Origin of the sequence: Psychrobacter sp. I-STPA10, assembly GCF_021012795.1 — a bacterium.
GTDB lineage: Bacteria > Pseudomonadota > Gammaproteobacteria > Pseudomonadales > Moraxellaceae > Psychrobacter.
Window position 1 is genome coordinate 57,672 of sequence record NZ_VFYU01000016.1, and the last position, 57,671, is coordinate 115,342.

At 38.7% G+C, this 57,671-nt stretch carries 52 protein-coding genes and 2 tRNA genes (1 of these 54 only partly in view); 17 read left to right on the plus strand and 37 right to left on the minus strand.

Annotated elements, in window-relative coordinates; translation table 11 throughout:
* Positions 1–156: 156 nt before the first annotated feature.
* Together FHK89_RS08030 and FHK89_RS08035 are read left to right on the plus strand one after the other, a co-directional pair.
* Positions 157–1,137, plus strand: a complete 981-nt coding sequence (locus tag FHK89_RS08030; RefSeq protein WP_230658903.1) for a helix-turn-helix transcriptional regulator — start codon at positions 157–159, stop codon at positions 1,135–1,137.
* 54 nt (positions 1,138–1,191) lie between these two features.
* Positions 1,192–2,067, plus strand: a complete 876-nt coding sequence (locus tag FHK89_RS08035; protein WP_230658905.1) for a hypothetical protein — start codon at positions 1,192–1,194, stop codon at positions 2,065–2,067.
* 236 nt (positions 2,068–2,303) lie between these two features.
* On the opposite strand, the gene FHK89_RS08040 is transcribed toward FHK89_RS08035, so the two are convergent.
* Together FHK89_RS08040 and FHK89_RS08045 are read right to left on the minus strand one after the other, a co-directional pair.
* On the minus strand, positions 2,304–2,864 hold the full coding sequence (locus tag FHK89_RS08040; protein ID WP_230658907.1) for a hypothetical protein: 561 nt from the start codon (positions 2,862–2,864) through the stop codon (positions 2,304–2,306).
* A gap of 20 nt (positions 2,865–2,884) precedes the next feature.
* A complete protein-coding gene (locus FHK89_RS08045; RefSeq protein ID WP_230658909.1) occupies positions 2,885–3,226 on the minus strand; it encodes a hypothetical protein in 342 nt (113 codons plus the stop codon).
* A 183-nt stretch (positions 3,227–3,409) separates the two neighbouring features.
* On the opposite strand from FHK89_RS08045, the gene FHK89_RS08050 reads away from it, so the two are divergent.
* Complete coding sequence (locus FHK89_RS08050) at positions 3,410–5,305, plus strand: ABC transporter ATP-binding protein (protein WP_230658911.1); 1,896 nt, start codon at positions 3,410–3,412, stop codon at positions 5,303–5,305.
* Between the two features lie 73 nt (positions 5,306–5,378).
* The gene (locus tag FHK89_RS08055; protein ID WP_230658913.1) at positions 5,379–7,229 is read left to right on the plus strand and encodes an ABC transporter ATP-binding protein; all 1,851 of its coding nucleotides are present in this window, start codon (positions 5,379–5,381) and stop codon (positions 7,227–7,229) included.
* A gap of 58 nt (positions 7,230–7,287) precedes the next feature.
* On the opposite strand, the gene FHK89_RS08060 is transcribed toward FHK89_RS08055, so the two are convergent.
* A complete protein-coding gene (locus FHK89_RS08060) occupies positions 7,288–7,917 on the minus strand; it encodes a hypothetical protein (protein ID WP_230658915.1) in 630 nt (209 codons plus the stop codon).
* Between the two features lie 168 nt (positions 7,918–8,085).
* On the opposite strand from FHK89_RS08060, the gene FHK89_RS08065 reads away from it, so the two are divergent.
* The 6 genes from FHK89_RS08065 (at position 8,086) to FHK89_RS08090 (ending at position 14,072) form a co-directional block, all read left to right on the plus strand.
* The gene (locus FHK89_RS08065) at positions 8,086–9,018 is read left to right on the plus strand and encodes a hypothetical protein (protein WP_230658917.1); all 933 of its coding nucleotides are present in this window, start codon (positions 8,086–8,088) and stop codon (positions 9,016–9,018) included.
* A gap of 62 nt (positions 9,019–9,080) precedes the next feature.
* Positions 9,081–9,833, plus strand: coding sequence for a hypothetical protein (locus FHK89_RS08070; protein ID WP_230658919.1), 753 nt, complete (start codon positions 9,081–9,083; stop codon positions 9,831–9,833).
* Positions 9,826–10,215 carry a hypothetical protein gene (locus tag FHK89_RS08075; protein ID WP_230658921.1) on the plus strand — a complete coding sequence of 130 codons (390 nt, stop codon included), beginning with the start codon at positions 9,826–9,828 and terminating at the stop codon, positions 10,213–10,215. Before FHK89_RS08070 ends, FHK89_RS08075 begins: the two co-directional genes overlap by 8 nt.
* A gap of 185 nt (positions 10,216–10,400) precedes the next feature.
* Positions 10,401–12,227, plus strand: a complete 1,827-nt coding sequence (gene aspS / locus FHK89_RS08080; protein ID WP_230658923.1) for an aspartate--tRNA ligase — start codon at positions 10,401–10,403, stop codon at positions 12,225–12,227.
* A 27-nt stretch (positions 12,228–12,254) separates the two neighbouring features.
* Positions 12,255–13,244, plus strand: coding sequence for a lysophospholipid acyltransferase family protein (locus tag FHK89_RS08085; RefSeq protein ID WP_230659040.1), 990 nt, complete (start codon positions 12,255–12,257; stop codon positions 13,242–13,244).
* Positions 13,245–13,304: 60 nt separating this feature from the next.
* The gene (locus tag FHK89_RS08090) at positions 13,305–14,072 is read left to right on the plus strand and encodes a glycosyltransferase (RefSeq protein ID WP_230658925.1); all 768 of its coding nucleotides are present in this window, start codon (positions 13,305–13,307) and stop codon (positions 14,070–14,072) included.
* Between the two features lie 35 nt (positions 14,073–14,107).
* On the opposite strand, the gene FHK89_RS08095 is transcribed toward FHK89_RS08090, so the two are convergent.
* The 6 genes from FHK89_RS08095 to mnmG all read right to left on the minus strand — a co-directional run bounded on the left by FHK89_RS08095 (position 14,108) and on the right by mnmG (position 21,404).
* Entirely contained in the window at positions 14,108–15,133 is a 1,026-nt protein-coding gene (locus FHK89_RS08095; RefSeq protein WP_230658927.1) for a glycosyltransferase family 2 protein, read from the minus strand.
* Positions 15,130–16,146: a glycosyltransferase family 2 protein gene (locus FHK89_RS08100; RefSeq protein WP_230658929.1), complete on the minus strand. Its 1,017-nt coding sequence runs from the start codon at positions 16,144–16,146 to the stop codon at positions 15,130–15,132. The genes FHK89_RS08095 and FHK89_RS08100 overlap by 4 nt, the downstream gene beginning before the upstream one ends.
* Before the next feature lie 40 nt (positions 16,147–16,186).
* Entirely contained in the window at positions 16,187–17,137 is a 951-nt protein-coding gene (locus FHK89_RS08105; protein WP_230658931.1) for a glucosamine inositolphosphorylceramide transferase family protein, read from the minus strand.
* A gap of 39 nt (positions 17,138–17,176) precedes the next feature.
* A complete protein-coding gene (locus tag FHK89_RS08110) occupies positions 17,177–18,277 on the minus strand; it encodes a glycosyltransferase family 4 protein (RefSeq protein ID WP_230658933.1) in 1,101 nt (366 codons plus the stop codon).
* Positions 18,278–18,399: 122 nt separating this feature from the next.
* On the minus strand, positions 18,400–19,443 hold the full coding sequence (locus FHK89_RS08115; RefSeq protein WP_230658935.1) for an AEC family transporter: 1,044 nt from the start codon (positions 19,441–19,443) through the stop codon (positions 18,400–18,402).
* A gap of 62 nt (positions 19,444–19,505) precedes the next feature.
* Entirely contained in the window at positions 19,506–21,404 is a 1,899-nt protein-coding gene (mnmG, locus tag FHK89_RS08120) for a tRNA uridine-5-carboxymethylaminomethyl(34) synthesis enzyme MnmG (protein ID WP_230659042.1), read from the minus strand.
* 412 nt (positions 21,405–21,816) lie between these two features.
* Between mnmG and FHK89_RS08125 the strand changes: the two genes are divergently transcribed.
* Positions 21,817–23,295, plus strand: coding sequence for a M16 family metallopeptidase (locus FHK89_RS08125; protein ID WP_442966572.1), 1,479 nt, complete (start codon positions 21,817–21,819; stop codon positions 23,293–23,295).
* A gap of 125 nt (positions 23,296–23,420) precedes the next feature.
* Positions 23,421–24,998 (plus strand): M16 family metallopeptidase, encoded by a 1,578-nt coding sequence (locus tag FHK89_RS08130; protein WP_230658939.1) that lies wholly within the window; start codon positions 23,421–23,423, stop codon positions 24,996–24,998.
* Positions 24,999–25,087: 89 nt separating this feature from the next.
* Here the strand turns inward: FHK89_RS08130 and FHK89_RS08135 are convergent, their stop codons facing one another.
* Both FHK89_RS08135 and FHK89_RS08140 read right to left on the minus strand, forming a co-directional pair.
* On the minus strand, positions 25,088–25,747 hold the full coding sequence (locus FHK89_RS08135; RefSeq protein ID WP_230658941.1) for a hypothetical protein: 660 nt from the start codon (positions 25,745–25,747) through the stop codon (positions 25,088–25,090).
* Positions 25,748–25,821: 74 nt separating this feature from the next.
* Complete coding sequence (locus FHK89_RS08140) at positions 25,822–26,754, minus strand: D-Ala-D-Ala carboxypeptidase family metallohydrolase (RefSeq protein ID WP_230658943.1); 933 nt, start codon at positions 26,752–26,754, stop codon at positions 25,822–25,824.
* Positions 26,755–27,047: 293 nt separating this feature from the next.
* Here FHK89_RS08140 and rodA point away from each other — a divergent pair, with 293 nt between their 5' ends.
* Together rodA and FHK89_RS08150 are read left to right on the plus strand one after the other, a co-directional pair.
* On the plus strand, positions 27,048–28,199 hold the full coding sequence (rodA, locus tag FHK89_RS08145; RefSeq protein WP_230658944.1) for a rod shape-determining protein RodA: 1,152 nt from the start codon (positions 27,048–27,050) through the stop codon (positions 28,197–28,199).
* 430 nt (positions 28,200–28,629) lie between these two features.
* Positions 28,630–29,259 carry a septal ring lytic transglycosylase RlpA family protein gene (locus FHK89_RS08150; protein WP_230658946.1) on the plus strand — a complete coding sequence of 210 codons (630 nt, stop codon included), beginning with the start codon at positions 28,630–28,632 and terminating at the stop codon, positions 29,257–29,259.
* Between the two features lie 83 nt (positions 29,260–29,342).
* Here the strand turns inward: FHK89_RS08150 and radA are convergent, their stop codons facing one another.
* The 12 genes from radA to FHK89_RS08210 form a co-directional block, all read right to left on the minus strand.
* Positions 29,343–30,779, minus strand: a complete 1,437-nt coding sequence (gene radA, locus FHK89_RS08155) for a DNA repair protein RadA (protein WP_230658948.1) — start codon at positions 30,777–30,779, stop codon at positions 29,343–29,345.
* Between the two features lie 91 nt (positions 30,780–30,870).
* Positions 30,871–31,659, minus strand: a complete 789-nt coding sequence (lptB, locus tag FHK89_RS08160) for an LPS export ABC transporter ATP-binding protein (protein ID WP_230658950.1) — start codon at positions 31,657–31,659, stop codon at positions 30,871–30,873.
* 48 nt (positions 31,660–31,707) lie between these two features.
* The gene (gene lptA, locus FHK89_RS08165; RefSeq protein ID WP_230659044.1) at positions 31,708–32,202 is read right to left on the minus strand and encodes a lipopolysaccharide transport periplasmic protein LptA; all 495 of its coding nucleotides are present in this window, start codon (positions 32,200–32,202) and stop codon (positions 31,708–31,710) included.
* A 154-nt stretch (positions 32,203–32,356) separates the two neighbouring features.
* Entirely contained in the window at positions 32,357–32,956 is a 600-nt protein-coding gene (lptC, locus tag FHK89_RS08170) for an LPS export ABC transporter periplasmic protein LptC (protein WP_230658952.1), read from the minus strand.
* A 172-nt stretch (positions 32,957–33,128) separates the two neighbouring features.
* Complete coding sequence (locus FHK89_RS08175; RefSeq protein WP_230658954.1) at positions 33,129–33,653, minus strand: KdsC family phosphatase; 525 nt, start codon at positions 33,651–33,653, stop codon at positions 33,129–33,131.
* A 62-nt stretch (positions 33,654–33,715) separates the two neighbouring features.
* Complete coding sequence (locus tag FHK89_RS08180; protein ID WP_230659046.1) at positions 33,716–34,744, minus strand: KpsF/GutQ family sugar-phosphate isomerase; 1,029 nt, start codon at positions 34,742–34,744, stop codon at positions 33,716–33,718.
* 444 nt (positions 34,745–35,188) lie between these two features.
* The gene (hfq, locus tag FHK89_RS08185; RefSeq protein WP_230658956.1) at positions 35,189–35,761 is read right to left on the minus strand and encodes an RNA chaperone Hfq; all 573 of its coding nucleotides are present in this window, start codon (positions 35,759–35,761) and stop codon (positions 35,189–35,191) included.
* Positions 35,762–35,968: 207 nt separating this feature from the next.
* On the minus strand, positions 35,969–37,099 hold the full coding sequence (gene miaA / locus FHK89_RS08190; protein WP_230658958.1) for a tRNA (adenosine(37)-N6)-dimethylallyltransferase MiaA: 1,131 nt from the start codon (positions 37,097–37,099) through the stop codon (positions 35,969–35,971).
* 115 nt (positions 37,100–37,214) lie between these two features.
* A complete protein-coding gene (gene mutL / locus FHK89_RS08195; protein ID WP_230658960.1) occupies positions 37,215–39,263 on the minus strand; it encodes a DNA mismatch repair endonuclease MutL in 2,049 nt (682 codons plus the stop codon).
* Positions 39,264–39,369: 106 nt separating this feature from the next.
* Positions 39,370–39,876, minus strand: a complete 507-nt coding sequence (gene tsaE, locus FHK89_RS08200; protein WP_230658966.1) for a tRNA (adenosine(37)-N6)-threonylcarbamoyltransferase complex ATPase subunit type 1 TsaE — start codon at positions 39,874–39,876, stop codon at positions 39,370–39,372.
* 9 nt (positions 39,877–39,885) lie between these two features.
* Positions 39,886–40,479 (minus strand): 6-pyruvoyl trahydropterin synthase family protein, encoded by a 594-nt coding sequence (locus FHK89_RS08205; protein ID WP_230658968.1) that lies wholly within the window; start codon positions 40,477–40,479, stop codon positions 39,886–39,888.
* 109 nt (positions 40,480–40,588) lie between these two features.
* Positions 40,589–41,461: a 1-aminocyclopropane-1-carboxylate deaminase/D-cysteine desulfhydrase gene (locus FHK89_RS08210; RefSeq protein ID WP_230658970.1), complete on the minus strand. Its 873-nt coding sequence runs from the start codon at positions 41,459–41,461 to the stop codon at positions 40,589–40,591.
* Positions 41,462–42,056: 595 nt separating this feature from the next.
* Between FHK89_RS08210 and FHK89_RS08215 the strand changes: the two genes are divergently transcribed.
* Positions 42,057–42,893: a transporter substrate-binding domain-containing protein gene (locus tag FHK89_RS08215; protein ID WP_230658972.1), complete on the plus strand. Its 837-nt coding sequence runs from the start codon at positions 42,057–42,059 to the stop codon at positions 42,891–42,893.
* Positions 42,894–43,004: 111 nt separating this feature from the next.
* On the plus strand, positions 43,005–44,090 hold the full coding sequence (locus tag FHK89_RS08220) for a PTS transporter subunit IIC (protein WP_230658974.1): 1,086 nt from the start codon (positions 43,005–43,007) through the stop codon (positions 44,088–44,090).
* 103 nt (positions 44,091–44,193) lie between these two features.
* Here FHK89_RS08220 and FHK89_RS08225 read toward each other — a convergent pair whose 3' ends face one another.
* From FHK89_RS08225 to gyrA, 10 genes are all read right to left on the minus strand, one after another.
* Positions 44,194–45,192 carry an SMI1/KNR4 family protein gene (locus FHK89_RS08225; RefSeq protein WP_230658976.1) on the minus strand — a complete coding sequence of 333 codons (999 nt, stop codon included), beginning with the start codon at positions 45,190–45,192 and terminating at the stop codon, positions 44,194–44,196.
* Between the two features lie 38 nt (positions 45,193–45,230).
* Positions 45,231–45,878: a hypothetical protein gene (locus tag FHK89_RS08230; protein ID WP_230658978.1), complete on the minus strand. Its 648-nt coding sequence runs from the start codon at positions 45,876–45,878 to the stop codon at positions 45,231–45,233.
* Between the two features lie 55 nt (positions 45,879–45,933).
* Positions 45,934–46,569 carry a hypothetical protein gene (locus FHK89_RS08235; RefSeq protein ID WP_230658980.1) on the minus strand — a complete coding sequence of 212 codons (636 nt, stop codon included), beginning with the start codon at positions 46,567–46,569 and terminating at the stop codon, positions 45,934–45,936.
* A gap of 52 nt (positions 46,570–46,621) precedes the next feature.
* The gene (locus FHK89_RS08240; RefSeq protein WP_230658982.1) at positions 46,622–47,275 is read right to left on the minus strand and encodes a hypothetical protein; all 654 of its coding nucleotides are present in this window, start codon (positions 47,273–47,275) and stop codon (positions 46,622–46,624) included.
* 336 nt (positions 47,276–47,611) lie between these two features.
* A tRNA-Asp gene (locus FHK89_RS08245) sits at positions 47,612–47,688 on the minus strand.
* A gap of 44 nt (positions 47,689–47,732) precedes the next feature.
* Positions 47,733–47,808 (minus strand) — tRNA-Val (locus tag FHK89_RS08250).
* A gap of 320 nt (positions 47,809–48,128) precedes the next feature.
* Entirely contained in the window at positions 48,129–50,717 is a 2,589-nt protein-coding gene (clpB, locus tag FHK89_RS08255; RefSeq protein ID WP_230658984.1) for an ATP-dependent chaperone ClpB, read from the minus strand.
* Positions 50,718–51,174: 457 nt separating this feature from the next.
* A complete protein-coding gene (locus FHK89_RS08260; RefSeq protein WP_230658986.1) occupies positions 51,175–51,420 on the minus strand; it encodes a hypothetical protein in 246 nt (81 codons plus the stop codon).
* Positions 51,410–52,087, minus strand: coding sequence for a glutathione S-transferase (locus FHK89_RS08265; protein ID WP_230658988.1), 678 nt, complete (start codon positions 52,085–52,087; stop codon positions 51,410–51,412). The genes FHK89_RS08260 and FHK89_RS08265 overlap by 11 nt, the downstream gene beginning before the upstream one ends.
* Positions 52,088–52,270: 183 nt before the next feature.
* The gene (gene gyrA, locus FHK89_RS08270) at positions 52,271–55,036 is read right to left on the minus strand and encodes a DNA gyrase subunit A (protein WP_230658990.1); all 2,766 of its coding nucleotides are present in this window, start codon (positions 55,034–55,036) and stop codon (positions 52,271–52,273) included.
* Between the two features lie 263 nt (positions 55,037–55,299).
* On the opposite strand from gyrA, the gene FHK89_RS08275 reads away from it, so the two are divergent.
* A complete protein-coding gene (locus FHK89_RS08275) occupies positions 55,300–56,244 on the plus strand; it encodes a methyltransferase domain-containing protein (protein ID WP_230658992.1) in 945 nt (314 codons plus the stop codon).
* A 93-nt stretch (positions 56,245–56,337) separates the two neighbouring features.
* Here FHK89_RS08275 and FHK89_RS08280 read toward each other — a convergent pair whose 3' ends face one another.
* The 4 genes from FHK89_RS08280 to FHK89_RS08295 form a co-directional block, all read right to left on the minus strand.
* Positions 56,338–56,760 (minus strand): hypothetical protein, encoded by a 423-nt coding sequence (locus FHK89_RS08280; RefSeq protein WP_230658994.1) that lies wholly within the window; start codon positions 56,758–56,760, stop codon positions 56,338–56,340.
* Between the two features lie 75 nt (positions 56,761–56,835).
* The gene (locus tag FHK89_RS08285) at positions 56,836–57,189 is read right to left on the minus strand and encodes a PIN domain-containing protein (protein WP_230658996.1); all 354 of its coding nucleotides are present in this window, start codon (positions 57,187–57,189) and stop codon (positions 56,836–56,838) included.
* The gene (locus FHK89_RS08290) at positions 57,176–57,415 is read right to left on the minus strand and encodes a hypothetical protein (RefSeq protein ID WP_230658998.1); all 240 of its coding nucleotides are present in this window, start codon (positions 57,413–57,415) and stop codon (positions 57,176–57,178) included. The genes FHK89_RS08285 and FHK89_RS08290 overlap by 14 nt, the downstream gene beginning before the upstream one ends.
* Before the next feature lie 111 nt (positions 57,416–57,526).
* Positions 57,527–57,671, minus strand: the final stretch of a protein-coding gene (locus FHK89_RS08295; protein WP_230659000.1) for an ABC transporter ATP-binding protein. 1,055 nt of this gene lie beyond the right edge of the window; 145 of the gene's 1,200 nt are visible here — the last part of the coding sequence; its start codon lies off the right edge, out of view; it ends in the stop codon at positions 57,527–57,529.

Below are 57,671 nucleotides of genomic sequence, written 5' to 3' on the forward strand. Positions count from 1 at the left end.
AAAGACATTAAAATATTTTATAACACGTTTTGCTAGTTGATAACAGGATAGAATAGGTAAAATAACAAACCATCAGCAAACGCATAAGAACAATGTATAAAAATATAGTTAGCTTATTATCCAAATTATCCAAACTTTTTTAATCGGTGATTGAGCATGTTAAATCAAGTGAGTAATTATTTTGAGCTGGATTTGGGTGCGTGGCAATTAACCGATGTCAGTCAGCAGTCGTTTCGGGTGATTCCAAAACGCAAAAGTTGGTCGGGCTATGGTGATTATCACTTTTTAAACAACGGCTTATTGCTTGGGCGGGGGGATATCTATAATGGCACTGGCGTGGTTGAAGAGAGTATGCCGTTTCGCTGTTTTTTTGGGATTCATATTTTAATTGATGCCAATTATGATTTAACTGCCAGTAATCTAAAACAGACAGTATCAGCACGCCCAAAACAGATTTGGGGACGTTATGGCAATTTTGGTGAGATTTGTACCACATGGCAAGAAAACAGCCGTCAGCAAGTGGTCAGCTTAGACTTTCCTGAAGAGTTGTTGTTACGTTGGCAAGAGGACTTTGCCCTACCTGATTGGCTCAATCTACCCAAGCATGGTATGAGTGGTGATGATGGCGGTCTGATATTGTTGTCTGATTTACCCATCAAGCCTGCACTGATATTGCAAGCCTTACGAATTATCAATCAGCCCACTGAGACGCTGACAGACTCGCTGACGTTAGAGAGTTTGGCGTTGTCATTATGTGGTCGATTGTTATCGCCATCATCTGATGGTGCATCTTCAAGTCAGACGCAAACCATGACTAAAAAATCGCTAATGATTAAAAATAAAGTCGATGATGCGATTGATATTATCCATGCCGAGTATCATTTACCGTTGACCATCTCAGGATTGGCTCGGCAAGTGGGTATCAACGAATGTTATCTAAAACAAGGCTTTAAGGAACGTACAGGGCAGACGATAGCGACTTATATCCGTCAGTTACGTTTGCAACAGGCGTTGCGATTATTGCTTGATGAGGGTATGAGCGTTCAGCAAACGGCATATTATGTGGGTTATCGTGATGTGGGGCATTTTAGCCAGATTTTTAAAAAAGAGTTTGGTTATTTGCCGAGTGAGTTGTGAGGGGTAGGTTTGTATAAAAAGGTATAGAAGGGATAGTACAGAAGGAAAGTCAAAATGCTTCCATTAGATGAATTACAACTTTGGCAAAAATTAGACAGTGCCTATGGTGATGCAGAAACTTTACCAGAGTTAATCTTAACATTAACCAAAACGGAAGATAGCGATGTTGCTGATGAGATAGTTTGGGAAATTATCTATCATCAAGGCTCAGTGTATCAAAGCACATTGGCAACGGTGCCTTATTTGGTAAAAATTGCCCAAGAAACCACAAATGTTGATTTAAAAATGAATTTGGTTTTATCATTAGGCACACTATTAACGGGGTTTGATAGTACAACAGATATAAGCGTTTTTTTCCAAGATAATAGTGAAGCTCACAATAGCAATAATAATGAAGGCAGTACTGATAAAAAAACACAACAGCAAATCACAACTGCCTTTATGCAAGCCATAGTCGACTTTAAAGCCTTAGTGAATGACACCTTTACAATGGCAACTGCCTTAGATGACGTATCAAAAATATATTTTTTAGTTAGTTACCTTGTCAGTATGGGACAGCATCAAGCCGCAGCATTATTTAATGTATGTAGCGACAGTGATGAATTTATCGTTGCCTGTCCAAACTGCGAACAAGAGACGTATTTATGGAATGAAGAAGATGGTTTAAAGGTTTATAAAACTGACCCAGTATGTACTAATATTGACTATTCTACTGATATAGAATTAAGTAATTCTGACTCTAATAGTAATTTAGTTTGGCTAGAAAATGCCATTGACCGTATTGAAATCGAGACTTTAAAACCACTGATGCCGTATTTTAAAGGCAGTATTATTTGTCCTCATTGTCAACAAAGTATTCTTGTTTTTCATGGTCTGCTAAATGCCTATGGCTCATCTTACCCACCTTGCCCGCATGAACCAAAGTGGTAGTCCAATATAACGTTTATATAACATGAATTGTTTTTATTTACTAATTATTTGAATGAATTAGTTAGGACTTACGCAGTTTCATAGATTATTGGCGGCTTTATTAATCGTACTTTTGTGTAAGTCCTATTAGTGATAATTTAACATAGAATCTCCAAAATCAGCGCGATAATGGAATTCATAGGTGATTTTCCTTTAAATTTTTGTTAAGGCAGAATGCTTTTAACACTCTATAGTTACTAAATATTATCAAACTGAATAAAGTTATTTGCTATGTCATGTAAGTTAATCCCTAAGTTCTCTATTTCATTTATGGTAGGTGGCATATTAACACTACGAATTTTCTTATTGAGTTTTTCTCCATTTAAACTTTCACAATAACCACAATCAGGACAAGTAAATAATATTGAATCATCTTGGTCTATTTTAGTAAGCAACAAACCACCTTGACGGCAACAATCTTGACAATTATTCACAGATTGCAGATATAAAAAATCTTCTAGGCTATCTCTAATGTGCATAAAAAAGTCGCTAATTTTGCTAAATTTAGTATTGCATAATGCATCTATACGAGTTTTTATATTTTTTGGACTATAATTTATATAGTTAATAGGATAGTTATCAATCTCAATATATAAATAAACCTCAAGCTCCTCACTAAACATATTACAAGAACAACTTTTTATTTGGCAATCACAAAGTATTTCTAAAATAGTTTTTATCAAGTTGTAAGCACTATAATTATTTATACTTTTAAGTTTATTTTTATAATCTTCAAACTGCTTTTTAGTATGTTTCATATTCTATCTACTAAATATTTTTAAAAGAAGAAGAATACGCCAGTATTTTTCTTATAAGCTAATTGAAAAAAATCATTAATACTTCTAAGCACCATATTATCTTGATGTTTTAGAATATAAATATCCATAAATTTCTTTAACCTATCTAGCTTATCCTCTAGTATTTCTTCCCACTCATAATCAGCAATCATTACCCCTAGACTGTTATTAAGCTCTTGAAAGAATCCCATATTAAATAATTCATCAAACTCACTTTGCTTTAAATGATACTCTATTAAATCATTGTCCATACATATATCATAATCCAGTCTTTTCTCTGCTTCTTTTGAAACTGGTATTACTATAATCCTGCCTTTCATCATCTACTTCCCATTTATTAGCACGTATAAAATATGCTAATCATGCTACCCCACTATATTGTAATTGTAGCAATTTTTCCCATTTCCCCTATCATTTTTCCCGATTGCCTATGATGGTTTTATTGAGAATAACTATCATTTACCTGTAGAATGGTTATTTATAGAATAATAACTGTAGGTAATGATATGAGCCAGTCCACAACAACAAAATCTTCTCAACCACCATTAAAAGACCCATCAAAAGACCCATCAAAAGACCCATCAAAAGACCCTTCAAAGCCTTCTGTAAAACCACCATCAAAGCCATCTGCAAAAGCCCCTTCACATTGGCAAATCATTGAGCCAGTCAAGTCAGGAATTTATGTGGCGATGGCATTTGCGGTACTTGGGGTGGCGTGTTCGTTGGGGGCAATGCTGGCGTTGGCATTTTTGTTTCGCTCGTCCTTTGCTGGTTCTGGTGCTGATTTTGGGATTGGTTCGGCGGACGCTGTGGTGCAGTGGCATTGGTTTTGGTGGGCAGTTGGCTTTGTGGTGCTGGGGTTTTTGTTTCGGGGCTTGGCGTTTAAGCGGTCGCATTTATCAGCGTTTCGGTTAGAGGTGGTGCTACGTGAGCAGTTAAGTGAGCATTTGGCTCGCTTGCCGTTGGGTACGCTAAGTATGCAGGGGACGTCTGCATTGTCTAAGGTGTTGCAAGATGATGTGAAGGATTTGCACGCTTTTGTGGCGGATAGTACGCCGTTATATGCTCGGGCGTATGCATCGCCATTGTTGGCGTTTGCGTTGATGTTATGGATAGATTGGCGGTTGGCTTTGGTGGCGTTGGCGGTGCTGGTGGTGGGCATGGTTGGGCTGTCGCTGGTGATGAGCCAGTCGGTCGATATTCAAAAGCAATATAATTCGGCTCGTGAGCAGGTGGTGCAGGCGGTGGTTGAGTTTGTGCAGGCGATGCCTGTGGTACGTACGTTTGATGGCGGGCAAGCCTCGTTTGGGCGTTATGAGCAGGCGTTAAGCCATTATTTGCAGATTTTGATGACGTGGTGGAAACGCTCGGGGACGGCATCTCGGTTGTCGATGATTGTGTTGCACCCGTTGCCAACGTTGGTGGCGATATTATGGGCTGGGCTGTATTGGTGGTGGCATGGGCAGTTGGCGTTTGATACGTGGCTGGCGATTTTGCTATTGGGAACGGGTATGGCTGAGGCAATTATGCCGTATATGGCGTTGTATCATTTGATTGAGCAAGCGAAGGTGGGGATTGCTCGGATTGTTGAGGTGCAAAATTTGGCAGAGTTGCCGATTTGTTGCAATCCACAAACGCCACAAGATGGCTCGGTGGTGTTTGAGCAGGTAAGTTTTTGTTATGAAAATCGGCAAAAAAATGCGTTAAATGATGTCAGTTTTAGGGTGCCTAGTGGCAGTTTTACGGCGTTGGTGGGTGGCTCTGGGGCAGGTAAAAGTACGGTGGCTCGTTTGATTCCACGTTTTTGGGACGTGGATAGTGGTGCGGTAAAGGTAGGCGGGGTTGATGTGCGTGAGATTGCCCCTGAGGTGTTGATGCAACAGGTGGCGTTTGTGTTTCAGGATAATTTTTTGTTTTCAGGCAGTATTTTGGACAATATCCGTTTGGGTTTGCCTGATAAGTCGCTTGATGAGGTGATACAGGCGTCAAAGTTGGCTCAAGCCGATGAGTTTATTCAGGCGTTGCCACAAGGTTATGACACGCTGGTCGGGGAACGTGGGGCGAGTTTGTCAGGGGGACAACGGCAACGTATCACCATTGCAAGGGCGATTTTGCAAGACCGTCCGATATTGGTGCTTGATGAGGCAACGGCGTTTGCTGATGCTGAAAATGAGGCACTGCTGATGCAGGCATTGCACAATTTAATGCAGGGTAAAACGGTGCTGATGATTGCTCACCGTTTGGCAAGTGTGCAGGACGCTGACCAAATTTTGGTGTTTGATAAGGGCAATTTGGTTGAGGCAGGCACGCCACAGCAACTTTTGGCACAAGATGGGGCGTATGCGGATTTATGGCAGGCATATCAACAAGCCCAACATTGGCAGATTGGTGAGCCTTGTTAAACTTCTGATTTAATTGGGGTTTGAACGCTATTCTTTTTGATAACTCTGCAAATTTAATATAAGGACAATCATCATGTCTTATTCTCAAAATCTAAAAAATAACCATACGCAAGCCAATACAACAACGCCCAAAACTTTACCGTCCTCACAAACAAATATTGGTCAGTTATGGCATATCATCATGCAATCGGCAGGCGAGCAAGCTCCGATATTAAAACGCTGTATTGCTATTAGTGTTTTAACGGCAGTATTACGAGGTATGGCGTTTACTTGTTTTATTCCGCTATTTTTGGCGGTGGCAAGTCGTGATGGTGGGCAGTTGCTATTGTGGGCAGGGGTGATGTCAGTACTCATCGTGCTATCGAGTATCAGTGATTGGTTTAGCCGAGATTATGATTATAAAGGTCATGCCGCTCTTGCCAGCGATACACTGCGTCGGCAGTTGGGGCAGCATTTACGCCGTATTCCATTGCAAAAGCTGTATGCCAAACGCTCAGGCGAGCTGACTGCCACCATTGCAGGCAATGTTGATGATGTCATTCAATATACGATGATATTAGCACTTATGTTGATTGCGGCGGTGGTGACACCGATTGTGGTGGGGTTATTGACTATCGCCTACGATTGGCGATTGGGCGTGGCAATTTTGTTGTTATTCCCCAGTGTTTTGCCGATTTATTTTTATGTATTGCCTCGTTTGACTGCCAATAAACAAAAGCTTTTGGGGGTGTTAAGTGAGCTAAGTGCCGAAACGGTGGAATATTTGCAAGGCTTGCCTGTATTAAAAGCCACTGGTAGCTTGCAAGACAAAGCCTCTCGCTATATGCAAACGGTTAAACGTATCGAGCAAGAGCAAATCACTGCGATGAAAGATGAAACCTTACCCAATCTGGCATTAACCTCTGCGGTAGAACTGGGGGTGATGTTGATTGTGGCACTGGGGCTTTGGTTGGTGAGTCAAGGCGATATACAGCTTATGTTGATGGCAGGGCTTTTGGTGGCGGTGGTTCGTTTTGCTGAGCCATTATCAACCTTTATTAGCATGATGAGTGTCTTTGAGATGGTACGCTCAGGTTATGCCCGTTTGCAAGCGTTACTTGCCATTGAGCCATTGCCCCAACGTCAGCCAATACAAACGCCTGATAACTTTAATGTGCATTTTGAGCAGGTAAGTTTTGCTTATGAAAATAGCGATAATCCTATTCAGCCCATTCAAGTTAGTCAAGCTAGTCAAACTAACCAAAACGCTCCTGTTTTAAATCAACTTAGTCTAGATATTCCTGCCAATGCCATGACGGCGTTGGTCGGTGCGTCAGGTTGTGGTAAGACCACTCTTATCCGTTTGCTAATGCGATATGCTGACCCCCAACAAGGCAGCGTCAGTATTGGTGGGGTTGATATCCGCAATATTGAGCCTGAACAGCTAAATCATCTGATGGCGGTGGTGTTTCAAGATGTCTATCTGTTTGATGATACCATCATTGCCAATATTCGTATGGGTAGGCAAAATGCCAGTGATGAGGAAGTGATAATGGCTGCCAAATCCGCCCAATGTCATGATTTTATTGAGCAGTTGCCTGATGGCTATCAAACCCGAGTCGGTGATATTGGTAATAATTTGTCAGGGGGAGAAAAACAACGGCTATCCATCGCCCGAGCGTTGCTAAAAGATGCCCCGATTATTATCTTAGATGAACCCACCGCTGCTTTAGATACGCATAGCGAACGAGCAGTGCAAAAAGCCATTGATGTGTTGGTACAAAATAAAACGGTGATTGTTATTGCTCATCGTCTATCAACCATTGTTGGGGCAAAAAATATCGTGGTGCTGGATAATGGCACGGTGGCAGAGCAAGGCACTCACCAACAGTTATTGGCAAAACAAGGGATTTATGCGAAATTGTGGGGGTTGCAGGGGCAGTGATGGGATTGTAAAAATAGGTTGGAGTTGGTGGATTAGCAGTTATTATTGAGCAATATATTTATGGTCTATCATATTGCTCTAAACTGGCTAATTTTGACACATAACTGTCAGGTAGTTTTGAGCATAGATAGTCCATATCTTTTGCCTCTTTGACATTGATATTACAGTTAGGAACACTTGGCTTGCTTTGTGGGTTTTCAGCAAATACCCCCCACTCACTGCCATATTGAAATAACTCAAAAAGAAATTCAGTTAATAAACTCACTAACAAATTATCATTATATTCTTTTGCCTTTTTAATCTGTATAAAAATCAAATCAAAAATAGAAGTCAATTCTGTTGTATCAACTTTATTTAAGTGCTGTCGCATAAATGCTGGGTATATATAGACAGGTGTACTACCATATAAATGAACAATTACCCACAATCCATAATTAACCAATTTGTAAATATCATTGTCTATATCGCAAAAATAATCTAAGTAATAATTTGCTATTTCAAAGTCTACTGGAAAATCTTCACTGTCATCATATTCTTTAATAAAAGACATAGAGCTAATGTTATCATTTTTTATTTGCTCTTTATCATAGCCAACAATATTTTCTGGCTCAATCCAGCCATGTGTTTTTGCCACTTGATCCACATATTCTATAATGTCGTTTATATGTATAGTGTTTTGTTTTTGCATGATATATGCTCACTAATATTGTTTATTGCTATCATGCTAATTATAGTATAATTTAACTATGGCTTACTATTCATTTTATTGGGTTAGATAATGATATTAAGAATTTTTATAAATGACTATCAACAAAGTGGTGGTGGCTTACCAGAACCTTTTACCTATTTACCCCAGATGATTTTAGATAAGTTTTCGGATAACAATATTCATTTTACTTATGATGAAATTGAAATTAATTTAATAAAAACTTTGCATAACTATCAAGTTAACACAACAAACAACAACAATAAAAGCAATAAAAATATAAATGAAAAATATCTACAGTTTTACCAAAAACTACCGATTTATTATCGTGGCAAAAATATGATTAGGGTATCTTTGTGCCTAACTGATGAAGAATTTACCTTAGATAGCTTATTTCAAGACATCAGCAATGCATTTAACTTTATTATCAGCAAAAAAAATACAAAAGATACCTACGACCCTACATCAATATTATCTAGCATTGATGAATTAAAACAACAATTAGCAAATAGTAATTTATTAAAAACTCATCAATATTATCAACAAAAAATAAAACAACAAGCCATTGATAAGCGTATCCAAGAAAGAGAGATAAGAAAACAACTATCTTCTAAAGACAATTTAGATAATAAAATATTAATAAAAAATCTATCAAATAAACCATATAAAAAACCCAAACTTATTTATGATTTACGGTTTTATTACCGTTTTTATGATATAGGAAAGCTGTATTTTACACCTTATGATCATAGGCTGTGTGATAAAATTTTAGAAAAATTAAGGCAACGAAAGTTTTGTTTGCCCAGTTATACGCATATCTATATCATGGTGTCTGATAATATTGATAATGCGTTATACCATGCGGTGCGAGGGGCAGATTGGTTTGTTTATGGTATTGCCATATTTAAAGAGTATGCCGACTATCCGCAAAAGTCTGAACAAGAGAAAAAGAAAATTGTATTTAATCTAATTAAGCAAGGTCTAATAGATGTGGCAGAAATTGATAATTTAGATAAAGATATATTATATGAAGTTTTAGATGAGGTTGAAACAAATATGCTTTATGATGGCACAAGAAAATAATTTAAAAATAAGTGACTTGAAATAAGTTGCTTAAAATAACTTGCTTAAAAAAGGAAGGCTTTATGGATTATATAGAAAATATCAAAAAACTGTATCATTTATTTGATAATAGTTTAATTAATAATAACAACAATGATAACGGCTTTAGCCAAGATGACATGATAACATTAGAGCATAAACTCGGTGTTATCTTACCCAAAGAATTTAAACGCTATTATCAAACTTTAGGAAAAAACCAAGCCATTAACCAATCATATAACTGTCTAGCCAATCCTTGTGAAGATATTGAATTATCCGCTGATGGTTATTTGATATTTTATCGTGAGAATCAATGGGTGGTGTTATGGGGCATTAAAAAAGCAGATTTAAATCAAGATAATCCTGCAGTGTGGGGCAACTTTGGCTCAAATGAAGAGACTGCAAGCGAAGAATCTAACTGGTATATAGAAAATACGCAGTTAGATAAGTTCTTTTTAACCATGGCGATATATAACGGTGTCAGTGGCGGACTAACATATCATGGACATTATTTTGCAGACGATGACAACCCAATTTCCCCAGATATAGTGGCATTGATAGAAAAGCATTGGCAAAAAATCGCAGATATTAGCGATGATAAACAAGCCTATTATAGCAATGCATTTAATGATGTGATTAGCCTAATATTTAATGACAACGGGCAAGCCACCGCTTTATTTATTGGTACAAATGACCAAGCGATATTTGATGATATGCTAGATAAAATTGCAGTAGATTGGAATTATTTATCCTATGAGGATATGGACGAAGATTGGGAGGATTTTGATAATGAGTGATGACATTAAAGATTCTTTAAATAAATTGGGTTATACACCACTATGGTTTGAATATAATATTTTAACCATTAATCAATTAAATCAACAAAGCATCACGTTTGATAAAAGTGATGATAAAAATAGCGAGCATTATCGTTATCAAACTTTATTAAGTTATTTAAAAGATAAGGGGAAATTAACAGATAAAGAATTGGATAATTTTTTAACAATAACTTTTGCTGATAATGATAAATTTATGGCAGGGGCGGCAACTGCAGATATATTTAAGTGTATTGATTTGACTGATAGCCAGTTTCAAATGCTGTGTGAAAAAATCGGCTATTTTGGTGAATGGACACAAAAGCTAGTGGCAAATCAAAAGAAGTTTAGAGGTATAGAGTGATTGTCATAACATTCACATGATGCACACATGACATTCACAGGATACTCATAAGAGCAATTTCAGCCCTCATCATAACCCACAAACCACATCTCAAAGTTGTGTAAAAACCCAAATTTAGGCATAATGGTCGTTTAATAAAAATTCTTACTAACTTCTTAGTTATAATTTATTGGGACAACAAGTTTATGATGCGTAGCGAATACCGAGACGAATACTGTGGTGCAGTGACCGAAGCACTTTTAGAACAAACCATCACCATCACTGGCTGGGTACATCGTCGCCGTGACCATGGTGGGGTGATTTTCCTTGATATGCGTGACCGTGAAGGCTTGCTACAAGTGGTGGTCGATCCTGACACACCCGAAGCCTTCGCTACTGCTGATGCGGCTCGCCCTGAATACGTACTAAAAATTACAGGACGTGTACGTAAGCGTTATGAAGGTACCGAAAACCCAAATATGACCAGTGGTCAAGTAGAGCTATTGGGTAAAGAAATCGAAGTATTAGCAAAATCAGAAACACCGCCATTCCCACTCAATGATGAAACCACCACTGTCTCTGAAGACTTGCGTCTTAAGTATCGCTACTTAGACATGCGTCGCCCACAAATGCAAGAACGTATGGTGTTCCGTGCTAAAGCCACTTCAACCATTCGTCGTTATTTAGATGACCATGGATTTTTGGACGTAGAAACCCCTATCTTGACTCGTGCCACCCCAGAAGGTGCGCGTGATTATCTTGTGCCTTCTCGTACTCGTCAAGGTAACTTCTTTGCCCTACCCCAGTCACCACAGCTATTTAAACAGCTATTGATGGTATCTGGATTTGACCGTTATTATCAAATCGCTAAATGCTTCCGTGATGAAGATTTACGTGCTGACCGTCAGCCAGAATTTACCCAAGTAGATATCGAAACTTCGTTTTTGTCTGATCAAGAAATCATGGACATTAATGAAGGCATGATTCAGCATTTATTTAAGACCATGCTGGATGTAGATTTAGGCGAATTTCCACGTATGACATACGCCGAGGCAATGCGTGACTATGCTTCTGATAAACCAGATTTGCGTATTCCGTTAAAACTTGTTGACGTTGCCGACCTAATGCAGTCAGTAGATTTTAAAGTATTTGCAGGCCCTGCCAATGACCCCAAAGGTCGTGTTGCTGCCTTACGTGTGCCAAACGGTGGCTCGCTCACTCGCAAGCAAATTGATGAATACACTAAATTTGTCGGTATTTATGGTGCACGTGGCTTGGCTTATATTAAAGTCAACGACATTAGCAACATCAATAATGGCGTAGATAAAGAATCAGGTCTACAATCGCCTATCATTAAAAATATGACTGATGATGTGTTGGTTAGCTTAATTGAGCGTACTCAAGCACAAAATGGCGATATCATCTTCTTTGGTGCAGATAAAGCCCGAGTAGTTAATGATGCTATGGGTGCTTTGCGTGTTAAAGTGGGTCATGACATGCAAATGGCAACTTGTGAATGGGCACCCCTATGGGTGGTTGACTTCCCAATGTTTGAAGAGACCGATGATGGCAAATGGACATCGATGCACCACCCATTTACCAAACCAAAAGGCTCAGTTCAAGAGTTAAAAGACAACCCAGAGTCTGCCTTATCTATCGCTTATGACATGGTACTCAATGGTACTGAGATTGGTGGTGGTAGTTTGCGTATTAACACCGTCGAGATGCAATCAGCGGTATTTGATGCCTTAGGTATCTCCGAGCAAGAAGCACAAGAGAAATTCAGCTTCCTATTAGATGCACTTAAATTTGGTGCACCACCACATGGTGGACTTGCCTTTGGTCTTGACCGTCTAATCATGCTGATGGTTGGTGCAAGCTCTATCCGTGATGTGATTGCCTTCCCGAAAACCAAAACGGCTGACTGTCCATTAACCGAAGCACCTGCCGAAGTGGATAGTAAGCAGTTGCGTGATTTGGGTATTCGTCTGCGTGAAAAAGCGCAAGCAGATAAAGGCTCGAATGCTTCTTAATTTCTAGCCCTTTTTTATCTTATGAATATGTATTCACTGATTAAATACGTGCCATTGTCTGTTTTACGGGCAGTGGCACGCTTCGTTGCGCTTATCCTCGCTAAGCAGCCAAAACAAGGGCTGATGCGTACTATTGAGATGAACTTAATGCTCATCGACCCTAAGCTAGACAGCAAGCTACGACGCCAACTGGCTTATAACATACTCAATAATCAACTACTAAGCAGTGTCGAATCAGCAAAATCTTGGGCAATGCCGCCACAGTGGTCAATCGACCAAATCCATACCGTACACAATTTGCCTATCTTAGAAGCAGGGCTGCGTGATCCTAATGGTATGCTTGCCATTGTTCCGCATCTAGGAACGTGGGAGATGATGAATGCTTGGCTGAACCAGTTTGGTAAGCCCACCATCATGTATAAACCCACATCCGGTAAGATGAATGAATTTATGCTTGCAGGGCGTCAACGCCTTAACGCGACCTTAGTACCGACAGACAGCTCAGGAGTCAAAGCCATATTCAAAACCCTAAAACAAGGGGGTTTTAGTATTTTATTACCTGACCATGTACCTGAGCAAAAAGGTGGGGTTATTGTTCCCTTTTTTGGGCTACCTACCCTCACAGGTACTTTAGCTTCCAAACTTGCAAGTAAAACTAAATGCTCTATGATAGGTCTTGCCTGTATTCGCCGTGATGATGGAGCAGGCTTTGATATTCACTGCTATAATTTTCTAAATGAGATTAAGAATAAAGATAAAAGCAAACATGATCTTTATAGTCGTGATGTAAAAACTGCAACAGCGACATTAAATTTAGCAATAGAAAAAATGATTCTGCCATTTATGAGTCATTATATGTGGGGATATCGCCGTTTTAAATTTATTCCCTTTACTGACAACCCATATCAACTAACCTTTAGTGAAGTACAAACAGCTCGTCTGAAACTATTAGAAACCAATGCTGATATGATAATATCTCTATCAAACTACCTATCGCCCTATGGCAACAAATACTAAATAACATTGATATATGTTATCTATGTATTCGTATACCAATAATTGCGCAAAGGAAATACCATGACCACCAGCTCAGCTCAAAACGATAAACAACGTTATGTGTTATGTATGAAGTGGGGAACAAAATATGGGGCTGAGTATGTTAACCGTCTTTATAATATGGTCAAACGCCACTTAACTTTAGACTTTACCATGGTGTGTTTAACTGATGATACGACAGGTATCAATCCTGATATCAAGTGCCATCCTATTCCTGAGCTCAACCTTCCCAATAATCTACCCGAACGAGGCTGGAAAAAGCTCACTACCTTTAAGCCTGAGCTTTATGACTTAAAAGGCATGGCATTATTTTTGGATATTGATATTGTCATTGTCGATAATATTGATTGTTTTTTTACTTACCAAGCACAGCATGACGACAGCGTAGTGATTATTCGTGATTGGAAAAAACCATGGCGGATGGTAGGTAATAGCTCTGTTTACCGCTTTAAAGTAGGACAAAACACCTACCCGAATCTACTTAGCAACTTTGAGCAAAATTTTAATAGCATCCGTCAGCAAGTCCGCCACGAGCAAGCTTATCTATCCAATTATCTACGGGAGCATCATCATCTAGAATATTGGGATAGCTCATGGTGTGTCAGCTTTAAATACCACTGCATCCAACCATTTCCACTAAGCTTTATTAAGCCCCCTAGCCTACCTGCTAATGCAAAAATTGTGATTTTTCATGGTGAAATTAATCCACCCGATGCGATTGCAGGTGGTGGTGGAAAGTGGTATCGCCATGTGAAAGCAAGCCCGTGGTTAAAACAGTATTGGCAGTAATTGTTATTTTTATAAAAAAATTTGTAAACTTAAAACTAACTGCCATGTCGCCAATTTAAAAACCAAAGCTTAATGGCTCTGGCAGTCATGCCTTGATAACGCATTTCTTTTAATAAAGGATATATGGATTGTGGAAACTGCTGTTTTTGTTGTTGCAACTTTTGATTAACATCAATCATTATTTCAGCAGATACGGACTGCTTATTTTTTTGCAAATTTTTCTTGAGTCTAAAATAATACATATAGGCTTTATAAAGTAGATAAGTATGACTTTTGTCATCTTTTACTTGATCAGCACAAAACTCTGCTTGCTCCAAATAACCCTGCACTACGGCAACCTGCTTTGCATTTAATTGTTTGGTGATTGAGTTTTCATGAATACGATAACGAATTAAACTTTGATTTAAATAATAGTAACTTTCACAATGATATAACCAGATAGGCGTATAAGCAATATCTTCATACGCCACTATATCAAACTCTACCAAGCTTAATACCTTATTTCGTTTAAATACTTTATTCCAAAAATAGTGTTTATCATCTAAAATTGCCAAACGATACCATGATTTTTTATCTTGTATTATTGTCAGTTCATCTTTGTTTGGTAGGTTTAACTGTTCATGGTATTTTGTGGTATTACTGTCATGATAAAATACTTCATAATTAAATAATAAAACATCAGGTTGTTTATCTTTTAAAATAGATAAAATTTGATTCATGGCATCACCATCAATCTCATCATCAGGATCAATATACCAGATATACTCTGCTTGCGTTTGTGCTAACAAAACAGCACGACTTTTGGTTAGCCCCAGATTTGTACTATTTTCTATAATTTTGACTTGTATATTGTCACTTTCATTTTTGCTTTTATTGTCTAAAATCCACTGATCAACTAACTGGCGACTTTTATCAGGTGACTTATCATCTAAAAAAATAAACTCAATATCATTGAACCAATCCTTATCTGATAAATTTTCCAAATTTTTCTTGATATTATTCAAAAAACTGGGTATATATTCCTCAACACCATACATAGGTACTAAAACACTTAATATCATATATCCACTCCAAGGTGCTTTTTAATGATATTAATCACTTTATTTTTATTGCGTTTTAATGTCCTATTTCTAAATAATCCAATATTATTTAAACTCTCTTGATAATATCTATCAAAAATAGTATTGAAGTTTTGGTAAGCATATTGCATTAGTTCAATATTATTATCTAATTTATTTTTATTTTCATCAAACTCTCTAATCAAACCAACATACCGATTATATGATTTATACAGTAGGTAGAAGTATAATTCTTGTTTATCACCATTAATATGCTGTCGATATTTATCAACTTGATAGATAAAAGCATTTAGATAATCATCAATATAACTAAAGCTTAAGCTATTCACAATAGAGCCTTCCCTTACTCTATAAATAATAACTTCTTTATTAATATAACTATAAGTGTTTATGCTATAACAAATATCTGATATAAAATAAATATCCTCAAATTTTAAACCTGCCTTAAATTCACACTGCTCTATCAATGACTTTTTATAAATCTTATTCCAAGCATAATAAACATTACTTTTTACAATATTTTTTAAAAAACTATCCTGTTGGTTGGTGTGTATATTTTTTTTAGCCCCCAAAAATCCTTTTTTATGGTAATTTTTACCCAGCTTTTCATCATATACTATATAATCAAATAGATATATATCAGCATCCAAATTTTTATATTGTAAAAACTCTTGAATCGCACCAGAGTTAACAACATCATCAGAGTCAACAAACCAAATATACTCTCCACAAGCCTGTTTTAATAACTCATTCCTAGTTACAGATAACCCGCCATTTTTAGGAGCATGTAAAATGGTGACATTCTCGAGTCCTTGATACTGCTGTAAAATCTCAGCACTGTTATCTGTTGAAGCATCATTCATCAAGATAAGTTCAGTTTGTTCTGTTAATTGTGGCAATATACTATCTATACACTCGTTAAGATATAAAGAGACATTGTAAACTGGCACTAAGATACTGAGCTGTTTTTTGGTTGGTTTGTTTTGGGCGGGCATTGCAGTGGTTATCCTATTTTAATCATTCAAAAGATTTCACTTATTTTTGCAATATGCTGGCAATTTGACGGTATTTTCTCACAAAAAAATTAAACGGTTGGAATACCCAGCGCTTAGCATCTATAACCATATAGTTCTTGCTAAAGTTTAGTGTATGCATTCCATCAGGATAACGATTAGATTGTGAGTATAGTTGCGTTAAGGTGGATTCTTGCCAATGTTGCGTATGGGTATCCAATGTCAGTTGCTTTAACAATAAAGACTTACCATATTCTGTGGCATTTTCTTGGCAAGGCAAATAAAAATCGCTAGAGCGCATTTGTTGGTTGGTTTTAGGTAAATTAAATGTACCACCACCTAAGCGCTGATGAGCATCTGTAATTTGTATTTGAAAATTAGCTTCTGTTAATGGCTGCCAATGATCTGTCAGTTCATCAGCATAATATATTATACGATTGTTAGTTTTATGCTCAGAACCAATTAAATAATATCGACCATCATGTTTGATTAAAATATTATCAACATACTTTTTATCACTAATGGGGTTGGCTATCTGTTGCCAGTGTTTTGGGAAGTCAGTGGCTTGAAATAAACAAACTTCATTATTCTCATGACTCTCTGGCATCATATAATACTGTCCATCTTCTTGCCAAATAAAAGGGAAAGATAAGTGGCAATTCAACTGGTTAATATCATCAATAGCAAAGTCTTCTATTTCACGATATGTATTATTGTGTTTATTTAATATACGACAACGAATATGCCCTTTTGTCCACCAATGATTTAATGCTTCATAAAATATATATAAGATGTCATCGTTTTCAACGATAAAGGGATCGGCTTGAAAGTGGTATTTTTTATCTAACCAATAGATATGATTATCTTGACATAAATTAGCGATATCATCCAAACAAGCAATGTCTTTCTTGTCTGTTTGAATAATGCCAATATTCCATTCTTCATGATAATAGTATTTTTTTAATGAGCTCATTTTCATTACTTCAGTGGTTTATTGTCATTGCTATGCAGATTAGTTTTTATTAGATATATCTTTAATCAATTGATAATAATTTTTTGCCATTATGGTTTTATCATAATGATTAAAGGCTTTTTGCTGAGCTTTTATTGCCATTACTTGATATACTTCAATATAAGTCAATATTTGCTGTAATATATTTGCTAATGCGTTGGCATCATTAATATCAAATAAAAACCCATCTTGCCCATCAATAATTAACTCTCGAACCCCTACCACATCACTACCAACGACAATACAACCTGCACTCATGGCTTCAATGACTGACAGGCTTAGCCCCTCATGATAGCTTGCCATGACAAATATTTTATGCTCTGCTAAAAGCTGTGCTACTTGATCACTATGCCCCAAGAATTTTACTTGTTGGGTTAGTTCCATATCAGCTACTTGCTGTTTAGCTGTTGCCATGTGCCGCCCACCAGTACCAACAAGGTTAAGCATGGGTGTTAGTCCTTGCTGTTTAAGTAGGCTTAATGCTTTGAATAATACGCCATGATTTTTGCCCTTGGCAAATCGAGCCACCATGGTAATGTCATGTGGTCGCTGTGCTAATGGCTGGCTGGCATATTCACTATATTTTTGGCAATCAATACCATTGCAAATGGTTTGGATATTGGTGTTTTTTAGAGACTGAGATTTTAATACCTCTGTTACACCTTGTGAGACACCAATAATGGCATCCGTATGCTGACTCAAAAATTGGGATTGCCATAATCGCCAAGTGGTGTAACGCTCTTTTGAGGCATGCTCAACTTGGATAAGATGAGGAACACCTGCTAAGTAACCAGCCCAACGCCCAATTAAGTGCTCAGGAAAACCATGCGCAATTAAAACATCAGGTTGCCACTGTTGACAGATTCTTTTTAATTGGTAAATACTGGATAAATGGCTATGGGCAGAAATCAGTTGATAGTCTATGTTTTGCTCATTTAGATAAGCCAGCTTACTCTCTGTGTTCTTTTTTTTACGCAAAACCAATAATGAGTGAATATCCTCATAATTTTGCATGCTTTGGATTAGGTCAATCACCATGTGAGTAACGCCTGAAAAACCACCCGTTGCAAAATGCAGAACTTTGATTTTTGCTATCGTCATAACAAACAAACCTAATTATTTTTCTTTATTCTCAATTTCATTCATTAGAAAATATCTTAAAAAACAACGTATTCTACGCTAGTTTGACAAAATCTCTAAGTAAAATTACCAAACTATTTTTATCATATCCAACCAATCCCCCGTAGCAAAGCAACCCCCACTGCCATACCAAGCATTGAGAACACAGTAGTAAATGCCAAAATATTGGCAGCAAGCACATCATTACCACCAAGAGCTTTTGCCATCACGTAACTGGCGGCGGCTGTTGGTGATGCCACCATCAAAAACAGCACCCCAAAATGTACTGCTTGCAAGCCAAACAGCAAACCCACTATCACCGCCAATACAGGGGCTATAAAAATACGCCCAATACTTGCCTGCATTGAGAGCCCCGATAGATGTAACATGGATTTTATATCAATACTTGCACCTGCACATACCAAAGCCAAGGGCAGCGCAACAGCCGCTAGTAAATCACCTGTTTTATGAATCACACCAGTTAAGGCTGGCAGTGGTAATATCTTATAAATAAATGCGGCTATCAAAGCAATAATCAAAGGATTACTCATCACTTTTTTAGCAACCAATTTCATTCTACTACCAATCAGTGCGTTGGCATTGATGGTATTTTTTTGTATTTTAGTTTGTACTGTAGCATGAGTACTGCAATCAATATCTGCTTTTGTATCCGCTTCATCTCGAGTTAAGGTAATCACTGCCAAGATATTAAAAACAATGGTAATCACCCCCATATAGACAGCGCCAATACTCAAGCCCTCTTGTCCATAAGCATTAGCAACGGTGGCTAAGCCAATAATCGCCATATTACTGCGAAAGACACCTTGTACAAAAACCCCTTGATCACGACTGGCAGCAATAAAACGGCGTGCATACATTTCTGCGCCAAAAAATAATAACAAGGTCACCAGTAAACCTGCCAATATCAATGGAATTTGTGCCCCATAATCCACCTGACTGTCCACCACACTAAAAAATAACAGACAAGGCAGGCAATAATTAAAGACAAAATACGACCCTTGATCGATAAAGATGGGGCTAATTTCACCACGTTTACGCATAAAAAAACCCAACCCCATCAAAATGAGGTTGGGTAGAATAATGGATATCGCAAATATAATGGCATCTAATGTATCTAAGCTACTCATGCTTAAAACCTATTTATTAATTTAATGCACCTTATATTTATGACCATTATACTTATGACTGCTTACTGCGTCATCACCGCTGCTTGTGCCTTACGATGTTTTTTGAGCATCATACCAAGTAGCTGAATGGCAGCAGGCGTCACACCACTAATACGACTTGCTTGCGCCAAAGTAGCAGGACGTACTTGCTGCAATTTTTGCACAATCTCATTTGATAACCCTGATACAGCGGAATAATCAAAATCTACTGGCAGAGGTGTACTCTCAAGGCGTTTCATCTGATCAATATCTTCTTGCTGACGCTCAATATAGCCAGCATATTTTACCGAGATTTCAATCTGCTCACCTACCTGCGTATCAACATCTGAATCAGTAATTGCTGCAATATCAGCAAAGCCTATCTGTGGACGCTTAAGTAAATCATAGGCAGTAGACTCTTTAGATAATACCTCGTTGGTCTGTTCTGCTAGTTTTTGACCCAGCTCATTGGTTGGTGTTGCCCACAATGCTTGTAAACGTGCCGATTCGCTGGCAATGGACTCCATTTTATTTTCAAAGGCATGCCAACGCACATCATCAACCAAGCCAAGCTTGCGCCCAATTGGCGTCAAACGCTGATCAGCATTATCTTCACGTAACAGCAAGCGATACTCAGCACGGCTGGTAAACATTCGATACGGCTCTTTGGTACCATGAGTAATTAAATCATCAACCAACACGCCCAAATAAGCCTGATCTCGCCGTGGCGTCCATGTATCCATTACAGGGTTATCTTGAGTAGATAAGGCAGCATTAACCCCTGCAAGTAGCCCTTGTACCCCCGCCTCTTCATAGCCAGTGGTGCCATTAATTTGTCCAGCAAAATACAAACACTCGATGGACTTAGTCTCTAGTGTCGGCTTAAGACTTTGTGGATCAAAATAATCATATTCAATGGCATAACCTGGGCGAGTAATATGTGCTTGCTCCAAACCCTTCATAGTACGGATAAACTCTAGCTGCACATCAAATGGCAGGCTGGTGGAGATACCATTAGGATACAGCTCATGTGTGGTTAAGCCTTCAGGCTCAATAAAGATTTGATGGCTGTCTTTATCAGCAAAACGATGAATTTTATCCTCAATAGAGGGACAGTAACGAGGCCCTACCCCTTCAATTTTGCCAGAAAACAAAGGCGAACGGTCTAAATGCTGACGGATAATATCATGCGTTTTTGCATTGGTATGAGTGATATAACAGTCCACCTGCCGAGGATGCATATCAACATGACCCATAAAGCTCATAATCGGCAGTGGCGTATCACCCGGCTGCGGCGTCATCACGCTAAAATCAACGGTTTTGGCATCAATGCGAGCAGGTGTACCCGTTTTCAAACGACCCACAGGCAGTTTTAGCTCACGCAGACGTTCAGCCAATTTGATTGAAGGTTGATCGCCTGCACGCCCACCTTTGGCATTTTGCAACCCAATATGAATCACTCCACCCAAAAACGTACCTGAGGTCAGCACCACTGAGCGGGTACGAAACACAATCCCTGTAGCAGTTACCACAGCACAAGCTTTACCATTTTCGACCAAAATATCATCCGCACCTTGTTGGAATAAATCCAAGTTAGGCTGATTTTCTAGCGTATGGCGAATGGAAGCTTTGTATAAGATACGATCTGCCTGCGCGCGAGTAGCACGTACGGCTGCCCCTTTGCGGCTATTGAGCACTCGAAACTGAATACCTGCCTTATCGGTTGCCAATGCCATCGCACCGCCTAATGCATCAATTTCTCGCACCAAATGTGACTTACCAATACCACCAATGGCAGGATTACAACTCATCTGCCCCAGTGTTTCGATATTATGGGTTAATAATAACGTCTGCGCCCCCATACGAGCTGCTGCCAAAGCCGCTTCTGTGCCTGCATGACCACCACCAATAACAACAACATCATATTGTTTAGGATAGGTCATGTGATTTGTTTGCTGCTTAGCTTGTGACTGTAATTGTGGTTGCGGCTGCATTGTATTTACCATCACTGTCTCACTTGTATGCGATCAAAAATAGGTCTAAAATTTGTCGATTATAACAAAAAATGTACGCGTTAACTTTTAAATATGCTGATAAAATTTACAGCCAACAACCATAATTATCATTTTAAACCTAAAGATAAGTGTTTATTATGTCTTGATCTGTATTTGATGATTGCAACATTTATTCACTTTGTTAACCAATTTTTTTCTATTAACCCTAAACATGCTAATAAGAGTACATAATATGACTAAGACAACCAAGCTTGCTGTTTTTAACCAGCCTTATCAAACTGCCAATACTAAAATCAACGCTAACCATACATCACAAAAAAATGCCTCTGACAAAATTAAAATGTTAGCGTTCACCGTGTTAAGTACTGGTATGTTAACAGTAGCAGGGTGTCAACAATTGCCTAACTCAGCGTCTGCCACAAATCCAGCTACAAATGTCATACCAACATCGCAAAAGACTCAAATAACAGATGACAATAACCGTCATGAATATCAGCTTGATAATGGACTCAAGGTGATCATCAAAGAAGACCACCGTGCACCTGTGGTCATGAGCCAAATTTGGTATAAAGTAGGTGCAACTGATGAGCCTGAAGATGAAGGTGGCATCTCACATTTGCTTGAACACATGATGTTTAAAGGCACTGACACCGTCTCAGGTGATGATTTTAATCGTTTGGTTGCGAAGTTTGGTGGTAGTAATAATGCCTTTACCAGTTATAATTATACTGGCTATTATGAGATGTTCCCTGCCAATCGATTGGGATTAGCACTTGAGCTAGAAGCGGATCGTATGCAAAATCTGCGTTTTAATCCTGATGAATTTGCTAAAGAACACCAAGTGGTGATGGAAGAACGCCGCCAACGTACCGATGACAATCCCATTGCCCGCTCTTTTGAGAAATTTAATCTGTTAGCCATGCCAGATAGCCCCAAAGGGGAATCTGTGATCGGCCCGATGCATGAGATTGAATCACTAAAACTTGAACGCCTAAAACAATGGTACAAAACTTGGTATGCACCCAACAACGCCACTATCGTCATTGTTGGCGATGTCGATCCCAAACAAGCACTGGCACAAGTCAAACACTATTTTGGCAGTATTGCTCCCAGTAAGCTACCCACTCGTCCATCAGTACAACAATCAGCATTTCGAGGCTATCAGCACACCACCATTAAAGAAGCAGTCAATGTACCTGTCATCTTAATGGCATATAACGTACCTAGCTTAACCAGCACCGCTACCACTGCTATCAATAACCCTGATACAAATAAGCCACTCAGTACAGAAGATACCGCTTATGCCCTAGCACTACTACAAGATATTTTAGATGGTGGACTGTCTGCACGTTTTGAATCTAAACTGGTGCGTGAGCAAGGACTATTAGCCTCTATTGGTGCTTCTTATAACATTTTTGATCGTGGCGATGGGCTATTTTTAATTCAAGCCAGCCCGCGTGAAGGTGTGAGCTTAGAGCAAGCTCAAGCTGCCATATTAACAGAAATTGAACGCTTAAAAACTGCGCCTATTAGTGAGCATGAATTGGCACGTGCTCGTACCAGTATTGTGGCTGGATTGGTTTATGCCCAAGACAGTGTCAGTGGGCAAGCACAAATGATTGGTTCAATGCAATCCATTGGGCTAGATGATCGTCTTATTAATCAACTGCCTGATAAAATCTCTGCAATTACCCCAGAACAACTACAAGCTGTAGCAAAAAAATATCTGGTAAAAAATAATTTAACCGTGATGGACATCGTACCAGAAGGTAAAGATGAAGTTGAAGGTAAAGATGAAAGTAAAAACGAAACTAAATGAACGTCAACAAATAAACCCTGATGATTAAAAGAAGCCTTTAAGCTTCAAAGCGCAATAACATTGTATCAACCTAATAAATGACGCTCGTTATACCATTTCATATTCTAATTTTTATAAGGATTACCATGCGTACTCATAAAAAAACCAACATAACTTCTGCTACCACCTGCTCCATAACACTGACAAAATCTTACCATCATCATGCTTTAGCCGCTACATTAACTGCCATTGCTTTATCTGCTGCTACCACTGCCATTGCCATGCCTATTGAAGAGCGAGGATCTACACCTATTGATAGCAGTATGCCTATTGCAGCTTTAGATAAACTACAAAGCCTTAAAAATACGGAGCAACTAAACCCTACTTTTCCAAAAATACAACACTTTACCACTGATAATGGCGTGCCTGTCTCATTTGTACAAACCAATGAGCTGCCCATCGTTGACATTAGTCTCAAGTTCAATGCAGGCAGTGCCCGAGATACAGCAATACGTGATGATGGTTTTGGCATTGCCAATATGACAGCAACCATGCTGAGTCAAGGTACTGCCAAAATGGATGAAAATGCGTTTGCTGCTGCCACAGAACAGCTTGGTATTAACTTAGGTGCAGGTGCATATAAAGATATGTTTGCCATATCTCTGCGTAGCTTGTCTGATAGTGAACATCTTGATCCTGCCTTATCGCTGATGCAGGACATGCTAAAAACACCAAGATTTGACCGTGAAATTTTAGAGCGTAACAAAGCACAGCTTATGTTAGGATTACAACAGCAGCAACAAGATCCGGGTAGCATTGCAGGTAAAGCGTTTATGCAGGCATTATATCAAGATCATCCTTATGCTCACCCTACCTCAGGTACATTAGAGACAGTACCGAGTATAAGCCAAGCGGATTTACAACAATTTTGGCAGCAGTTTTTGGTTGCAAGCAATGCCAGTATTGCCATGACTGGCGATATGACACTAAAACAAGCACAGCAAGTAGCTAATCAGCTAACTGCCATACTACCTCAGGGTAAAAAAGCGGCAGCACTACCCACACCCACCCCACTGAGCGCAGCACAGCGTATTGACATTCCTTTTGATAGCAGCCAAACCACAGTAATCATTGGGCAAATTGGTGAGCAGCGTAGCGCAGACCCTAAAATACTGCAACAGCAAACCAACTTTAGTATTGGCAATGACATATTGGCTGGTGGTGATTTCAACGCACGCTTAATGACAGAAGTACGCAAAAAGCGTGGTTATACCTATGGTATTTATGGTCACATGACACCAATGCTAACAAAAGGCCCCTACACCATCAGCTTTTCTACCCGTAATGACAAAGCCGAAGATGCCATAGCAACCACCCTTGATACCATCAATCATACCCTTGATAAAGGGGTTACTCACTCTGAGGTTGCCCTGACCAAAGAAAATATGAAAAACAGCTTTCCAATGAGTTATGCCAGTAATGCAGGTATCAATGCGACCATTGGTATGATGAACTTTTATCAATTGCCAGACAGCTATCTATCTAATTATACTCAGCGTATTGATACCGCTAATACAGAGACCATCAATACCGCACTCAACACCACTTTAACCCCTGATGAGTTCTTGATTGTGACTGTGGGTAGTCCAACTAAGTCTGCTGCTGCACAAAAAGCAACACCTCAAAACTCTCAAAGCTCTACTGAGATAGACGGTAAAAGATAAAAGACAGCACTAAAAAATAGCAAGATAGAAAATAAAAAAAGAGCGGTTTACCCATACTAAACCGCTCTTTTTTAATATTTAGATATAGATTAAGTTTCAGAATTATCTTCTTGTCCCTCATCTTCTATGGTAATAATAATGTCATAGTTAATTGGTTTTTGCTGCATCTTTTCACTTTTTACCCGTATGATGTATTTATCTGCTTTTTCAACCAAATAACTGCCATTAGCAAAATTATGCTGAATGGGCTCCACGATATAACGCTTTAACGCTACCCCATTACTTAAAACATTGATACGATCATTCGGAAATGGGTAAATATAATAATCGCAATACTTATCTTTTAATAACTCGCCATGACGTGCTATCTTATTGCTATCCACACTTTTTACCAATAGTTTAGGACACATATCTTTAAAATTGGCTGCTTCTCTAGCATGCGTATTACTCAAACTCTCTTGTATCATACGTGCCTTTTGTACAGCATCTGCATTAATATGAGCTTGTGATACTGGTTGCACAGGTTGCGTCATGATCACTGTAGAGCGTAACTTAACGCTCTTATTACCTATCTCTTTATCCGTCTTACTACTAAAATTCACCCCATCAATATAATAAAACTGCTTATTTTTTTTACTTTCCTCTACAGTCGCAGAATCTTGAGCTTGGATGCTTTGTTTCTCCTCTTTGCAACCACTAATAACAACACCAACCAGTACTATTATTAAAAATATATTTATACGAATCACAGTTTTATTATCCAATATTTATTTATATTAAATTATTATATAAACACTTACTCATAGTATTATAAACTTAACCATTATTGATAGTCAAAGCGGCATGGTGAGCTGGCACTAGAGTGTGAACTGCCCCACTTTCGATACCCTTGCGTATCAATATGGATAGAGCCAGTAGAGTAAAGACCCAATCCAAACTCATAATACTGACCTTGATAACCCCAAAAATCACATAAATTATTTTGCATCTGATTAATCTGCCACTCATTACCCTCATACTCAGGCACCCAAATATCTATCGCTCCATTAGTCATGTGCTTACTACTGGCAGCCCCGCCTGCGCAATCATTCAAATCTGGAGAACGATAAACCGAGCGAATTTGGGTGGTCGGTGGCAAAATACCTTGTTGTCTTAATACCGCATATAAACGTAACGTATTAATCATATTAGGCCATAAATATTCTGGCGGTAGCTGATAAGGCTCATAGCCACATTGCGCCCAACTACGGGCAGTGGTCAATAATTGCTGCATCGGAGGCACATTATAGCTACCCAATTGTGCCGCCAAATACTCACGATAACGAGCAACCGAATTTCTACGCTCCACTGACGCATTCAGCCAACGATTAAAATCCATCTCATCAACTAATATTCCCGTACTGCCAGCATTAGGATATTGTGGACGTCTATTAATACGCCGTTGCTCTTCAATCACCAAATGCGCTTGTTGCTGTGCCAATACATCTTGCTCAAACGCGCGTTGTTTTAAATCGATCAGACTATTTAAATTGTCTTTTGTACCAAATTGAGTATAAGCACCCACATTGTTAGCATTATTATTAGGAATATTATTAGTATTGTTCACTGTGTTTTGATGACTGCTCTGGCTGCTACGTACTTGCTGCTCTTGCTGCAACACCACTTCTGCCACACTAGCAGACATGCCACCATAAGTGATACCAGATGAAATCAATAAACATAGGGGAAAACTGTAAAAGCGAGAAAATTTTGACATTATATTAGTAACCAAATTGGTGATTTATCTGACTTTTCATAGCAATGAACTTACCTAGAATAGCGCTCATATTTTGTGATACAAATATCTTAACCACATCTCCTGCATTCAGCAATGCAATAGTGTCTAAAAAATGCAAGCAGGTATTACACAATCATTGATTGATAATAATATTCACACCTTTTATGCTTCTGTGATGTTAAAAATACGCTTAGATACTATCAAATTTTATACATGCACGCTAAACTAACCACAAATTCAACACAAATCAACATAACCCAGCCTTAGTATTTATGTCATCTAATTCTTTAAAATCACAACAATATCGCTTTTCTCGTCATTCGCACCATTTTGGGCAAGATAACACACCTACCATTTGGGAACGTATTCATATAGATCCGTGGCTAACTTTATTGTTACTCACCGTCTGTTTTATGAGTCTCGCTATTTTATACAGTGCCTCTACCCAAGATATGTCTATGGTCATTCGCCAAGTTGTCAGTTATGGCATTGCCTTTACGGTGATGATTGCCATGGCACAAATACCACCACATATTTATAAACTGTTCACCCCATTTTTTTATGTGGCAGGATTAATTCTACTGGTTTTAGTAGATAGGATTGGTGAAGTACGTATGGGGGCTCAGCGTTGGATAGGTATTCCTGGCTTTGGTAGTGTGCAACCCTCAGAATTTATGAAGCTTGGTATGCCCATGATTTGTGCGTGGTTTTTATCCAAACGAGATCTTCCCCCCAATATTGTAAGCATTGTCGTAACGCTTATTATTATCGCATTGCCTGTATTACTCATTGCCAAAGAGCCTGATTTGGGCACTTCGCTATTGGTGGCTGCCAGTGGCATTTTTGTGTTATTTTTAGCTGGATTACCTTGGTGGTTAATTGGTTCAGCAATCATTATGATGATACCTATGGTTTGGGGAGCATGGCAATTTTTGATGCATGACTATCAAAAACAAAGGGTATTAACACTATTAAATCCTGAATCTGACACCCTGGGTACAGGATGGAACATCACTCAATCAAAAATAGCCATTGGATCAGGTGGGATATCAGGCAAAGGTTACTTAGAAGGTACTCAATCTCATCTACACTTTTTACCAGAAGGTCACACAGACTTTATCATTGCCGCTTTCTCTGAAGAGTTTGGTTTGATTGGGGTTTGTGTCTTATTATTTTTATATGCGTGTATATTAATGCGTTCACTTTATATTGCGCTTATCCACAAAGATACTTATGGACGACTTCTTGGTGGTGCTATTGCCATCTCATTTTTTGTCTATGTATTTGTTAATATTGGCATGGTAGGTGGTATTTTGCCCGTTGTTGGTGTCCCTCTCCCCCTCATCAGCTATGGCGGAACTGCCGTTATTACCCTATTGGCTGGTTTTGGATTGTTAATGTCTATCTATACCCATAATAATTAACAGCCAGATTAAATCTTAGTTATACCTCCTATTTATTAAATAAATATTTCCCTAAAGTTACCACAATGAAGACATTATTTGTATCAAGGTTGTAATCAAATTAAAGTTGATGTACCCTATATATTACTTAAAGTCAGAGTTTTGTATAAATTTTCCATAATTAGCAATTTAAAAATAAATATTGTTTATTTTTTGATAGTTATGATTTGATGGTTATTTAAGACCCAGACTAAAGCAAGTATACAACAAGGTATATAAGATATCATTTTGACTCTATAAGCTTAAACTTATAGCATTACTTAACTGTATCAAAGACTGTAAAAAAATAGACATATCACTAAGCTGAAAAAATGTGTTTTATTTAAATAATGATTTAGCAAATTTTAACATTGGCTTAGTAGATAATCTAAATTTTAATTAAGAGGTGCTTATGAAGAAGCAACGCTCCCGACTGTTTTTATTCTCAACCTGTATGATGGTAGGCTCAACTATTGCTGGTATTAGTACTGCGACGCAAGCCGCTGAATTGACCAGTCCCACCACTGATTTACTTTCTAGCTCAACATCAGCTCCCAATATCGATCGGGTACTTAGTGAGTTATCGCGCCAACATGACAATGCATCCAGCCTTGTTAAAGAGGCGCGCCAGCCTGTGTCATTAGCTGTACAAAGCCCCCTACTTGCCAAAGACACCTCAACCATCAGCAATGATGAAGATGTATTAGAGCGTTTGACAGCCGTCGCTTCTAATAGTGTGAGCAAATTTAAACAAACAGGATTAGCCTCTTGGTATGGTCGTAAGTTTCATGGTCGTAAAACAGCCAGTGGTGAAACCTTTAATATGAACGCCATGACTGCTGCACATCGCTCATTACCACTTAACTGCTATGTCAAAGTGACCAACAAATCTAACGGTAAAAGTGTGGTCGTGAAAGTCAATGATCGCGGGCCTTTCCATGGTAATCGTGTATTAGATTTATCTTATGGTGCAGCCAAACAAATTGGATTAGCACAAAGTGGTACTGGTAACGTCACTATTGAAAGAGTCAGTGGCCCTTAATTTGACTGTTTAATACTGCCATAAAATAACCATAAAAAAAGACCATTATTAAATGGTCTTTTTTTATGAATAATGTTTAATATTTATGACAACTCAAAGGCTTGCTCGATGGCATCATCCAAACGATCTACCGTAATTATCGTTATGTTTTTAAACTGACTCATTTGGCTTTTTGGTGCATTGGCTTTGGGTACAATGGCATGAGTAAACCCATGCTTCATTGCCTCTTTTAGCCGTTCTTGTCCATTAGGCACAGGACGAATCTCACCAGATAATCCCACTTCACCAAACACAGCCAAATGCGAAGGCAGTGCCCTTGCTTTAATACTTGAGGCACATGCCAATAATACTGCCAAATCAGATCCTGTCTCCATAACTTTCACCCCACCCACCACATTGACATACACATCTTGTCCACTGGTATGGATACCACCATGCCGATGCATCACTGCCAATAGCATTGCCAAACGCTGCTGATCCAGCCCTAAAGCCATACGCCTTGGTTGCCCTTGTGAATTATCTACCAAAGCCTGTACTTCCACTAACAATGGTCGTGTACCTTCACGGCTGACCATCACCACTGAACCTGCAATTGGTTTGTCATAACGACTTAAAAAGATGGCTGATGGGTTGGCGACCTCTTTTAGCCCTGTATCTGTCATACCAAAAATACCCAGTTCATTGACCGCACCAAAGCGATTTTTAACCGCTCGGATCATACGAAACCGTGAATCTGCTTGTCCTTCAAAATACAACACTGTATCTACCATGTGCTCAAGCACACGCGGTCCTGCCAGTGTGCCTTCTTTAGTCACATGCCCCACTAAAAACAACGCCGTACCTGTTTGCTTGGCATAACGAGTGAGCATCGCTGCAGATTCTCTTATTTGGCTCACACCTCCTGGTGCTGAACTAATGGCATCGGTATAAATCGTTTGAATTGAGTCAATCACAGCCACAGCAGGTTGCTCTTGGGTTAAAGCTGCACAAATTGTCTCCACATTGGTCTCAGCAAGTACCCGTAATTGATCTGCAGGCAAACCCAAACGCTGTGCCCGCATCGCCACTTGCGATAATGACTCCTCCCCTGTGACATATAGCGCACTACCTGCCAGTGAATCGACTTTTGCCATATTAGTGGCTGTCTGTAGCAAGATAGTAGATTTACCAATACCAGGATCACCGCCAATCAATACTACAGAGCCTGCAACCAATCCACCACCCAACACACGATCAAATTCACTGATACCTGTTGGTAAACGTGTATCCAAAGCAATACTCACCGCATGCAATGGCATCACGCCACTACGTGCACCAGAATAGTTTTGGTGACCTGCTGCCGATGGGGTACTGGCGGCAATGGGTTTTTTAGATGATTTATTATGATTATGGTGTGGCATACTGACGTTTGGTGCTTCTACTAAAGCATTCCATTCACCACAGTCTGAGCACTGCCCCGACCATTTGCCAAAGTGTGCACCACAGTTTTGACAGACATAACTACTTTTATTTTTTGCCATTTTTATACTTAATATGATGAAATATTAGCAACAATTACTATTTTTTTGTTAAACTCAAGACAGATTCATATTGTACGAAATACACCATGACCTATACTTGAAAATCCTTACCCAAATACACCTCTTTAACCAACTCATTGTCCAAGATATCTTGTGGTGTACCTTCTGCAATAATCGCCCCTTCACTCACAATATACGCTTTTTCACAAATTGCCAATGTCTCACGCACATTATGATCCGTAATCAATACCCCGATGCCTCTATTTTTTAGGGCAGTAATCACCGCTTTAATATCTCCCACGGAAATAGGATCTACACCTGCAAAAGGCTCATCTAATAAGATAAACTTTGGATCTGCTGCCAATGCTCGTGCTATCTCACAACGTCTACGCTCCCCACCAGAGACACTCATACCCAGTGAGTGACGTACATGTGATAAATTAAATTCATCAATCAGCTTATCTAATGCCTGCTTTTGCTGCTGGCGATTCAAATCCTTACGAGTTTGCAAAATTGCTAAAATATTATCTTCAACAGACAGTTTACGAAATACAGAAGCCTCTTGTGGCAGATAGCCAATGCCCGCACGAGCACGCTCATGCATGGCATATACAGATAAATCTTTATTACCCAGTACCACTGTACCTTTGTCTAAGTTCACCAAACCAACCACCATATAAAAGCTGGTTGTCTTACCTGCCCCATTTGGCCCTAGCAAACCAACAACTTCCCCTTGCGAAACCGCAAAAGACACATCTTTTACTACCCAACGCTTACCATAGCGTTTTGCCATATTATGCATTGATAAGGTTAGCGGCTTTGATTCACCTGCCAGTGTATCTTGACTGACTAATTTTTCTGATGTTCCATTTTTATTCATACATCTAACTCAAACAAAGATAGGTAATGCATCCACAAAGCACTTAAGCTAACGAATGCCTTGACGATTGGTCTGAGCATTGGGTGGGAAGATTAACTCAACACGCTGACTACCACCTGCGGTCGCTTCTACATCACCCACTTTGAGGCTATAACGAATCACATTTCCTGCAAAACTTGCACCATTTTGAGTCAAGCGAGCATTTCCTTTTAAGGTAACAATGCCATTTTTTGCATTATAAATAATCTCGTTTGCCTGCCCTTTTGCCAGTCCCTTTTCTTGGGTAACAATCTGCTGCATGGTTGCAGGACTACCTTTTGCAATGGCAGTTTCAATGCTACGTCCATTCGATAAATTAACGGTCAAATTAGCAGCAGTTAGTTTAAGCGTGCCTTGAGTAATCACCACATCACCAGAATAAGAGGTCACCCCTGTGCGCTCACTATAAGTGGCTTGATCAGCCAATAATTTAATCGGTTGATTGGCATCAGAAGGCAGTGCATTGGCTGGTGTGACAAAGCCTGTCCCCAATAAATATCCCATTAATGAGACACCAAACCAGCCCAGACGATAGGCAATGTATTTTGCCGATTGAAAATTTGCAATTGGATTGCACATAAATACAGTACTCTTAAAATGGAAATGATCTTTAAATTAACGGTGAGTCTTAAATTAGACCATGAAAGTTCAACATCTCTTAAAATAACGCCGTATCCTGTCGTGATGGTGGCTGAAAGGTGACTGCAACTTGATCAAACTCATACTCACCTGTTTGTAAATCTGTACGAAAACTATTGGCTTCAAAACGATTGTCACCTTGAGTTACTATCACTGGCTGCTCACTATAAAGGGTTTTATGTTGTAAATTGCCATTTAATACTGTAGCGGTTAAATTAAGAGGTATGTGAGCAACATTACTATTAGCGACAGTTGGGGTGGGATGTTGAGTCACTAAAATCACATCTTGGGTCATCTGTATGTCACCCGTCTCGTGATTAATATTGGCAAGCTTTGCCCGTAATTGAATATTTTGCTGCTGATCAGAACGCCAATTGAGTCTGATATTTTCCAGCTCGTCTGTATTGATATCAGTGTAATGTATCAGCTTATCTGCCTTGAGCAAATACGCTACTTCTCCTAAAGCATTGGTTTGTAGCGCATTAATATCAGTGGCTTCATATTCAATATTTGATGAAGCAATTGCAATAGGGTTATCTAGACTGCCTTGCTCTTTATATAGCCAAGATGCCAAGATAGCCGCCACCAATGCAAAAACCAGTAAAACTCGTGTATTCACTATTGCTCCAATAAGCCAAACTTAACAATTACAATGCGTAAGTATAAATCTAAAATACCTAAATAGCATCATTTGTATAATCAGTACTGACTCAAGTCTATTACGTTGTCAATCTTGCTTGCTTTTCTTGTAACAATGCTATCATTATCTTGAATAAATTATATGATGTATCTTACAACACATATTGCGCAATAAAATCTTCGTATACACCATGACCTTTTAATATCAAGTCACATACTTCACGTACTGCACCTGCACCACCTGCACGAGAAGTCACCATCATCGCCCGCTCCAATACCTCTTTATGCGCATTGGGTACGGTTGCAGCAAAACCCACGGATTGCAATGCTTTAATATCGGGAAGATCATCTCCCATATAAGCACAATCTTCTAGCTGCAAATCCATATCTTTGAGTAACTCTTTAAGAGCGGCCAGTTTGTCATCTCGCCCTTGTACCACATATTCAACACCAAGCTCTTTGGCTCTTTTATCCACCATCGGGCTACTGCGCCCAGTAATAATCGCTGTTTTTATGCCATATTTTTTTAAGGCATTGGTACCAATGCCATCTTGTACATTAAAGGCTTTCGTTTCAATCCCATTGGCATCATAGATAATCTGACCATTCGATAAAATACCATCGACATCCAATACCAACATTTTAACTTGCCCTGCTGCTTTGACTAAATCTTGCATATCTATCCCCGCATATATAACACTTTATAAAATAATAATACTACATACAAAATCTTGATAAACTAGCTAACACCAGCATGCAATAAGTCGTGAATCGTAATCACTCCTTCTAACTTTTTCTCATCATTGAGTACCAATAATTGACTGATCGCCTTTTCATTCATCAAACTTAGCGCATCAGACGCTCGCATATTCATACTGACTTGCTGTGGATTGGCAGTCATGATATCGCGCATGGGTGTGGATAGTGCGATTTGTTTTTCTAAGCCACGACGCAAGTCACCATCCGTAAATATGCCAATAACCTTGTCATCATCATCGACTACCACGGTCATACCCAGCCGCCCATTGGTCATGGTAAATAAAGCTTCATGCAACAGCGAGTCAGCAGTTACTTTAGGTAAATCAAAATCCTCTTCCTTACTGTGCATTAAATCTGCCACCCGCATTAGCAGCTTACGCCCTAATGCACCTGCTGGGTGTGACAAAGCAAAGTCTTCAGAAGTAAAGTTTCGTGCATGTACCAATACCACAGCCATGGCATCACCTAACGCCAAAGTCGCTGTGGTGCTAGAGGTGGGTGCCAAACCCAGTGGACAAGCTTCTTCAAATGCACCCAAAGTCAATGCTACCTTTGCTGATTTTGGTAGCATACCCCGTTTATCACGACTAATACTAATCAGTGGAATATTGAGCTGTTTCACGACAGGTAACAAGGTTTTAATTTCGTCAGACTCGCCTGAATTTGAGATGGCAAGCAACACATCACCTGGCACCAACATACCCAAATCACCATGCCCAGCTTCACCAGGGTGCATAAAAAATGCAGGGGTACCAGTAGAGGCAAAGGTAGCGGCAATTTTACGTCCAATATGTCCAGATTTACCCATACCAGTAACCACCACACGTCCACGACACTGCATAATCAGCTGACAGGCTAAAACAAAACGCTCATCTAATTGCCCGATCAACAGATCTAACGCTGCTTGCTCTGTACGTATAGCGGACTCTGCCAATGTAATAAATTGATCATCAGACAAAGATGATTGTAATGGCTGAGTTATGCTACCACTACCATGATTTACAACCATTGTCTTTGATTCTTCATTACTGTTTGTCATTATCACACTCACTTTTCATCAGTCTATTCCATCATTTCATAATGTTATGTCTTAAATAATGGTCATGCACAAAAAATAGATAACAAAAAACCTGCGGCTAGCACAGGTTTTATATCCATACAATTCAAGAAAATAGCAATTGTTAAGTAATAGCATTGATACTCATACTAAACGTTATTATTAAAAAGCTAAGCTAAAAAGCTAAAATATTGTTATTAATAAGTAAAAATGCTAGTAAAAACAGACAAATAAACGCTGCCTACTGTGGTACATTCTATGGTTCATTGATATTGGTCATGTTAGGATAATACTCAATAAACTCACCTAACATCAATGATGCATATTAACATACCAGTCTATAGTCTATAGTTTATAGTAAGTAAGTGACTGTCTGTCTGCTTAGTGCTTAGCAGTCTAGTTATTACCTGTATAATCATCATCTTGATTGTCATCAAAGTCAGCTTTGTCCATTGAGGGTTTTGGTGCATCAAATCCTCGCTCTTCAAAACCTCTATCTTCAAATCCTCTCTCACTTGCAAAGCCACGCTGCTGTGCAAAGCCTCTATCAGAGCCAAAACCTCGGTCTGAACCAAAACCACCTCGGTCTTGAGCAAAGCCACCACGTTTAAAACCGCCGCTTCGATTACCTGCAAAACCGCCTTGTTCAAAACCACCAGGAGCGATACCACCACTGCGCTCAAAACCTGTACCGCCATAGCCGCCACCATAACCGCCACCAGTTTGAATCCCACCAGCAACCGGCGCTCCAGATGTTGCACTGCGTGGATTACGAGCAGGTACGACAGTAGATATGGCGTGTTTATACACCATTTGACTCACAGTATTTTTTAGCAATACCACATATTGATCAAATGATTCGATTTGCCCTTGTAGCTTAATGCCATTAACTAAAAATATAGAAACAGGGATACGATCTTTGCGTAAAGAATTCAAGAATGGATCTTGAAGTGTTTGTCCTTTTGACATGAGTATTTCTCCAAAGTATTGTACCAATAGCAAGCTACTAGCACAGACTTAAATAAAATGATTAAGCTTAATAGTAATAAAAAGGCTATTTTGTTAATTCCTGAAATAAATCATCAGGTAAGTATTAAGTATAATAAACCATTTGTATCAGAGATTTGAAACCATGAGATTTATCATACTTAGTATTAGTTATTTAGACTTATTATTTTAATTACTGTTGTCCATTAGTACTTGTACTTGTTGTAAACTATTCAATATTCTTATGTTGTTTTTTTGCTTTTGTTCAACCAAACCCGAAAAACAATCAAGCTTATTGAGTTTGCGCAACCAAGTATATTGGCGTTTTGCTAACTGCCTAGTTGCATATAATGCCTGATTTTTCATATCTTGACAAGCCAAGTCCTTTTGCTTACTGTTACAGTTTGGTGCTAAAAATGTAGTATCTATACTAATTGTTGAGTAAATACTTATTTTATCGGGTAAAATAGACCGTTTATCTTCCCCTATTTTAGTAAATTGTAGCACAGCAGGATGGTTTATCTTATAAAGATAATCAATCACTTGCCGATATCCCACACAACGCATAGAGGGCTTATCTTGTAGAAGTGGGTATTTATGTAACAAAGAAATCACCTCTTCTACCAGTCCTTGTTGCCACATAATCTCTAAACGCTGTGCAATGCGCTTATGCAACCACGCTCTATCTGGTAGTACTGCCAAGCCATGCCACTGCTGCTTGGGATTATCCGCCAATGCTTTTTTGGGAGAGTTTTGCCATACACTCAAAGGTTTACCCGTTTGCATATATACCTCAACTGCTCTGGTAATACGCTGTGTGTCCGTCGGCTGCAACCGCTGTGCAATATTGGAATCAATTTGTGCCAAATAGCCATATAATGCTTCAATTCCATCCGTTTGTACCCGTTCTTCTACCTTTTGGCGTATGACAGGATCCGTCTCAGGGATGTTGGATAGCCCTTGAAACAGTGCCATATAATACATCATCGTACCACCGACCAGCAGTGGTAATTTACCACGTTCATGGATTTGCTGTACTAAACACTGCACATCATCAACAAAGTTTGCCACACTATACTGCTGGGTTGGATCAATAATATCAACCAGATGATGGGGATATTGCTGTAACTCTTGCTGTGATGGCTTGGCTGTACCAATGTTCATGTCTTTATAAACCAAAGCAGAATCAACAGAAATCAACTCAAATCTGCCTGTATCATATAGCTCATAGGCAAGTGCTGTTTTACCACTGGCAGTAGGTGCCATCAAACAGATGACGCTATTATCAGCTAATAAAGAATTTATTTTGGTTTTAGACATACTGACCAGTCTCGTCTCAATCTTATTTTCATTTTATCTTTTGTCTTAATATCTTATGATTTATTTAAATACTATGGTCAATCTAATAGCATTGCACCACAAAAGGCAAACAAGTTTAATTAATACTATTATCATTTGCTAATAACAACGCTATCAGTTGCGACTGATTGATATTAGCCACCGCATGTTGAGTGATAAAATCTTGCCAATAAACAAATATATTTTTCTCATTACTATCATGAATACTTGATTTATTAATACTTACTTTGTTGTTACGTGACTTTTTGTTACTTAACCCTTTTATCTCTTTATCTTCTGTATCTTTATTGTTGAGATTATGATTCAGATAAACATCAATAAAAATCTCTTGTAGATATTGGTTAATACGCTCAATGCTCAATGCCATCTGAGTATCTGATATCTGCTCTATCTCATAAAACCATGAAAAACGCTGTTCTGGCTCATCATATTTAGTATACCTCATCAAAAATTCTTGCAAATCTTGCAAATTAACGATGCTACTGCCTTGCGCACTTTGAAATAAACCACTCACCTGTGTTAGTTGTGAATACTGTTGTGGCAATAATAGCTGTAGACAGCGAGGTATGGCTAGGACAGCAGAATGTATGTCTTTGGCATCATTTAGGCTATTGTTAATTGATACAGATACAGATGTATGACTATTGCTGTCCTTATCAGCACTATTATAGTTATCATCGTTACGATTTTTTATGTCTTTATTTTCTCTCATCTTCTCTAGATGATAATGCTGCCTTGACTCATTTACCTGAGCTTGCCAGCTATTTTGTGGCTTATCTATTTTAGATGAGCTAGATATATTAGTTACATTAGCTGTCAGTTGTTGGGTGCGTTGTTGTTGCCACTGCTCATACCAATACTTTAACTGAGCGGTGATCATCACGTCTAAATGTGCCAAGACATTGGGCAATGCTTGTATGGCTATTCTTTGCTTACTGGGGTGAACATTGACATTAATCCAGCGATTAGGCAGCGCAAAAAATAAAACATAACCATAATTGTCGATGTGTGTCTTGTTATCCGCTACCTTTGACGTTGTGGATAATAATCCACTTTTAGTCACAGACTCTCGCATCTGCTGCGCGATATGTGTGTCTTTTACCAAACGTCCATTGATGTAAATAAGCTTCGGCATCTCACCACAGTCATGATGTATCTGTGGCAAAAATAAGCCCCTAATACCAACAAATTTTGTTGTTTCACTGACTGAATCAGTGTCACAGCTTGCTATGTTCTCAAGCAATCCTGCTAACTCAATATGTAGCGGCACAATACTTGAACTTGAACTTGACTTTTCACGAAATTGACGTGGAAAAATGGACGATAATCGTGCCAATATTTGCTGTATATAGCCACTTTGTAACAAGTCAGCCTGCTTATAAGCCTGTTGACTCATACTTGATTGTCCAGTTGTGGCTAAACTTAAATCTAGACTTATGTCTAAATTACCCTGCACCGCCTCAAAACAAAAACGCTGTCTATCATCATGCCAAAGTCTCACTGTCATGTGACTGACTGCCAATGCAAGTTCACGTACGACTGATTCTATATGCGCAAATTCAGTCGCAATGGATTTTAAATTACCCCGACGGGCAGGCACATTAAAATACAAATCTTTGACAATCACCGTCGTGCCTTGAGCATGCAGTACGGGAGCTATCTGTGGTTCATCATCAATCACCCCAACGACGGTCAATTGCCTACCAATACCCGTCTCATCATGACAGCTTATCAAGGTTAACCGTGATACTGCTGCTGTTGAAGCCAATGCTTCACCCCGAAACCCCAAGGTTTGGATACCATGCAATTGTGCCACATCGGCTACTTTACTGGTGGCATGTCGCGTCACCGCCATCACCATATCATCAGGGTGAATACCATGACCATTATCACTGACTTCGATTTTACCCATGCCACCTTGAGTTATTTTTACCTCAATTTCGCTTGCGCCTGCATCAATGGCATTTTCCATCAGCTCTTTTACCACAGAGGCAGGACGGGTGACAATCTCACCTGCCGCCAATTGATTGATTAACAGTGGTGGTAGTTTTTTGATTCTAGCTTCAGTTGCCAAAGAAGAAGGAGGGGTTGCTATATTATTTGTTACTGTATTAAAAGAGGTCATAAAAAGGGCTTATTTCAGCTTTTTGCATAAAAAAAGAGTGAAGATAAAAATAAGAAATAAACTTAGATAATGTGTTTATCACAACACAATCGCTAAAGCTAATTTACTAAAAATCCTGTAATACTGACAAATCCATACCAACAGAGTCACCTATTTTGCTTAGTTGCAAACGGACTTGACGCTGATTGTCATCAATTTGGTGTATGTCAATAAATAGATGTGGTGGTGGCAGATAATCATCCGCGCGACTTGCCCACTCAATAATCACCAATGCAGTGGCATCATCAAGATATTCATCAAAGCCAATAAAAGATAATTCTTCTGGGTCTTGCAAACGATACAAATCAGCGTGATATACAGACTTAGTTAGGCTTTGACCGTCACTATTTATTTGCGTCATTGTATAAGGCTCGACCAAGGTATAAGTCGGGCTTTTGACTGCTCCTTGATGCCCCAATGCCTGTAGCCAATAACGTGTCAGCGTGGTCTTGCCAGCACCCAAATCTCCTGATAACCATACACTCCCTGACAAATCTAAATTTGCCAAATACTGTGCCAATCGTTGTGTATCTGCTTCTGAGTGTAGGGTTAAAGTGATGGATTGTTGTGCCATTAAGGTTACCTATAAAACTTGCTGCTTTACACTGGGGTTAATAAATGGTTGACCTAAGATGAGTTTGTCATACATCTGACTGTCATGCCACTCCGTCTTAATTTGCTCACTAAATTCAAAGCTCTCTAGCTCAAGTTGACCCATCTGCTCGTTATAAACATCTTCTCGAAAACACTGCGCATAACCTGTGGCAGTCTCATGAGCAATCACCGAATACACCTGCACATCTGCTTCACCATTTTGCATCTGGGTTTGCTGCAAAATTGCATCTGCCCAAAAGAAAATCACCCGAGAGAACTGCTCGGCAGAAGGTGATACAGGTAAACTTATCCAACGAGCACTAAATGTTTTGCACGCCTTAATATACTCAGGATCATCTTTGTTCCAAAAACAAATGGCGTGATCAAAGCTATCAATGATATCTTTGATAGAGGATTTTAATAAACCAAAATCATACACCATCTGCCCATGATCAAGGCGGGTTGCCTCTAAGATAAGCTCTATTTGATAACTATGCCCATGAATAGAACGCTTACAACGATCTGAGCTACAGTTACGTACAATATGAGCATTTTCGAATTTAAATAATTTGCGGATACGCATAGTTGATAATAAATCATGTTTAATAAAGTTAGGTTCATTATAACAAAGCCGATGCCAGCTAGATATTATTAATATTTTGCAAAACCAATGATGATATGATTCATTATGGTTAATAAGGCAAAAATGCTTGTAGCCCACCCGTATGAATAAATAATATTTGACTATCTGCGGCAATCTTACCTTGTTCAATCATTGCCAGTAATCGATAAAATGCCTTACCTGTATAAATTGGCTCAAGTGGTAGATCATACTGTGCTTTTATATTGGCAATAAAGTTAAGCAGCTTATCATTAAATTTGCCATAGCCAGCAAACATATCGTCTTCATATATTGTCCAATTTTGCTTGTCTTTATCTGTCCATTTTTGTACCTCAGCGGTTAAAAAATCTCCTTTTAATGCCGCAAATCCTAGTAATTTTTGTTGCTCACTACTGGCATTAATTAACCCAGAAAATGTACCACCTGTCCCCACTGCACACACAATAACATCATAGTTGTTTTGATCATGCTTACTTAAAATCTCCTTACAGCCTTTGATGGCTAACGCATTTGTACCCCCTTCAGGAATAATATAGGCAGATGGATAATGTGTTTGTAATTTACTCATAAACTCAGGTGTGTGTTTAGACCGATATTCTTGGCGACTAATAAACTGTAAATCCATACCCAGCTCTTGTGCCTTGGTTAATGTGGGATTTAATGGCTTGTCTGCAAGCTCTTCTCCACGGATAATACCAATACAAGCAAAACCATATTCTTTGGCAGCATGTGCCAACGCATAAATATGATTGGAATAGGCACCACCAAAGCTAAGCAGATGCGTGTATCCTAATCGCTTAGCTTCTAGTAAGTTATATTTAAGTTTATACCATTTATTACCCGAAATATAAGGATGTACCTGATCAATGCGTTTAATGGTAATACCAATACCGTCTACTAAGGCAATGTGCTGATAGTTGGTTGGAAGGTACTGAGTAAACATAGCTTGTTATTTTCACCTTGTTATAGTCTTTTATTCTCTACTCTGATTGTCTATAGTCAATCTAATATAATTTCACTTCAAGGCAACCGAGCGCAGATAGTACACGTAGTACATCTAGCGAGGTAAACACCGGGGTGGATTTATAGCAGACAGGCTATATTTTATTGATGTGTATTGTCATTTAATGACCATACTTTATTTTTACTGCGTTTTGGCACTAAAAGTTAGCAATTCAGTAATATAGTTAAATGCAGCATTTTTTATATTTCTCCCTTCTATTATTTTAGCTTACATCTGTAAACCATTTATCCAATATATCTTCCTTTTATATCTAAGAGACAATCTGCCAATAATATTTTGTGTTACTTTAATATAACTAAAAATTTATCTTTAGTATTAAAAAGTTACAACTAACCTAAAATACTAATAAAAATATAGGACTTACGCAGTTTCATAGATTATTAGCGGCGGGTAATCATTTACTCGCTGGCTGTACGTAGTTTTAGAGGCTTCGTAAAAATTGCTCGCCACTTTATTAAGATAAATATCGTACTTTTGCATAAGTTCTAAAATATATTATCAAGGAATAATTTCTATGTCTTCTATCCGTTATATACCAACAGTAACTTCTTTTGTTTCCATCTTAGTATTTACCCTCACTGCTTGTTCAAATGCTTCTAATTCAGCCAGCAAACAAAATAATACAACAGAGCAAAAATCAAATCAAAACAATACAACCAATAGTGAGCTGACGATACCCGAATATATTGTTTCTACTGACAAACACTACAAACCTTTTGAATTTAGAGATGATGAAGGTAAAATTACTGGCTTTGATATAGACATTGTCAATGCCATTGCTGCTGATCAAAATTTTCATGTTGCCTATATTATGACACCATTTGAAGATCAGTTAACTGGACTTAAAAAAGGCAAGTATGACATGGTCGCAGCAGGAATATCCATTACTGAAGAGCGTAAACAAACGATAGATTTTAGTGACACCTATTTCACTTCTACTCAAGGAATTATTGCATTACCAAGCACACCACCAATATCAGATTTTGATATGTTAAAAACGCATAAAGTCGCTGTTGAAGCAAATACCACTTCTGATGATATATTAGCCAATCAACTCAAAATGGATCATAAAAATATTATTCATGTTGCCTCCCCTTACAAAGGTATTGAAGCGGTCATACAAAAAAAGGTGATGTACTCCATGGCAGATGAACCTGTCTTACGCTATTATAATAAGGAGCTCAAAAACTTTGATCTACAAATATCTACTATCCCAAATGCAATACCAGAAGATTATGGCTTTGCATTTGATAAAAATCGTAAGGATGATTTAATCAATAAAGTCAATACAGGGCTTGAAAATATAAAAGCAAATGGCACTTATCAACAAATCTATGATAAATGGTTTTAAGGCATAAGCTTACCTTATCCACTATAATAGAAATGTCAAAGTTAAATATTGGTATAAGTACGTTAATATTTAATTAACCTTTATTATATATATATTATATAAGGCAATCTTATGACCGCCCAAAGTCAAACCAACACTCGTGTGCGCGCCTTTTTCCAAAAATATTTTATTGATGCTTTTACTGGTATGGCACTGGGTTTATTTGTGACCCTTATTGCAGGGCTTATTATCTCACAAATAGGACAATGGCTAGGACTGCCCTATCTAAAAGACATTGGCAAACTTGCCAGCATTTTGATGGGTGCAGGTATCGGTGTTGGTATAGCCTATTACCTAAAAGCACCGACACTGGTGATGCTAAGCTGCTTGGTAGCAGGTATGCTTGGGGCACATTCTGAAGCATTAATGGCAGGCACGTTATTTACTCCTCAACAAGGTGCACCCGCAACCTTTTTAGCCATTCCTGGCAACCCTATCGGGGCATACCTAACCACCGTTTTTGCCTATCGGGTCGCCAGTCTAATCGCAGGCAAAACCAAGTTGGATATTTTACTGCTACCATTAGCCGTATGTGTGGTGTCTTTATTGGTATGCGCCCTACTCAACCCACCTGTGATAGCCGCCGTCAATATGGTTGGTACAGGTATACAAGCCGCTACGGAGTTACAACCTTTATTAATGGGAATTATCATTGCGGTGGTGGTGGGATTATTATTAACTTTACCAACATCGAGTGCAGCCATTTGTATTGCCATTGGGCTCAGTGGACTTGCAGGTGGTGCGGCGGTGGTTGGCTGTGCGGCGCAAATGGTCGGTTTTGCCGTTGCCAGTTATAAGGACAATGGTGTCAGTGGGCTTATCTCACAAGGGCTAGGTACCAGTATGCTGCAAATACCCAATGTATTTAGAAAACCGATTATCTTATTACCTGCGGTGATTGCCAGTGCTATTACTGGTCCAATTGCAACGGTTGGTTTTGGTCTGGCATGTACAGCTACAGGTGCTGGTATGGGTACGGCAGGATTGGTTGGCGTATTTGGTGTACTTGAGGCATCACAAGATTTGATGAGCAGCAGTCAACTATGGCTAGCCATTATTTTGTTGATGTTTGTGTTACCTGCGCTGATTGCATGGAGCGTGGCAACATTAATGCGCCGTTTTGGCTGGCTGGTTGATGGCGATATGAAACTGCCTTAGTTTTTATTGCTGTTGCTATAAGACTGATTACTTTTGCTTGTATTAAAAAAGACGGATAACTATCCGCCTTTTTTAATACCTCTTTATAAGCCAGTCCTAGCATCTAGCTATATTTAATCACTTCTTTGATAAACTCTAAAAAGGTTTTACCTGTTTTGGCTAAAATTTGGTCATAGCTATTATAATGATGCACCATATCTGCATCTTTACGATTGGTCACTAAAAAGAAATGATTATCTCGTTTATAAGTCATAAATATAAAACATCTATCGTCTTGGCTATAATTATCTGGGTCTCTCCATGTGTTTTCTAAAACACTGTCAATATAATATACTTTTTCTATTAAACTCATTTTATTATAAAAAATAAAATCATCACTTAGTAACCCACCAGATGACCGCCCCATATAGTGCATAAAGTCTTTAAGCTGTCCAGTAATCTGAATTTCATAAACATGTTCAAATGCTGATATTTCACTTAAGCTAAAGCCTTTGATTTGGGTGATATCATAGTGGCGGTTAGGATGAATTTTGATTAATTCATTAATATAAGCCTGTTGTTTGTTTAGATAATCGTCTACATATTCTGCACCAATATGGGTTGATTGTGGTAATAACTCTCCAGTATAACGGTGTTGCAAAATCCATGAGCCATTATGGGCATAATGTATCACCACACCTTTTAAAAATTCAGTAAAATTTTGACCTGTATCTGATATATCTTCTGAACCTTCTATATAACGATAGACTCTATCAGGATTATCAGAAGTTGTTTTTAAAAAATATAGATGAGTCTCTGAAAGATGTGCAAAGAAAAAAGAGTTTTTATAGGAAAAATCATAACCACTAGAATATAAAAGCTGATCATTACAGGATTTATAAATAATCATATGTGCTGTTGGCTGAAAGTTATATAGCATTATACTATCTTCTGCTAATAGACCACCCGAAGAGCGTCCCATACAGCGCATAAACTGTTTAAACTCTCCTTGAATACAAATGCTATAAAGTGCTTCTATTTGTTTAATTTCATCTTCACTATAGCCTTTTACCAGCTCAGGTCGATACCATTTGCCTTGGGCGACTTCTTCTATATAACTCATTGTTTTATTTATTCTCTATTTGATTAATAGATTTTTAATCACTTATAAAGCTTACGAAGAAACTCATCCGATAGAATATATTCCCTAATTATATTAGTATTTGAACTATGTCCATATATCCTGTTATCTTTAAAATAGCTTCCAGCAGTGCTATCAGGAAAGCCCACTAATAAATAATCATGATAGTCAATAAAAAATTTATTTAATTCTTCATCAGTGAGATGATGAATGATTTCAGTAGTAAAGTTTTTATAATAGGTGTAATACAGTTGACACCATAAAAACGAATCAATATCTTTATACGAGTAATATTTAAATATATAGTTTCCTTCTATATCAATAGATGGTCTATAAATATGACCTGTGGTATATTCAATAAAATAAAAATCAGCAAAAGTATGGTTAGATATTAGTGCATAGTCATTGCTTGGCATTTCTTCTGCTGGCTCCTCTATATATATTTCACTTATCTCTTTAAAGGTACAATCAAAATCACCTGTTTGAAGAAAATAAGAGTAATTGCCACCAAATCTTGCTAAAAAGTCGATATAATCTTTTCGACAGGGTATGTTCCTCTCTTTAAAAAAATTAACAATGATATTGCGATTTACTGGTACAACGTCATCAGCATATTCCAATATAAGCTCATTCATCTTTTTGAGTAATAATGATTTATTTGGGTGCATGATTCATCTTTTATAGTTAAGTGTTATCTCATAGATAGGAAGCTGTTTAAAACAGTTACTCATAAAGCCGTTTTACAAAGTCATCAGTAAGGATATGTATATAAAGTTTATGACTATTTTCATAATAGATATATACCTTACCTTCATCAATAAAGTATTTTGTACCATAAAATATTAGCTCTATTCTATTCGAGGTCAAATACTTATCTAAATTTACTATATTTTCATGTAGGGAAAAGTTGGCAATAAAATTATCGGAATAAGTACCATATAAAAACCACCAAAGAAAAATATCAATATTTTCAAAGTCTGCTTTACCTATAATAGGTTTGTATTCTGTAGGATATTTATTAAATATTTTTCCAGTATCGTTTTCTATAATGAATGCATCTGCCATTAATTGGTTACCTATAATACAATAACCATCTGGTGGCACAGGGTCATATACTGCATTTTCAAGATAAATCTCCTTTATCTCTTGAAATGTACAGTCAAACTCAAATCGTTGAAACATTTTAGAGTAATTACCACCAAATTTTGCTAGAAAGTCAATATAGTCCTCTCGATAAGAGATGTTAATTTCTTCAAAAAAATCTGTAACCTGTTTACGTTCAACAGGGACAATATCATCAGCATATTCAAGCATAAGCTGATTCATCTTTTTGATTAATGATAATTTATTTGGATTCATAACCTTTACTATCTGATAAAAAACAAAACTTAGCAAACAGCCTTAAAAGTCTTTATTTATAAAGCTTACGGACAAAATCATCAGATAAGATATGCTCTTCAATGATATTGGTATTAGATGAGTGGGCATATATTTTGTTATCTTTAAAATAGTTTCCAGCAGTACAATCAGGAAAGCCCACTAATAAATAATCATGATAGTCAATAAAAAATTTATTTAATTCTGCATCAGTGAGATGATGAATGATTTCAGTAGTAAAGTTTTTATAATAGGTGTAATACAGTTGACACCATAAAAACGAATCAATATCTTTATATGAATAATATTCATATGTCCAATTTCCTTCGTTATCAGAATAGGGTTGGCAAATATGACCTGTACTATATTCAATAAAATAAAAATCAGCAAAAGTATGGTTGGATATTAGTGCATAGTCATTGCTTGGCATTTCTTCTGGTGGCTCTTCAAGATATATTTCACTTATCTCTTGAAAAGTACAGTCATAACCACTACCTTGTGGTCTAAAAAAATAAGAGTAATTACCACCAAATCTTGCTAAAAAGTCGATATAATCTTTTCGACAGGGTATATTCCTCTCTTTAAAAAAATCAACAATGATATTGCGATTTACTGGTACAACGTCATCAGCATATGCCAATATAAGCTCATTCATTTGTTTTATAAGCTGTATGTTATCTCTATTCATTATTATTGTTCTCCTGTAGCTATGTTGTGATGTATACCTTTATTTAGTTCACAGGTAGGACAAGGCAACATTTCATCATATAACATAATATTAAAAATATCTTAATCATTATGTGATAACCATAGCTTTCTAACTTCATTTTATAATTATTTTAAAATAAAAGTGGGATATTGTTAAAATAATCTAACTAAAAGCAGCCATGCAACTCAACTTTCTATCCTAAATCTCACAAACCCCTTATAAACCAAAAACCTACAGACATAAAAAAACCTCAAGTAAGGGGATACTTGAGGCGAAACTTGTTTAAACAATAAGTTTAATATCTAGTTTTAAAAATGGCGCAGCGGACGGGACTCGAACCCGCGACCCCCGGCGTGACAGGCCGGTATTCTAACCAACTGAACTACCGCTGCTTAGGTCGCTATCTAGCTTATTTATCCACTCGCTATATAATAAGTGGTGGGTGATGACGGATTCGAACCGCCGACATTCTGCGTGTAAGGCAGACGCTCTACCAACTGAGCTAATCACCCTGAGCGAGGATAAAGCAAAGTACTGCTTTGCCCGAGCGCAAGAGAATTTACATTTTCGTAAATTCTAAAAAAAGCGTTAAAAAATTATACTATCAAATTTCTTTAACTTAAAACCTTACTCAATTAAATGGTTAAGGTCTCTCGCTGTGGGTGTGTATTATATAGATTTAAGCGTGGGTGTCAAATGTTTTTTTCAAAAAATTTATGTTTTTTTGCTTTTATCCGTCTCCTTAATTTAGTGTATAAAAAATCTCACTGCTTAAGCTAAGCAGTGAGATTATACGATTAAACAACTATGTTAAAAACAATGGGCTAAATTATTACGCCTTACTAAAACTTAACTCATCATTGTCATTAACATCGACTTTGATGGTATCTCCAGCGACAAAATCACCAGCTAGTAACTGTAATGACAATGGGTTTTCAATCTGCTGCTGAATAGCACGTTTCAGTGGACGTGCACCATACACAGGGTCATACCCCACAGCAACCAGTTTATTCATCGCATCTGGTGATAAGCTAATATCCATATCCCGCTCTTGTAAGCGTTTGCGTAAACGCTGCAACTGGATATCGGCAATACCTGCCATTTGTGCCATACCCAGTGGGTGGAAGACAACAATTTCATCAATACGGTTAACAAACTCAGGGCGGAAATGTTGACCAACTGATTCCATCACTGCCGCTTTGATTTCTTCGTATTCATCACCTGCCATTTCTTGAATTTTATGTGAGCCTAAGTTACTGGTCATGATAATAACAGTATTTTTAAAGTCCACTACCCGACCATGTGAGTCTGTCAGACGACCGTCATCAAGCACTTGCAATAAGATATTAAACACATCAGGGTGTGCTTTTTCTACCTCATCAAACAGCACCACACTATAAGGTTTACGGCGCACAGCTTCGGTCAATACCCCACCTTCTTCATAGCCAACATAGCCAGGAGGCGCACCGACCAAACGGCTGACACTGTGTTTTTCCATAAACTCACTCATGTCGATGCGTATCATGGCATCTTCTGAGTCAAACAAGAAATTTGCCAATGATTTGGTTAGCTCAGTTTTACCCACCCCTGTTGGTCCTAAAAATAGGAATGAGCCTGAAGGACGGTTAGGGTCTGATAAGCCCGCACGGCTACGACGTACCGCATTGGCAACCGATTCTACCGCTTCATCTTGTCCAATGACACGCTCATGCAATTTTTCTTCCATTGCCAGCATTTTATCACGCTCACCTTGCATCATTTTAGCGACAGGAATACCCGTTGCAGCACTGACCACTTCAGCAATTTCATTATCAGTCACTTTATTACGCAACAGCTTAATGCCTGATGCTTCACCTGACTGCTCTTTTTGCTCAGCCAAATCAGACTCAGTAATGCGTTTTTCTAGCTGTGGTATGGTCTCATATTGCAGTTTTGACATGGTTTCATAGTCACCCTCACGGCTGGCTTTATCATAAGCAATACGGGCTTTATCTAGCTCATCTTTGAGCTGTTGACTGCCTTTGACCAAGGCTTTTTCTGCCTGCCAGATTTCATTTAAATCCGCATACTCTTTTTCTAACTCTTCAATTTGCTCATCAAGCACGCGTCTTTCGGCAACGGCACCTGCATCATCTTCATTTTTGAGCACTTCACGCTGCATTTTTAGTTGAATCAAACGACTATCTAATTTACCCAAAGCTTCAGGCTTGCTGTCCATCTCCATACGCAGACGACTGGCTGCCTCATCAACCAAATCAATGGCTTTATCGGGCAATTTACGGTCAGTGATATAACGATGACTCATACGTGCTGCTGCAATGATGGCACTGTCTTGAATATCGACCCCATGATGCAGCTCATAACGCTCTTTTAAGCCACGCAATATAGCAATGGTATCCTCTACTGTTGGCTCATCAACCAATACCTTTTGGAAACGACGCTCTAACGCCGCATCTTTTTCGATATATTGGCGATACTCATCTAATGTAGTTGCTCCAACACAATGTAGCTCACCTCGAGCCAGCGCAGGTTTCAGCATGTTACCTGCGTCCATTGCGCCGTCAGATTTGCCCGCACCTACCATGGTATGCAGCTCATCAATAAATAAGATAACATTACCTTCTTGTTTGGCAAGGTCATTGAGCACCCCTTTGAGACGCTCTTCAAACTCACCACGGAACTTCGCACCTGCAATTAATGCACCCAAATCAAGTGACAACACTTCTTTGGTACGCAAGCCCTCAGGTACATCACCATTGACGATTTTTTGTGCCAAACCTTCAACAATGGCGGTTTTACCCACACCCGGCTCACCGATAAGCACTGGGTTATTTTTGGTGCGTCGTGACAGGACTTGAATGGTACGACGTATTTCTTCATCACGCCCAATCACAGGGTCAAGTTTGCCTTGCTCAGCACGCTCGGTTAAGTTTATGGTATATTTATTAAGCGCATCACGTTGGTCTTCAGCATTTTGGCTATTCACGGTTTGGTCTCCACGCAATTGCTCAATCACCGCTTTTAGTTTGTCTGCCGTCACACCCGCTTGAGCAAATATCTTTTTGGTATCGCCCTGCTCTGCCAATGCCAATAATACCCATTCAGTGGCGATAAAATCATCACCTGCTTTTTGGGCTTGACGGTCAGCAAGGTTGAGTATTTTAACTGCGCTTGGATTTAAGCTCACCTCACCTGTTGGACTGCTAATGGTGGCTTGATTATCCAGTGCCTTTGCCACGCCATTTTTAAGTGCTGGCACACTACCGCCTGCTTGCTGACAGATGGCAATATTGGCTTCATCTTCTAGCAATGCTGCCATGATATGCACAGGGTCTATGCCTGTATTATCACGACCTATCGCCAAACTTTGTGCTTGTTGTACTGCTGCTTGTAGTTTTTGGGTAAATTTATCAAATCTCATTTTTGTATCCTTATAATATTAATATGATTGCCAAGCTTTGTGCTTGTTGCTTATTATCTATATGCGGTCATCTACAACTAATTTCAATAGATAAATCAAAAATATTTTACATTGTCAAATATTAATAATTACTATTGAGTCACATGCAGGGTTTTATCCAACATTATCCAACCCATTGTCCAACTCTTAGCCTGTAAATGTAGTCATATTTGCTAATTTCAATCCTTATTCACACTTTTCATACCTGTTACCCCGCATTTAATCAACACAAATAATAAACAAAAAAAAGCGTACTACCAAAATGATAGTACGCCCTATTATTAAAAGTATGAAAGTAAAAGTATACAACCTCTTAGTTTGCCGCTCTCAAGCTCTTAATTTCCAGCTCTCAAGCCTATCTATGAGCAAATATTTATAGATTCCGCTTGATGGTGTATTACTCTCAATAGCCATACCTCTATAAAGCAACACCCTGACAAATAGATACCTGCCCATGAGCAACCATCTGTCCACCAAGCTGTATACAAGCATTGGCTTGGCGGGCCTGATACGCTTTCCAGCCAGCAAAAAAACTTATGCCACACAGCAAAAGTACCAATAACTTAGTCTTCCAACCCCTAAGCACTTCTGGTTTTGCCGAGTTAAGATTTGGATTATCTGACGGCTTATTTGCCCCTAAATGATTATCCAGTTTAGAAGTCAAGCTTACCTCCCTTCTCTACGGCACGCTGATAAGCAGGACGGGCTTGACAGCGTTTTATCCAATTTAAAATATTGGCATATTTGGTTGGGTTAAGACCTTCTCGAGTATTGATGGCTTCTAGGACAAAACCCATTTGAACGTCAGCAGCACTAAACTCACTGCCTGCAAACCACTGATTGTCACTGAGCTGTTTTTCTACCAAGTCCAAGCTGGTGTTGATATTTTTACTAATCATCGTTGCTTCGACTTTTTGGCGAATTTTTTTGGTCACCACACGCACCAATGCAGGTGCTTGCTCAGCAATCTTATGAAAAACCAAGCGCATCACCAAAGGCGGCATCATTGAGGCTTCGGCATAATGCAGCCAAAAATCATAATCGAGCCACGATTGGCTATCGGCATCGGTTTTTGGGTGCAGTTGATACTTAGTGTCATATTTTGCCATCAGATAATCAATAATATGCCCTGATTCAATCATTGGCACACCGTCCACTTCAAGAATGGGGGCTTTACCCATTGGGTGTGCTGTCTCCAAGCTCTCTGGCGCAAGATACGCCTGATTGCGCTCATATTTAGTCAACTGATAGTCAAGCTCAAGCTCCTCTAACAGCCATAAAATACGAAACGAGCGTGAGTTTTGCAAATGGTGTAAATGTAGTTGTGCCATGATTGATTCCTTGTGTTATCTTCATCAAATATTGTCAAATATTGCCAAAACAAATACTACGTCATTTCATAAATGCTTAACTTTATGAATTGCGATACATCATGGTGAGCGACGCACACAGATTAATCAAGACAACTTTCATGACAATTTATATGATTATTTTATACAATGGTTGCAAAGTAATTATTCTGCATCAATATCAGACATCAAACCATCATTTGCACTATCCACATCACTTGAATCATCGCCCAATGTGTCGCCCAGTTTATCACTTAGGTTATCGCTATCGCTTAGGGTGTCAGTCGCTAATGTATCCTCACCCAATAAGCCATCTTCTTTTAAGGCTTCAATCAGCTCATCATCGTCATCATTTTCTACCTGTGCCATGGCAACCAATGACTCATCTTTTGCCAAGCGTATCAAGGTCACCCCTTGCGTATTACGCCCTGCTGATGCCACTTGTGCTACTGGCGTGCGTACCAAAGTACCTTTATCAGAAATCAGAATGATATCATCTTCTGCATCGACTTTGGTGGCACGTACCAATGCACCATTTCGCTCACTGGTCTTAATGGCAATCACACCACCACCACCACGTTTTTGCGCATTAAACTCTTCGATAAGGGTACGTTTACCATAGCCATTTTCACAAGCAATCAATACTTCTTTGACATCATCATCAAGCACCACCAGTGATTTAATACTCTCACCTTTGTCTAGGCGCATGCCACGCACCCCTTTGGCGGTACGCCCCATAGCACGGGCATCATTTTCATCAAAACGAATGGCTTTACCACTACTGGCAAACAGCATCACCTCTTGATTACCATTGGTAATACGAGTAGCAATCAGTTTGTCATCGTCCTCAAGTCCGATGGCTATCAGACCATTTGAGCGAATATTAGCAAACTGCTCAAGCTCGACCCGTTTTACGGTACCATTAGCGGTAGCAAAGAACACAAAGCGTCCTGCAATATCATCGGATAAATCAGGCACAGGTAAGATGGTGGTTACTGTTTCATCGGCATCAAGACCAATGAGATTTACTAATGGGCGACCTCTAGCACCACGGCTGGCAAGCGGTACTTCAAAGCCGCGTAAGCTAAATACCCGACCATTGTCAGTAAAGCACATCACCGTGGCATGGGTTGACGTCACGAGTAGATGGTCAATCACATCATCTTCTTTCATCGCCGTGGCAGATTTACCTTTACCACCACGTTTTTGTGCCACATAATCGCTAATTGGCTGTGTTTTGGCATAACCCGTACGAGAGACCGTCATCACCACGGTTTGCTCAGGTATCAAGTCTTCACGGCTAAAGTCAGTGCGAGAGTCCACAATATCTGTACGCCGCTCATCACCAAAGTTATCACGAATCTCGATAAGCTCATCTTTAATCACCGTCATCAAATTATTAAAGTCTGCTAATATCGCCTCAAGCTCAGCAATTTGACGCAAAATATCTTGATATTCATCGGTCAACTTATCTTGCTCAAGCCCAGTCAAACGGTGTAACTGCATCTCTAAAATGGCGTTAACTTGGTCGAGTGACAAACGATAGCGTGTGCCCTTATCAATCAGCCCAAATGGATTGTTTAAATCTTCACCTTCGATAATCTCAGGACGTACTGCACGCACATCTGAGCTGTCACTGCCCCGTCCTGCGGCAGTAAGCATCGCTACCACCGTACCCGATTCCCAAGTTTTGGCTAATAGCTGCTCGCGCGCATCAGCACGGTTTGTTGACTGCTTAATGGTGGCAATAATGTCATCAATATTTGCCAAAGCCACGGTCAAACCTTCAAGCAAATGACCACGTGCTTTTGCCTTATTTAATTCAAAAATTGTACGCCGTGTCACCACCTCTTGGCGATGACGCACAAACGCCGCAATCAACTGACGCAAGGTCATTAATTTTGGTTGCCCATTATCAAGAGCCACCATATTAATACTAAAGCTTGACTCTAGTGGCGTTTGCAAAAATAGATTATTAACAATGACTTCGGCTACTTCACCACGGCGTAGCTCAATGGCGATACGCATGCCGTCTTTATCCGACTCATCACGAATCTCAGAGATGCCCTCAATCTTTTTATCTCGCACCAGCTCAGCGATACGCTCAATCAATTTCGCCTTGTTAGTCTGATACGGAATCTCTGTAAACACAATGCGGTCACGGTCACGATTGACCCCTGTTTCACTCATTGGCTCAATATGATAGCGACCACGCACATGCAAACGACCCTTACCTGTACGATAAGCATCAACAATCCCTGCCCGACCATAAATAATGCCACCTGTAGGAAAATCAGGACCTGTAATATGCTGTGTTAACTCTTCGCCTGAAATTTGTGGATTTTCGGCATACGCCAAACATGCATTAATCACCTCAGTGAGATTGTGCGGTGCCATATTGGTCGCCATACCTACCGCAATACCCGTCGCCCCATTGACTAATAAATTGGGTACACGTGCAGGCAACACACTCGGCATACGCTCAGAGCCATCGTAGTTATCCTCCCAATCGACCGTATCTTTGTCCAAATCGGCAAGCATCTGATGGGTCAGCTTGGTCATACGCACTTCGGTATAACGCATCGCTGCTGCTGGGTCATCATCAATCGAGCCAAAATTCCCCTGACCATCAACCATTGGATAACGCAAACTAAAATCTTGTGCCATACGCACAATCGCATCATATACCGCTGTATCACCATGGGGGTGGTATTTACCAATCACATCACCGACCACACGAGCAGATTTCTTATAAGGCTTATTGTAATCGTTTGACAGCTCATTCATGGCAAACATCACACGGCGATGCACTGGTTTAAAGCCATCACGCACATCGGGCAACGCCCGCGAAACAATCACACTCATCGCATAATCAAGATAGGACTGTTTTAGCTCATCAACGATGGCAATAGGACTAACCGAACCGCTCATACACACATCTCCACGCACTCTATGCCCTGTGAATTTACACACTCAAGCACAGAAAATAACTAATGATTTAATGGGTGTCTATTTTAGCACAAAATCACCTTATTCGGGCAGCGCATATCTGCCTGTTTCACCACTCAAAACCCTTGTTATAATAATGATATTACCCTTTGTTAACCGTCCCATAAATCAATCATAAAGCCAACGTTAAAACCGCGAAATAAACGATAAAATAATGCACCCTAAGTTAACAACAAGAGACCATCATGACCAACCACATTACCAGTGACAAAGTTATTAATGAGAAAGACAACCCCAGAGAAGACCGCAATTTTGACCCCATCGCTGACCACTTTGCCGACAAAGTCTATGGCGGACTCAAAGGTGATATTCGCCTTGCTGTCCTTAAACGAGACATCACTCAAGCTGTCACCACCCTAGCCGATACTTTTCCTCTCACTCAAACTCCAGCCCAAGAACTACCAAATAGCACCGCTAAATCCCGCCCACTGCGTATATTAGACATCGGTGCAGGACTGGCACAATTATCCATCGAGCTTGCCAAACAAGGACACGACGTCACTATCAATGACATATCGGCAAACATGATTGCCAAAGCCCAGCAGTCTTTGCAAGACCCAAAATACATACAAGCAGAACAAGAAAAAAAAGCAGAAAATCAAGATGCTACGACTCAAAACACACAAGCATTAGACAACATCACATGGCTGGTATGCCCTTATCAACAATTAGAAGATAAATTACACGGAAAATATGACCTCATACTTTGTCATGCCCTACTTGAATGGTTAGCCGAACCGCAAGCCATCATGGACTTTTTTGCAAAATGGCTAACAAAAAACGGCATCGTCTCGCTGTGCTTTTATAATCCCGCCAGCTTTGTTTATCGCAACCTAGTCATGGGCAACTTTAACCTGCTCAATAATCCCAATTATAAAGCCGACAATAAAAAAAGCCTGACCCCAAACCACCCCGTCGCTTATGATGAAGTAGCGACATGGCTTGAGCAAACAGGCTTTAAAATTGATACTGTATCAGGCTTACGAGTATTCCATGACTACTCACCCCTAAAACGAGGTGGACACACCAACCCTGATGCAGTGATTGAAATGGAAGTAAGATATTCAGGGCAAGAACCATTTAAATGGTTGGGACGTTATTTACATATCATGGCAAGGTATGTGGGGTAGCAGTTTGAAAAATAGAGGTCTAACGGGGAAGAGTTTTATTTTAAAGATATTTTTATTTTAAAATAAAAATATATAAACAAAGTACCGCTTACATTAATAGTTATGCTTAATATACAACATATTTTTATGGGTTAATTTTTTATCTTGAAAACAAAAATAACCTGCTAACCTATAATTAGCAGGAAAAGACAAATTATTTTTAAACTCATACACTGAGATATATACTTTTTCTGCTTTAGGACACTTTTTATCCTGTTTATCCTCAAATGTATCAAAATCATTGTTATCTAAAAAGGTTAGTAGCTCATTCTCATTCATACCTAATAATACATGATTATCCAACTGCTCATTGACCGTGACTTGCTCAAATCCTTTTGGTTTATCTAACTGCTCTATTTGTGCTATAAAATCACCTTTTTGACATCCCGTCAACAAAAGTGGCAACAACGGAAGTATTAGGATTGATAATTGAAATAGAATTGGTAATTGACGTCTTATCACTAAATCATAAGTCATTACATTCCTTTTTTGTTTTGTTTACTTTTAAAGACATCAATATCCTGAGTATCGAGAGTATTTTTTTCGTTGCTATCACAAATATTTCATCAAACCTTTATCAAGAGTCAATAACTCTAAATCATAAATATTTGCCGTCGCTAATATGATGGCATCTGGCAGTTTAATTTTGTATTGCTTCCTAATTTTGATAGTTTCCATTTCTACCCTATAGGATAACGGTAAGCACACCATTTCTGACAACAATTCCCAAAGTGTCCTCTCATCCGTAGAACTGATATGAGCATAGCCAAAAATTTCAATGCGATTAATGACACTAATATGGCAGTTTTCTATTAATGTATCACCAAATCTATCCAATACATCATCATTCTGGTTATACAATCCCAAAATAAAACAGGTATCTAATAAATATTTAGTCCCATTCATCACGTAAAGCTCTTTGTATGGCTACTGAATCATCTCGAAAACTATCTAGCTTTTTACCAGCAACACAATCAGCCAATGTTTTAGGCTTATTTTCTCGGCTATGCTGTGAATGATTAACTGTAGATAAAGCCTGAGTGATAATATATTGTTCTAATGTCATCCCTGCTTGCTGACTTGCCTGCTCAATAAGAACTTGTTGGCTAGGTGATATATTCAAGGTAACCATAATAGTAATATCCTAAGTAATATAGCTGATTTTGATTGTAGCATATAATATAAATAGGTATATAAGAGATAAAATAAGACCTTCTATACCGTTACTATTCATTCAAATATATCAAATACGCTTCCATATGATTTGTTCACTATCATCTGTCATTGCAGTATCTGCACTTACCTCACTTGAGAATAAAACAACATGTTCAAGGTTAGCTAGATAACCAATTTTTGAGCCAATGGCATGGTCATGATGACTCGGAATT

Bases quoted from the DNA above. Each gene is read 5' to 3' on its own strand.
- FHK89_RS08030 (WP_230658903.1), top strand. From the start codon at position 157: ATGTTAAATCAAGTGAGTAATTATTTTGAGCTGGATTTGGGTGCGTGG.
- FHK89_RS08035 (WP_230658905.1), top strand. From the start codon at position 1,192: ATGCTTCCATTAGATGAATTACAACTTTGGCAAAAATTAGACAGTGCC.
- FHK89_RS08040 (WP_230658907.1), bottom strand. From the start codon at position 2,864: ATGAAACATACTAAAAAGCAGTTTGAAGATTATAAAAATAAACTTAAA.
- FHK89_RS08045 (WP_230658909.1), bottom strand. From the start codon at position 3,226: ATGATGAAAGGCAGGATTATAGTAATACCAGTTTCAAAAGAAGCAGAG.
- FHK89_RS08050 (WP_230658911.1), top strand. From the start codon at position 3,410: ATGAGCCAGTCCACAACAACAAAATCTTCTCAACCACCATTAAAAGAC.
- FHK89_RS08055 (WP_230658913.1), top strand. From the start codon at position 5,379: ATGTCTTATTCTCAAAATCTAAAAAATAACCATACGCAAGCCAATACA.
- FHK89_RS08060 (WP_230658915.1), bottom strand. From the start codon at position 7,917: ATGCAAAAACAAAACACTATACATATAAACGACATTATAGAATATGTG.
- FHK89_RS08065 (WP_230658917.1), top strand. From the start codon at position 8,086: ATGATTTTAGATAAGTTTTCGGATAACAATATTCATTTTACTTATGAT.
- FHK89_RS08070 (WP_230658919.1), top strand. From the start codon at position 9,081: ATGGATTATATAGAAAATATCAAAAAACTGTATCATTTATTTGATAAT.
- FHK89_RS08075 (WP_230658921.1), top strand. From the start codon at position 9,826: ATGAGTGATGACATTAAAGATTCTTTAAATAAATTGGGTTATACACCA.
- aspS (WP_230658923.1), top strand. From the start codon at position 10,401: ATGATGCGTAGCGAATACCGAGACGAATACTGTGGTGCAGTGACCGAA.
- FHK89_RS08085 (WP_230659040.1), top strand. From the start codon at position 12,255: ATGTATTCACTGATTAAATACGTGCCATTGTCTGTTTTACGGGCAGTG.
- FHK89_RS08090 (WP_230658925.1), top strand. From the start codon at position 13,305: ATGACCACCAGCTCAGCTCAAAACGATAAACAACGTTATGTGTTATGT.
- FHK89_RS08095 (WP_230658927.1), bottom strand. From the start codon at position 15,133: ATGATATTAAGTGTTTTAGTACCTATGTATGGTGTTGAGGAATATATA.
- FHK89_RS08100 (WP_230658929.1), bottom strand. From the start codon at position 16,146: ATGCCCGCCCAAAACAAACCAACCAAAAAACAGCTCAGTATCTTAGTG.
- FHK89_RS08105 (WP_230658931.1), bottom strand. From the start codon at position 17,137: ATGAGCTCATTAAAAAAATACTATTATCATGAAGAATGGAATATTGGC.
- FHK89_RS08110 (WP_230658933.1), bottom strand. From the start codon at position 18,277: ATGACGATAGCAAAAATCAAAGTTCTGCATTTTGCAACGGGTGGTTTT.
- FHK89_RS08115 (WP_230658935.1), bottom strand. From the start codon at position 19,443: ATGAGTAGCTTAGATACATTAGATGCCATTATATTTGCGATATCCATT.
- mnmG (WP_230659042.1), bottom strand. From the start codon at position 21,404: ATGACCTATCCTAAACAATATGATGTTGTTGTTATTGGTGGTGGTCAT.
- FHK89_RS08125 (WP_442966572.1), top strand. From the start codon at position 21,817: ATGTTAGCGTTCACCGTGTTAAGTACTGGTATGTTAACAGTAGCAGGG.
- FHK89_RS08130 (WP_230658939.1), top strand. From the start codon at position 23,421: ATGCGTACTCATAAAAAAACCAACATAACTTCTGCTACCACCTGCTCC.
- FHK89_RS08140 (WP_230658943.1), bottom strand. From the start codon at position 26,754: ATGTCAAAATTTTCTCGCTTTTACAGTTTTCCCCTATGTTTATTGATT.
- rodA (WP_230658944.1), top strand. From the start codon at position 27,048: ATGTCATCTAATTCTTTAAAATCACAACAATATCGCTTTTCTCGTCAT.
- FHK89_RS08150 (WP_230658946.1), top strand. From the start codon at position 28,630: ATGAAGAAGCAACGCTCCCGACTGTTTTTATTCTCAACCTGTATGATG.
- radA (WP_230658948.1), bottom strand. From the start codon at position 30,779: ATGGCAAAAAATAAAAGTAGTTATGTCTGTCAAAACTGTGGTGCACAC.
- lptB (WP_230658950.1), bottom strand. From the start codon at position 31,659: ATGAATAAAAATGGAACATCAGAAAAATTAGTCAGTCAAGATACACTG.
- lptA (WP_230659044.1), bottom strand. From the start codon at position 32,202: ATGGGATATTTATTGGGGACAGGCTTTGTCACACCAGCCAATGCACTG.
- FHK89_RS08175 (WP_230658954.1), bottom strand. From the start codon at position 33,653: ATGCAAGATTTAGTCAAAGCAGCAGGGCAAGTTAAAATGTTGGTATTG.
- FHK89_RS08180 (WP_230659046.1), bottom strand. From the start codon at position 34,744: ATGGTTGTAAATCATGGTAGTGGTAGCATAACTCAGCCATTACAATCA.
- hfq (WP_230658956.1), bottom strand. From the start codon at position 35,761: ATGTCAAAAGGACAAACACTTCAAGATCCATTCTTGAATTCTTTACGC.
- miaA (WP_230658958.1), bottom strand. From the start codon at position 37,099: ATGTCTAAAACCAAAATAAATTCTTTATTAGCTGATAATAGCGTCATC.
- mutL (WP_230658960.1), bottom strand. From the start codon at position 39,263: ATGACCTCTTTTAATACAGTAACAAATAATATAGCAACCCCTCCTTCT.
- tsaE (WP_230658966.1), bottom strand. From the start codon at position 39,876: ATGGCACAACAATCCATCACTTTAACCCTACACTCAGAAGCAGATACA.
- FHK89_RS08205 (WP_230658968.1), bottom strand. From the start codon at position 40,479: ATGCGTATCCGCAAATTATTTAAATTCGAAAATGCTCATATTGTACGT.
- FHK89_RS08210 (WP_230658970.1), bottom strand. From the start codon at position 41,461: ATGTTTACTCAGTACCTTCCAACCAACTATCAGCACATTGCCTTAGTA.
- FHK89_RS08215 (WP_230658972.1), top strand. From the start codon at position 42,057: ATGTCTTCTATCCGTTATATACCAACAGTAACTTCTTTTGTTTCCATC.
- FHK89_RS08220 (WP_230658974.1), top strand. From the start codon at position 43,005: ATGACCGCCCAAAGTCAAACCAACACTCGTGTGCGCGCCTTTTTCCAA.
- FHK89_RS08225 (WP_230658976.1), bottom strand. From the start codon at position 45,192: ATGAGTTATATAGAAGAAGTCGCCCAAGGCAAATGGTATCGACCTGAG.
- FHK89_RS08230 (WP_230658978.1), bottom strand. From the start codon at position 45,878: ATGCACCCAAATAAATCATTATTACTCAAAAAGATGAATGAGCTTATA.
- FHK89_RS08235 (WP_230658980.1), bottom strand. From the start codon at position 46,569: ATGAATCCAAATAAATTATCATTAATCAAAAAGATGAATCAGCTTATG.
- FHK89_RS08240 (WP_230658982.1), bottom strand. From the start codon at position 47,275: ATGAATAGAGATAACATACAGCTTATAAAACAAATGAATGAGCTTATA.
- clpB (WP_230658984.1), bottom strand. From the start codon at position 50,717: ATGAGATTTGATAAATTTACCCAAAAACTACAAGCAGCAGTACAACAA.
- FHK89_RS08265 (WP_230658988.1), bottom strand. From the start codon at position 52,087: ATGGCACAACTACATTTACACCATTTGCAAAACTCACGCTCGTTTCGT.
- gyrA (WP_230658990.1), bottom strand. From the start codon at position 55,036: ATGAGCGGTTCGGTTAGTCCTATTGCCATCGTTGATGAGCTAAAACAG.
- FHK89_RS08275 (WP_230658992.1), top strand. From the start codon at position 55,300: ATGACCAACCACATTACCAGTGACAAAGTTATTAATGAGAAAGACAAC.
- FHK89_RS08280 (WP_230658994.1), bottom strand. From the start codon at position 56,760: ATGACTTATGATTTAGTGATAAGACGTCAATTACCAATTCTATTTCAA.
- FHK89_RS08285 (WP_230658996.1), bottom strand. From the start codon at position 57,189: ATGAATGGGACTAAATATTTATTAGATACCTGTTTTATTTTGGGATTG.
- FHK89_RS08290 (WP_230658998.1), bottom strand. From the start codon at position 57,415: ATGGTTACCTTGAATATATCACCTAGCCAACAAGTTCTTATTGAGCAG.